The sequence below is a fragment of the Pseudomonas laurylsulfatiphila genome (assembly GCF_002934665.1).
Lineage (GTDB): Bacteria > Pseudomonadota > Gammaproteobacteria > Pseudomonadales > Pseudomonadaceae > Aquipseudomonas > Aquipseudomonas laurylsulfatiphila.
On record NZ_NIRS01000011.1, the window covers coordinates 1 to 43,362 of the forward strand.

The 43,362-nt window shown below is 59.5% G+C and carries 38 protein-coding genes and 1 pseudogene; 27 read left to right on the top strand and 12 right to left on the bottom strand.

Translation table 11 applies throughout. The annotated features are described in order from the left end of the window. On the bottom strand, window positions 1–5,532 hold a 5,532-nt coding region (locus tag CD175_RS30605; protein WP_146094617.1), incomplete at its 3' end, for a retention module-containing protein. A 357-nt stretch (window positions 5,533–5,889) separates the two neighbouring features. Here CD175_RS30605 and CD175_RS30610 point away from each other — a divergent pair. The 12 genes from CD175_RS30610 (at window position 5,890) to CD175_RS30665 (ending at window position 21,969) form a co-directional block, all read left to right on the top strand. Beyond that, window positions 5,890–7,242, top strand: a complete 1,353-nt coding sequence (locus CD175_RS30610) for a TolC family outer membrane protein (RefSeq protein ID WP_104451588.1) — start codon at window positions 5,890–5,892, stop codon at window positions 7,240–7,242. Window positions 7,243–7,284: 42 nt separating this feature from the next. Next, a complete protein-coding gene (locus CD175_RS30615; RefSeq protein ID WP_104451589.1) occupies window positions 7,285–9,441 on the top strand; it encodes a type I secretion system permease/ATPase in 2,157 nt (718 codons plus the stop codon). Next, on the top strand, window positions 9,431–10,795 hold the full coding sequence (locus tag CD175_RS30620) for an HlyD family type I secretion periplasmic adaptor subunit (RefSeq protein ID WP_104451590.1): 1,365 nt from the start codon (window positions 9,431–9,433) through the stop codon (window positions 10,793–10,795). The genes CD175_RS30615 and CD175_RS30620 overlap by 11 nt, the downstream gene beginning before the upstream one ends. A gap of 370 nt (window positions 10,796–11,165) precedes the next feature. After that, window positions 11,166–12,053 (top strand): TauD/TfdA dioxygenase family protein, encoded by an 888-nt coding sequence (locus CD175_RS30625; protein ID WP_104451591.1) that lies wholly within the window; start codon window positions 11,166–11,168, stop codon window positions 12,051–12,053. Between the two features lie 18 nt (window positions 12,054–12,071). Continuing rightward, entirely contained in the window at window positions 12,072–13,097 is a 1,026-nt protein-coding gene (locus CD175_RS30630; protein WP_104451592.1) for an ABC transporter substrate-binding protein, read from the top strand. A gap of 5 nt (window positions 13,098–13,102) precedes the next feature. Beyond that, the gene (locus CD175_RS30635; protein ID WP_104451593.1) at window positions 13,103–13,963 is read left to right on the top strand and encodes an ABC transporter ATP-binding protein; all 861 of its coding nucleotides are present in this window, start codon (window positions 13,103–13,105) and stop codon (window positions 13,961–13,963) included. A 21-nt stretch (window positions 13,964–13,984) separates the two neighbouring features. Then, complete coding sequence (locus tag CD175_RS30640; RefSeq protein ID WP_007977620.1) at window positions 13,985–14,851, top strand: ABC transporter permease; 867 nt, start codon at window positions 13,985–13,987, stop codon at window positions 14,849–14,851. Window positions 14,852–14,959: 108 nt separating this feature from the next. Then, window positions 14,960–15,880, top strand: a complete 921-nt coding sequence (locus CD175_RS30645) for a LysR family transcriptional regulator (protein ID WP_104451594.1) — start codon at window positions 14,960–14,962, stop codon at window positions 15,878–15,880. A gap of 220 nt (window positions 15,881–16,100) precedes the next feature. Continuing rightward, entirely contained in the window at window positions 16,101–17,633 is a 1,533-nt protein-coding gene (locus tag CD175_RS30650) for an MFS transporter (protein WP_104451595.1), read from the top strand. A 26-nt stretch (window positions 17,634–17,659) separates the two neighbouring features. Next, window positions 17,660–18,724 (top strand): HlyD family secretion protein, encoded by a 1,065-nt coding sequence (locus tag CD175_RS30655; protein WP_104451596.1) that lies wholly within the window; start codon window positions 17,660–17,662, stop codon window positions 18,722–18,724. Further along, a complete protein-coding gene (locus CD175_RS30660) occupies window positions 18,721–20,268 on the top strand; it encodes an efflux transporter outer membrane subunit (RefSeq protein ID WP_104451597.1) in 1,548 nt (515 codons plus the stop codon). Before CD175_RS30655 ends, CD175_RS30660 begins: the two co-directional genes overlap by 4 nt. A gap of 117 nt (window positions 20,269–20,385) precedes the next feature. Beyond that, the gene (locus CD175_RS30665; protein ID WP_104451598.1) at window positions 20,386–21,969 is read left to right on the top strand and encodes a glycosyltransferase family 39 protein; all 1,584 of its coding nucleotides are present in this window, start codon (window positions 20,386–20,388) and stop codon (window positions 21,967–21,969) included. Between the two features lie 18 nt (window positions 21,970–21,987). Here the strand turns inward: CD175_RS30665 and CD175_RS30670 are convergent, their stop codons facing one another. Together CD175_RS30670 and CD175_RS30675 are read right to left on the bottom strand one after the other, a co-directional pair. Beyond that, window positions 21,988–22,746 carry a slipin family protein gene (locus CD175_RS30670; RefSeq protein ID WP_103396787.1) on the bottom strand — a complete coding sequence of 253 codons (759 nt, stop codon included), beginning with the start codon at window positions 22,744–22,746 and terminating at the stop codon, window positions 21,988–21,990. Window positions 22,747–22,748: 2 nt separating this feature from the next. Then, entirely contained in the window at window positions 22,749–23,282 is a 534-nt protein-coding gene (locus CD175_RS30675; RefSeq protein WP_104451599.1) for an NfeD family protein, read from the bottom strand. Window positions 23,283–23,481: 199 nt separating this feature from the next. Between CD175_RS30675 and CD175_RS30680 the strand changes: the two genes are divergently transcribed. The 11 genes and pseudogenes from CD175_RS30680 (at window position 23,482) to CD175_RS30730 (ending at window position 32,542) form a co-directional block, all read left to right on the top strand. Further along, complete coding sequence (locus CD175_RS30680; protein WP_104451600.1) at window positions 23,482–23,943, top strand: aminoacyl-tRNA deacylase; 462 nt, start codon at window positions 23,482–23,484, stop codon at window positions 23,941–23,943. 141 nt (window positions 23,944–24,084) lie between these two features. Beyond that, window positions 24,085–24,330, top strand: coding sequence for a DUF2789 domain-containing protein (locus tag CD175_RS30685; protein ID WP_015092958.1), 246 nt, complete (start codon window positions 24,085–24,087; stop codon window positions 24,328–24,330). Between the two features lie 82 nt (window positions 24,331–24,412). Further along, window positions 24,413–24,658: a type II toxin-antitoxin system prevent-host-death family antitoxin gene (locus CD175_RS30690; RefSeq protein ID WP_007975643.1), complete on the top strand. Its 246-nt coding sequence runs from the start codon at window positions 24,413–24,415 to the stop codon at window positions 24,656–24,658. Further along, window positions 24,648–24,928: pseudogene (locus CD175_RS30695) on the top strand (type II toxin-antitoxin system RelE family toxin). Before CD175_RS30690 ends, CD175_RS30695 begins: the two are co-directional and overlap by 11 nt. Window positions 24,929–25,060: 132 nt before the next feature. Further along, a complete protein-coding gene (locus CD175_RS30700) occupies window positions 25,061–25,489 on the top strand; it encodes a MarR family winged helix-turn-helix transcriptional regulator (protein WP_205886365.1) in 429 nt (142 codons plus the stop codon). Then, a complete protein-coding gene (locus CD175_RS30705; protein ID WP_104451601.1) occupies window positions 25,486–27,558 on the top strand; it encodes an FUSC family protein in 2,073 nt (690 codons plus the stop codon). Before CD175_RS30700 ends, CD175_RS30705 begins: the two co-directional genes overlap by 4 nt. Next, on the top strand, window positions 27,555–27,764 hold the full coding sequence (locus CD175_RS30710) for a DUF1656 domain-containing protein (RefSeq protein WP_007975639.1): 210 nt from the start codon (window positions 27,555–27,557) through the stop codon (window positions 27,762–27,764). The genes CD175_RS30705 and CD175_RS30710 overlap by 4 nt, the downstream gene beginning before the upstream one ends. Next, a complete protein-coding gene (locus CD175_RS30715) occupies window positions 27,761–28,648 on the top strand; it encodes an efflux RND transporter periplasmic adaptor subunit (RefSeq protein WP_104451602.1) in 888 nt (295 codons plus the stop codon). Before CD175_RS30710 ends, CD175_RS30715 begins: the two co-directional genes overlap by 4 nt. Continuing rightward, window positions 28,645–30,093, top strand: coding sequence for an efflux transporter outer membrane subunit (locus tag CD175_RS30720; protein WP_104451603.1), 1,449 nt, complete (start codon window positions 28,645–28,647; stop codon window positions 30,091–30,093). Before CD175_RS30715 ends, CD175_RS30720 begins: the two co-directional genes overlap by 4 nt. Window positions 30,094–30,186: 93 nt before the next feature. Beyond that, on the top strand, window positions 30,187–30,822 hold the full coding sequence (locus tag CD175_RS30725) for an NADH:ubiquinone oxidoreductase subunit N (RefSeq protein WP_104451604.1): 636 nt from the start codon (window positions 30,187–30,189) through the stop codon (window positions 30,820–30,822). Window positions 30,823–31,036: 214 nt separating this feature from the next. Then, window positions 31,037–32,542 carry a YdgA family protein gene (locus CD175_RS30730; protein WP_104451605.1) on the top strand — a complete coding sequence of 502 codons (1,506 nt, stop codon included), beginning with the start codon at window positions 31,037–31,039 and terminating at the stop codon, window positions 32,540–32,542. 72 nt (window positions 32,543–32,614) lie between these two features. Here the strand turns inward: CD175_RS30730 and CD175_RS30735 are convergent, their stop codons facing one another. Beyond that, window positions 32,615–34,144, bottom strand: a complete 1,530-nt coding sequence (locus CD175_RS30735) for an FAD-dependent oxidoreductase (protein WP_104451606.1) — start codon at window positions 34,142–34,144, stop codon at window positions 32,615–32,617. A gap of 139 nt (window positions 34,145–34,283) precedes the next feature. Here CD175_RS30735 and CD175_RS30740 point away from each other — a divergent pair, with 139 nt between their 5' ends. Both CD175_RS30740 and CD175_RS30745 read left to right on the top strand, forming a co-directional pair. Beyond that, window positions 34,284–34,844 (top strand): YbhB/YbcL family Raf kinase inhibitor-like protein, encoded by a 561-nt coding sequence (locus CD175_RS30740; protein ID WP_104451607.1) that lies wholly within the window; start codon window positions 34,284–34,286, stop codon window positions 34,842–34,844. Between the two features lie 43 nt (window positions 34,845–34,887). After that, window positions 34,888–35,157, top strand: coding sequence for a hypothetical protein (locus tag CD175_RS30745; protein WP_240629038.1), 270 nt, complete (start codon window positions 34,888–34,890; stop codon window positions 35,155–35,157). 76 nt (window positions 35,158–35,233) lie between these two features. Here CD175_RS30745 and CD175_RS30750 read toward each other — a convergent pair whose 3' ends face one another. The 3 genes from CD175_RS30750 to CD175_RS30760 form a co-directional block, all read right to left on the bottom strand. After that, window positions 35,234–35,563, bottom strand: coding sequence for a hypothetical protein (locus CD175_RS30750; RefSeq protein WP_104451608.1), 330 nt, complete (start codon window positions 35,561–35,563; stop codon window positions 35,234–35,236). 61 nt (window positions 35,564–35,624) lie between these two features. Next, on the bottom strand, window positions 35,625–36,155 hold the full coding sequence (locus CD175_RS30755; RefSeq protein ID WP_104451609.1) for a DUF5384 family protein: 531 nt from the start codon (window positions 36,153–36,155) through the stop codon (window positions 35,625–35,627). A gap of 10 nt (window positions 36,156–36,165) precedes the next feature. Further along, the gene (locus CD175_RS30760) at window positions 36,166–36,675 is read right to left on the bottom strand and encodes a hypothetical protein (protein ID WP_102700142.1); all 510 of its coding nucleotides are present in this window, start codon (window positions 36,673–36,675) and stop codon (window positions 36,166–36,168) included. Between the two features lie 512 nt (window positions 36,676–37,187). On the opposite strand from CD175_RS30760, the gene CD175_RS30765 reads away from it, so the two are divergent. Continuing rightward, on the top strand, window positions 37,188–38,219 hold the full coding sequence (locus CD175_RS30765) for a hypothetical protein (RefSeq protein ID WP_104451610.1): 1,032 nt from the start codon (window positions 37,188–37,190) through the stop codon (window positions 38,217–38,219). A 104-nt stretch (window positions 38,220–38,323) separates the two neighbouring features. Here the strand turns inward: CD175_RS30765 and CD175_RS31490 are convergent, their stop codons facing one another. The 4 genes from CD175_RS31490 to CD175_RS30790 all read right to left on the bottom strand — a co-directional run bounded on the left by CD175_RS31490 (window position 38,324) and on the right by CD175_RS30790 (window position 41,724). Next, complete coding sequence (locus CD175_RS31490; protein WP_205886366.1) at window positions 38,324–39,172, bottom strand: hypothetical protein; 849 nt, start codon at window positions 39,170–39,172, stop codon at window positions 38,324–38,326. After that, complete coding sequence (locus CD175_RS30775; protein WP_104451611.1) at window positions 39,165–39,863, bottom strand: transcriptional regulator; 699 nt, start codon at window positions 39,861–39,863, stop codon at window positions 39,165–39,167. Before CD175_RS30775 ends, CD175_RS31490 begins: the two co-directional genes overlap by 8 nt. Next, complete coding sequence (locus CD175_RS30780; RefSeq protein ID WP_104451612.1) at window positions 39,860–40,708, bottom strand: TIGR04255 family protein; 849 nt, start codon at window positions 40,706–40,708, stop codon at window positions 39,860–39,862. Before CD175_RS30780 ends, CD175_RS30775 begins: the two co-directional genes overlap by 4 nt. Window positions 40,709–41,451: 743 nt before the next feature. Continuing rightward, complete coding sequence (locus CD175_RS30790) at window positions 41,452–41,724, bottom strand: helix-turn-helix domain-containing protein (protein WP_420849165.1); 273 nt, start codon at window positions 41,722–41,724, stop codon at window positions 41,452–41,454. 249 nt (window positions 41,725–41,973) lie between these two features. Here CD175_RS30790 and CD175_RS30795 point away from each other — a divergent pair, with 249 nt between their 5' ends. Next, window positions 41,974–42,453, top strand: coding sequence for a hypothetical protein (locus CD175_RS30795; RefSeq protein ID WP_104451613.1), 480 nt, complete (start codon window positions 41,974–41,976; stop codon window positions 42,451–42,453). 269 nt (window positions 42,454–42,722) lie between these two features. On the opposite strand, the gene CD175_RS30800 is transcribed toward CD175_RS30795, so the two are convergent. Next, the gene (locus CD175_RS30800) at window positions 42,723–43,199 is read right to left on the bottom strand and encodes a hypothetical protein (protein ID WP_104451614.1); all 477 of its coding nucleotides are present in this window, start codon (window positions 43,197–43,199) and stop codon (window positions 42,723–42,725) included. Window positions 43,200–43,362: the final 163 nt, after the last annotated feature.

The following is a 43,362-nucleotide window of genomic DNA, read 5'->3' on the forward strand; positions in this document are numbered from 1 at the left end:
GCCGTTGTAGTTGGCGTCCGGGGTGAAGGTGTAAGCGCCGTTGGCTGCGATCACCAAGGTGCCGATGTTGGCGATGGTCGCGGTTTGGCCGGCGGTGAAGGTGCCAGGAACGCCATCGATAGTGAAATTCACCACGCTGACTTGGCCGTCGACGCTCGAAGTACCCGTCAACACACTGCCGCTGACGACGGTGTCTTCAGCGGTGGTCACGCTTTCGCTGAGGTCGGTGAAGCTGTCATCGACCGGGGTGACGTCGATGTTCAGGGTCGAGGAGACGTCGGTGCCGGAACCGTCGGTGACGGTGTAGCTCACGGTCGGCACCGTGCCGTTGTAGTTCTCAGCTGGGGTAAAGGTGTAAGCGCCGTTGGCCCCGATGACCAGGGTGCCGACGTTGGTGATGGTCGCCGTCTGGCCGGCGTTGAAAGTCCCAGGAACGCCGTCGATGGTGAAATTGACCACGCTGACTTGGCCATCGACGCTGCTCGTACCAGTGAGCACACTGCCGGTCACGGCGGTGTCTTCAGCGGTGGTCACGCTTTCACTGAGGTCAGTGAAGCTGTCATCGACCGGGGTGACGTTGATGGTCAGGGTCGAGGTGACGTCGGTGCCGGAACCGTCGGTGACGGTGTAACTCACGGTCGGCACGCTGCCGTTGTAATTCTCGGCCGGGGTGAAGGTGTAGGCGCCGTTGGCGCCGATGACCAGGGTGCCGACGTTGGCGATGGTCGCGGTGCTGCCAGCAGCGTAGGTGGTATCACCGATGGTGAAATTAACCACGCTGACTTGGCCGTCGACGCTGCTCGTACCAGTGAGCACGCTGCCGCTGACGGCCGTGTCTTCAGCGGTACTCACGCTTTCGCTGAGGTCGGTGAAGTTGTCGTCGACCGGGGTGACGTTGATGGTCAGGGTCGAGGTGACATTGCTGCCTGAACCGTCGGTGACGGTGTAGCTCACGGTCGGCACCGTGCCGTTGTAGTTGGCGTCCGGGTTGAAGGTGTAAGCGCCGTTGGCCCCGATGACCAAGGTGCCGACGTTGGCGATGGTCGCCGTCTGTCCGGCGGCGTAGGTGGTATCACCGATATTGAAATTAACCACGCTGACTTGGCCGTCGACGCTCGAGGTACCCGTCAACACGCTGCCGCTGATGGCGGTGTCTTCAGCGGTGGTCACACTTTCGCTGAGGTCAGTGAAGCTGTCGTCGACTGGGGTGACGTCGATGTTCAGGGTCGAGGTGACGTCGGTGCCCGAGCCGTCGGTCACGGTGTAGCTGACGGTTGGCACCGTGCCGTTGTAGTTCTCGGCCGGGGTGAAGGTGTAGGCGCCGTCGGCGCCGATCACCAAGGTGCCGACGTTGGCGATGGTCGCGGTCTGGCCGGCAGTGAAGGTGCCAGGAACGCCATCGATGGTGAAATTCACCACGCTGACTTGGCCGTCGACGCTGCTCGTGCCAGTGAGGACGCTGCCAGTTACGGCGGTGTCTTCAGCGGTGGTCACGCTTTCACTGAGGTCAGTGAAGCTGTCGTCGACCGGGGTGACGTCGATGTTCAGGGTCGAGCTGACGTCGGTGCCGGAACCGTCGGTCACGGTGTAGCTCACGGTCGGCACTGTGCCGTTGTAGTTCTCGGCGGGGGTAAAGGTATAGGCGCCGTTGGCGCCAATGACCAGGGTACCCACATTGGCGATGGTCGCCGTTTGACCGGCCTGGTACTGGGTGCCGCCAACCGTGAAGTTGAGCACGCTGACCTGACTGTCGACGCTGCTCGTACCGGTGAGGACGCTGCCGCTGAGGGCGGAGTCTTCAGCGGTGGTCACGCTTTCACTGAGGTCAGTGAAGCTGTCGTCGACCGGGGTGACGTTGATGGTCAGGGTCGAGGTGACGTCGGTGCTCGAACCGTCGGTGACGGTGTAGCTCACGGTCGGCACTGTGCCGTTGTAATTCTCGGCAGGCGTGAAGGTGTAAGCGCCATTGGCCCCGATCACCAGGGTGCCGACATTGGCGATGGTCGCGGTGCTGCCGGCAGCGTAGGTGGTATCACCGATGGTGAAGTTGACCACGCTGACCGAACCGTCGACGCTCGAGGTGCCCGTCAACACACTGCCGCTGATGGCGGTGTCTTCCTGGGTGGAGACCTTTTCGCTGAGGTCGGTGAAGCTGTCATCGACCGGAGTGACGTTGATGGTCAGGGTCGAGGTGACGTCGGTGCCCGAACCGTCGGTCACGGTGTAGCTGACGGTCGGCACGCTGCCGTTGTAATTGGCGTCCGGGGTGAAGGTGTAGGCGCCATTGGTCCCGATCACCAGGGTGCCCACATTGGCGATCGTCGCGGTCTGGCCGGCGACGTAGGTGGTCTCGCCGATGGTGAAATTGACCACGCTGACCTGACCGTCGACGCTCGAGGTACCCGTCAACACGCTGCCGCTGACGGCGGTGTCTTCCTGGGTGGAGACCGTTTCGCTGAGGTCAGTGAAGCTGTCGTCGACCGGCGTCACGCTGAGGTTCAAGGTCGAAGTGACGTTGCTGCCGGAGCCGTCGGTGACGGTGTAGTTCACCGTTGGCACTGCGCCGTTGTAGTTGGCGTCCGGGGTGAAGGTGTAAGCGCCGTTGGCGCCAATGACCAGAGTGCCGACGTTGGCGATGGTCGCGGTCTGGCCGGCGTTGAAAGTGCCAGTGACACCGTCGATAGTGAAGCTGAGCACGCTGACCGGACCGTCGACGCTCGAGGTACCCGTCAACACACTGCCGCTGACGGCCGTGTCTTCAGCGGTGGTCACGCGCTCGCTCGCGTCGGTGAAGCTGTCGTCGATCGGCGTCACGTTGATGGTCAGGGTCGAGGGGACATTGCTGCCGGAGCCGTCGGTGACGGTGTAGTTCACCGTTGGCACTGCGCCGTTGTAGTTCGCGTCCGGGGTGAAGGTGTAGGCGCCGTTGGCCCCGATGACCAGGGTGCCGACATTGGCGATGGTCGCGGTCTGACCGGCGGTGAAAGTGCCAGGAACGCCATCGATGGTGAAATTAACCACGCTGACTTGGCCGTCGACGCTGCTCGTGCCAGTGAGGACGCTGCCGCTGATGGCGGTGTCTTCAGCGGTGATCACGTTTTCACTGAGGTCAGTGAAGCTGTCGTCGACCGGGGTGACGTTGATGGTCAGGGTCGAAGTGACATTGCTGCCGGAGCCGTCGGTGACGGTGTAGCTGACCGTCGGCACCGCGCCGTTGTAGTTCGCGTCCGGGGTGAAGGTGTAAGCGCCGTTGGCCCCGATGACCAGGGTGCCGACATTCGCGATGGTCGCGGTCTGGCCGGCGACGTAGGTGGTCTCGCCGATGGTGAAGTTCACCACGCTGACAGGACCGTCGACACTCGAGGTACCGGTGAGGACGCTGCCGGTCACCGGGGCATCTTCAGTGGTGGTCACGTTTTCACTGAGGTCGGTGAAGCTGTCGTCGACCGGGGTGACGTTGATGGTCAGGGTCGAGGTGACATTGCTGCCGGAACCGTCGGTGACGGTGTAGCTCACCGTTGGCACCGCGCCGTTGTAGTTGGCATCCGGGGTAAAGGTGTAGGCGCCGTTGGCCCCGATCACCAGGGTGCCGACGTTGGCGATGGTCGCCGTCTGGCCGGCGGTGAACGTGCCAGGAACACCGTCGATGGTGAAATTAACCACGCTGACTGGACCGTCAACGCTCGCAGTGCCGGTGAGGACGCTGCCGGTCACGGCGGTGTCTTCGGCGGTGGCCACGCTTTCGCTGAGGTCGGTGAAGCTGTCGTCGACCGGGGTGACGTCGATGTTCAGGGTCGAGGTGACATTGCTGCCAGAGCCGTCGGTGACGGTATAGCTCACGGTCGGCACTGTGCCGTTGTAATTCTCGGCAGGCGTGAAGGTGTAAGTGCCATTGGCCCCGATCACCAGGGTGCCGACATTGGCAATGGTCGCCGTCTGACCGGCGGTGAAAGTCCCAGGAACGCCGTCGATGGTGAAGTTCACCACGCTGACCGGGCCGTCGACGCTTGAGGTACCCGTTAACACACTGCCGCTGACGGCGGAGTCTTCGCTGGTGGTCACGCTTTCGCTGAGGTCAGTGAAGCTGTCGTCGACCGGGGTGACGTGGATGGTCAGGGTCGAGGTGACGTCCGTGCCGGAACCGTCAGTCACGGTGTAGCTGACCGTCGGTACGCTGCCGTTGTAGTTCTCGGCCGGGGTGAAGGTGTAGGTCCCGTTGGCCCCGATCACGAGGGTGCCGACATTGGCGATGGTCGCGGTGCTGCCAGCGGTGTAGGTGGTCTCACCGATGGTGAAGTTCACCACGCTGACCGGACCGTCGACGCTCGAGGTGCCCGTCAACACACTGCCAGTCACCGGGGCATCTTCAGCGGTGGTCACGCTTTCGCTGGCATCGATAAAGCTGTCATCAACCGGCGTAACACCGATGTTCAGCGTCGAGTTGGAACCGTCGGTGACGGTGTAGCTCACGGTCGGCACCGTACCGTTGTAGTTGGCGTCCGGGGTGAAGGTGTAGGCGCCGTCGGCCCCGATCACCAGGGTGCCCACATTGGCGATGGTCGCCGTCTGGCCGGCTGTGAAGGTACCAGGAACACCGTCGATGGTGAAGGTGACCACGCTCAGGGCGTTATCGATGTCGCTGTCGTTGCTCAGCACATTGCCGATCGCAGCGGTGTCTTCAGCAATGATTTGGGTGTCGGCAGTCAAAACGCTCGGATCATCGACCGCTGTCACGGTGAGGTCCAGAGTGCTGCTCGAGCCGGTGTTGGTGGTGTACGTGACTTGCGGTACGGCACCGTTGTAGTTGGCGTCCGGAGTAAAGGTGTAGTTGCCGTTGGTGCCGATGGTCAACGTACCGACGCCGACGATGGTCGCTGTCTGGCCTGCGGTGAAACTGCCGGTGACACCGGCGATGGTGAAACTGGTGACGCTGAGCGGCGTCTCAGCATCGCTATCGTTGTTCAGCACGTTGCCCGTCGCGACGCTGTCTTCGGCCAGAGTGCCCGTATCCGCGGTCAGTACACTCGGAGCGTTGATGGTCGTGATGTTCTGGTTGCCAGTATCGAGCGTAGTGGGAGTAGCCGTGGACTCAGGACCGGTGGTTGGGAAGCCGATGGTCGGGTCGACGCGGCCAGCCGTGGCGTCGAGCATGACGAAGCTGTGACCGCCCCCGGCGGCACCACCCGAACCTGCGGCAGTCGGGCCGGCGGCGGTGGCTTCAAGGTCTTTGGTCGGGTCGGCACCGGCGGCAATGGCCTGTTGCAGCTCTTCAACGGACGGCGCGGCTTGTGCGGTGGCGGCTGCCAGGTCAGCGCTGGAGTCCGGCGCGTCAGCGCTCCACTGGGTATCGCGGCCCAGGTCGAGGGTGCGGCCATCGGCCAGTTCCAGAGACACGGCACCGGAAAGGCCAGTGTCGATCTGGTCCCCGGCGAACAGTTTGTCGCCTTCAACGAGAACGCGGCGGATGCCCTCTGGGGACACCACGAAAACTTGACCGACAATGCTTTTGACGATGGCAACAACACTGCTCATTGAAGACTCTCCGGGGTGTCACGTTCAGTTGACTTCCATAGACCTGATGGCGTCTGCGCCGACCAGTCTGGACGTTACATTGCAAAATAGATGCACAAGTTTGACGGCCTAATTCGTCAATATTTTGGCTATATTTTTTCGCTATTAACTTTATGCCAAACTATTGACCTTCTTGAAGCCATCCTAAACAATCGTCCCAGTAATGTCACATTGATATTTAAGTTGTGACCCTGTCTTCGGTATGTGATCCAGTTCCGCTTTTGAGCTTTCCGACATACGGTCATTCCGCTGCCATCTTCCGACACCGCACGCCTTTCAGTCGTGATTCAAGACAAGAAGTCCTGGGAAATTCCTACAATGCGTTCGCCTTTGTTCATGGCTCTACCTTTCGCCCTCGCCGCGTCTTTCGTCCAGGCGCAATCCTTACCAGAAGCCATGCAACAAGCGCTGTATGTCCATCCAGAGGTCCAGGCAGGCGTCAACAGCCGGTTGGCGGCTGATTATCAGTTGAAGGCTGCCAAAGGTGGGTACTTGCCACGGGTCGACCTGCTGGGCGGTTATGGCCGTGAAGGCACCGACAGCGTCACGACGCGCGGGGATGGCAGCAACAATCACTGGGAAACCCTGAACCGCACTGAGTCGAGCTTGCGACTGACTCAGATGGTTTTTGACGGTTTTGCGACGACCAGCGAAGTAGGGCGTCAACAAGCCGCCGTCAACTCCCGTGCCTATTCGCTGCTGAGTACTTCCGAGCGTACCGGGCTGACCGTGGCCCAGGTCTATCTCGACGTGTTGACCCGTCGCGAATTCGTGCGCCTGGCCGAGGATAATCTCAAGAGCCATCAACGTATTTACGACCAGATCCAGCTGCGCACCCAGCGTGGTGTCGGCAGCGGCGCCGATCTTGATCAGGCGGAGGCGCGGATGGCCCAGGCGCGCAACAACCTGATCACCGAGCAGACCAACCTGGCTGATGCCGAGACCAACTACCTGTCCGCTGTCGGCCAGATGCCCGATCAACTGGAGCGCCCGGCGAGTTTCCTGGCGCTGATGCCGGCCAATCTGAATGAAGCCCGCGCGCAGATGCTGGAAAACAGCCCGATCCTGCGCTCGGCCGAATCCGACATCGCCGCCGCCGAAAAGCAGTACGACACGGCCAAGTCGACCTTCTACCCACGCTTCGATGCTGAGCTGGGTCGCACCGCAGACAACGATATCGATGGTCAGAATGGCCACAACAACGAATGGCAGGCCATGCTGCGCATGCGCTTCAACCTGTATGCCGGCGGCAGCAACAAGGCCGACCTGGAATCCAAGGCCTACCTGTCGAACCAGGCGCTGGACATCCGCAACAACGCCCTGCGCCAGTTGAATGAAGAACTTGGCCTGGCCTGGAACGCCCTGAACAACGCCAATGCCCAGGTGCCGATCGCCCAGCAGTACGTTGATCACAGCACCGCCGTGCGCACCGCTTACCAGCGTCAGTTCAGCCTTGGCGAGCGCACGCTGCTCGATTTGCTCGACAGCGAGAACGAGTTGTTCTCCTCTTCTCGCCGTCTGGCGGAGATCAAGAATATTCAGTTATTTACTCAGTACCGAATCAAGGCGACCATGGGCGAGTTGCTCAAGAGCCAGGGAGTGGTCGCACCGTTGGCATCCGTTGTGCAGAACGACGTGAAGCCGACGGTCCAATTGCCCGGTATGAATTGAGCAGGACCTTCTTTGTTCAATTGTCAGCCAAGAGTGCCGAGCGTGGAATCAGAAGTCAGTCGGGTTCAACTCATTCATGATCCGCGCGCGTTGCATGACGATCCGTTGCTGGATGGCCTGCTTGCTCTTTGCATGCTGCACCAGAAACCGGCCAGCGCGGCCATGCTCACCACCGGCCTGCCACTGCCCGAGCAGCGTTTGAGTGTCGAGCTGCTGCCACGTGCGGCGGCTCGCGCGGGGCTGCAAGGTCGGGTGCTGCAGCGCAAGCTGGGGGACATTCCGGCGATTGCCATGCCGGCATTGTTGCTGCTCAAGGACGGTCGCAGCGCCGTCCTGCTTGGCTGGCAAGGCGAAGATCAGGTGCGGGTGCTGCTCAGCGAAAGCGATGGTGGCGAGTCCCTGGTCAGCCGCGAGCTGCTGGCTGACGATTACACCGGCAAAGTCTTTTTTGCCCAGCCGCAGCACAAATTCGACGTCAATCACGGCACGCTGATTCCGCGTGCGCGCTCGTGGTTTCGCGACACTCTCAAGCGTTCGCGCTGGCTGTACGCCGACGCCATTGCCGCCAGTTTTCTCATCAACATCATTGCCATGGCCGCGCCGTTGTTCGTGATGAACGTCTACGACCGTGTCGTGCCGAACCAGGCCGAAGCGACGCTATGGGTGCTGGCAGTCGGCATTTCTGGTGCCTACCTCTTCGACCTGATCCTGAAAAGCCTGCGCAGCCTGTGCCTGGATCTGGCCGGCAAGAAAACCGACCTGATTATCTCGGCCACGCTGTTCGAGCGTATCGTCGGTATGACCATGAAGTACCGGCCGGCACGGGTCGGCAGTTTTGCCCAGAACATCCATGAATTTCAGAGCCTGCGCGATTTCCTCGCCTCGCTGACCCTCACCAGCCTGATCGACCTGCCGTTCACCTTGCTGATATTCATGGTTATCGCGATCCTCGGCGGCCATCTGGTGTGGATACCGGTGCTGGCATTCCCGATCGCCCTGGCCATCGGCTATGCGTTGCAGAAACCTTTGGTAGCGACCATGGAGCGGACCATGGCGCTGGGGGCCGAGCGTCAGTCGAGCCTGATCGAAACCCTGGCCGGGCTGGATGCGGTAAAGGTCAACAACGCCGAAAGCGAGCGCCAGTATCAGTGGGAACAGACCATCGGCACCCTCAGTCGCCTTGAATTGCGGGTGAAGATGCTGTCCGGCCTGGCGATGAACATCACCTTGCTGATCCAGCAACTGGCCGGGGTGATCATGATCGTCTTCGGTGTGTACCAGATCATCGACGGTCACCTGAGCATGGGCGGCCTGATTGCCTGCTACATGCTCAGTGGTCGTGCGCTCAGCCCGCTGGCGTCGCTCTCCGGGTTACTGACCCGCTATCAGCAGGCACGGGTGACCATGACGTCCGTCGACCAAATGATGGAACTGCCCCAGGAGCGCAATTTCGAAGAGCGCCCGCTCAGCCGCAAGGTGTTGCAAGGCGGCATTGAATGCCGCCAGCTCAATTTCACGTACCCCCAACAGCAGAACCTGGCGCTGAAGAACATCAATCTGTCGATTAATCCCGGCGAGAAGATCGGCATCATTGGCCGAAGTGGCTCGGGCAAGAGCTCGCTGGCCAAACTGCTGGTAGGGCTCTATCAGCCGGATGATGGCTCGTTGTTGGTCGATGGCGTGGATATCCGCCAGATCGACGTCAGCGAGCTGCGCTACAACATCGGCTACGTGCCCCAGGACATTCAACTGCTCGCCGGCACCTTGCGCGACAACCTGGTTTCCGGTGCGCGGTATGTCGAGGATGAACTGGTGCTGCAAGCGGCAGAGCTGGCCGGAGTCCACGAGTATGCGCGCCTGCATCCGCAGGGTTATGAGCTGCAAGTGGGCGAGCGCGGGCAGAACCTCTCCGGTGGCCAACGGCAAAACGTGGCCCTGGCCCGTGCGTTACTGCTCAATCCGCCAATCCTGCTGCTCGACGAACCGACCAGTGCCATGGATAACACCGGTGAAGAGCGCCTCAAGCAGCGCCTGGCAGCCGTGATCGAAAACAAGACCGTGGTGCTGGTGACGCACCGGGCATCGCTGTTGTCGCTGGTGGATCGGCTGATCGTGATCGACCGCGGGCAGATACTCGCCGACGGTCCGAAAGCCGCGGTGATGGAAGCGTTGAAGAAGGGGCAGATCAGTGTTGCTTAAGTCGGGTAAGGGTTCGATCCTTCGCTACTTCAAGGGTTCTGCTTCGCTTGAGGGCCAGCCGCTGCCGGAGGTCAACAAGGCGTTGATCGAAGATGCGCCGCGTGTGGTGCGGCTGACGATCTGGGCGATCATCGCGTTCTTCGTCTTCCTGATGCTCTGGGCCAACTTCGCGGTCATCGACGAAGTGACCAAGGGCGATGGCAAGGCGATTCCGTCGTCGAAGATCCAGAAAATCCAGAACCTTGAGGGTGGTATCGTTTCCGAGCTGTTCGTCAAGGAAGGCCAGATCGTCGAAGCCGGTGCACCGCTGCTTCGCCTGGACGACACGCGATTTGCGTCGAACGTCGGTGAAACCGAGGCCGATCGCTTGTCGATGGTGCTGCGGGTCGAGCGCCTGAACGCCGAGCTGGAAGATCGTCCACTGAACTTCCCCGAGGATGTACTCAAGGCCGTGCCGGGTCAGGCCAAGAACGAAGAGTCGCTCTATATCAGCCGCCGCCAGCAGTTGCTCGACGAGATTGGCGGCTTGCAGGAGCAGTTGATCCAGCGCCAGCAGGAACTGCGCGAATTCACGTCCAAGCAGGCGCAGTACCGTCAGCAATTGGGCTTCCAGCGTCAGGAAATCAGCATGTCCGAGCCATTGGTGGCCCAGGGCGCGGTATCGCCGGTGGAGGTTCTGCGCCTCAGGCGTGCCGAAGCGGAGACCCGTGGTCAGCTCGACGCCACCACCCTGGCTATTCCGCGAGCCGAGTCGGCGATCAAGGAAGTACAGCGCAAAATTGACGAAACCCGCGGCAAGTTCCGTAGCGAAGCCCTGACCCAACTCAATGAAGCACGGACCGATCTGAACAAGGCCCAGGCCACCGGCAAGGCCCTGGAAGACCGGGTCAGCCGAACGCTGGTCACTTCGCCGGTGCGGGGTATCGTCAACAAGCTGCTGGTCAATACCATCGGCGGGGTTATCCAGCCAGGCAGCGACCTGGTGGAAATCGTACCGCTGGACGACACCTTGCTGGTCGAGGCGAAGATTCGCCCGCAGGACATCGCGTTCCTGCATCCGGGGCAGGAAGCGACGGTGAAATTCACCGCCTATGACTACACCATCTACGGTGGGATGAAGGCCAAGCTGGAACAGATCGGTGCCGACACCATTACCGACGATGACAAGAAAACCACCTATTACATCATCAAGCTGCGCACCGACCGCAGCCACTTGGGCACCGACGAAAAACCCTTGTTGATCATTCCGGGGATGGTGGCTTCCGTGGACATCATCACCGGCAAGAAGACTATCCTCAGCTACCTGCTCAAGCCGATCATCCGCGCGCGGGCCGAGGCGCTGCACGAGCGGTAATTCGTCATTGAGGCTGATGGCCCCATCGCGAGCAGGCTCGCTCCTACACCGTTTTTTGCTGGATCACAATTTTGTGCCCAACGAAGATCCCCTGTGGGAGCGAGCCTGCTCGCGATGGCGTCAGTGGAAACACCACAATCCCGTCAGTAAGTGACAAATAACGTCACTCCTCAATCCATACAGTCCCTTTTCAATCGCCATATCGTTATTCATTAATGGTATTTAAATTTCGATTCTTATACCTATAAAGTCAATCTCCTGCGTACCTGCCGACCAATCGGCGCGCCGCACGACACGAACCAACACGGGACATCCGTGAGTTTCTGATCGACGCGCGCGCCCTTGAGCGTGCCGTGCGTGGGAGTGATTTATGTCTGCAGCTTCAGCTTCGCCAAGCATCGCGCCACAATTCTTTGAAATCCGCCCGTTCAGCGGAGCGGTGGGCGCCGAAATCCTCGGCCTCGATTTGTCCCGCCCGATCAATGATCAGGACTTTGCCCGCATTCACCGCGCGCACCTGGACCATCATGTGGTGGTGTTCCGCGACCAGCGCATCACCCCGCAACAGCACATCGATTTCAGCCGTCGTTTTGGCGTATTGCAGATTCACGTGCTCAAGCAGTTCCTGCTGGCAGGGCATCCGGAAATCCTCATCGTTTCCAACATCGTCGAAAACGGCCAGAACATCGGCCTGGGCGACGCCGGCAAGTTCTGGCATTCCGATCTCTCCTACAAACAACTGCCGAGCCTGGGCTCGATGCTGCATGCCCAGGAGCTGCCAGCGGAGGGTGGCGACACCTTGTTCGCCGACATGCACAAGGCCTGGGACAACCTGCCCGAGGCGCTGCGCAAAGCGGTGGAAGGCCGCTCGGCCGCGCACTCCTACACGGCGCGATACAGCGAAACCAAATTCGAAGGCAACTGGCGCCCGACCCTGACCCCGGAGCAACTGGCCCAGGTCGCCGAAGTCGTCCACCCGGTCGTGCGTACCCACCCGGAAAACGGCCGCAAGGCCTTGTTCGTCAGCGAGGGGTTCACCACCCGCATCGTTGGCCTGCCGGAGGACGAGAGCCAGCAACTGCTGGCCGAGCTCTACGCCCACAGCGTGTTGCCGCAAAACATCTACCGCCATCAATGGCAGCCCCATGACCTGGTGTTCTGGGACAACCGTTCGCTGATCCACCTCGCCGCCGGCTGCCCCAGCCATCTGCGCCGCAAGCTGTATCGCACCACCATCCAGGGCGACGCGCCTTTCTGAATTGCCGGAGATTTGATCATGTCCAAACGTCTGCCCTTTGCCCCCCTGGCCGCCGCCATCGGCCTGGGTTTCAGCCTGATCGCCGGCAGCCTGGTGGCGCCGACCGTGGCCCACGCCGAAGGTGAAATCCGCATCGCTGAGCAGTTCGGTATCGTCTACCTGCTGCTCAACGTGGTGCGCGATCAGAACCTGATCGAGAAGTACGGCAAGCAGGAAGGTATCGACATCAAGGTCGACTGGACCCAGCTCTCGGGCGGCGCGGCGGTCAACGATGCGCTGCTGTCCGGCTCGATCGATATTGCCGGTGCCGGTGTCGGCCCGCTGCTGACCATCTGGGATCGCACCCATGGCAAGCAGAACGTCAAGGCCGTGGCTTCCCTCGGTAACTTCCCGTACTACCTGGTGAGCAACAACCCCAAGGTCAAGACCATCGCCGACTTCACCGAGAAGGACCGCATCGCGGTGCCCGCAGTGGGCGTGTCGGTACAGTCGCGCTTCCTGCAGTACGCGGCCGCCAGGCAGTGGGGCGACAAGGAATTCAATCGCCTCGACAAGTACACCATCGCTGTTCCGCATCCTGATGCCACGGCTGCGCTGATTGCTGGCGGAACCGAGTTGACCGGGCACTTTTCCAACCCGCCATTCCAGGATCAAGCGCTGGAAAATCCCAATGTACACGTGGTGCTGAACACCTATGACCTGCTCGGTCCGAACTCGCCGACTGTTCTGTTCGCCACCGAGAAATTCCGCAACGAGAACCCGAAAACCTACAAAGCCTTCGTCGAAGCGCTGACCGAGGCCGCACAGTTTGCGCAGAACGATAAAGGCGCAGCGGCGGACACTTACATCCGCGTGACCAAGGCCAAAATCGACCGCGCCGCGTTGCTGAAAATCATCGACAACCCGCAGTTCGAGTTCAGCGTCACGCCGAAAAACACTTACCCGTTGGCCGAGTTCCTTTACCGCGTCGGCGCGATCAAAAACAAACCGGATTCGTGGAAGGATTACTTCTTCCAGGACGCCAAGCCGCTGCAAGGGAGCTGACCGAAATGAACGCCCCTTTGCAAGGCCACACGGTCAGCAATCCGATCGCGGCAGCCCAGGCGCTGCTGTCGGTCGACAACGTCAGCCTCGAGTACCGCACGCCGCAGCGGGTGGTGCGGGCGACCCATCAAGTCAGTTTCGAGATCGACCCGGCGGACCGTTTTGTCCTGCTCGGGCCGTCCGGTTGCGGCAAGTCGACATTGCTCAAGGCCGCTGCCGGCTTCATCCAGCCCGTGGAAGGTGAGATCCGTCTGCAAGGCCAGCGCGTCGATGCGCCGGGGCCGGACCGGATCGTGGTGTTCCAGGAGTTCGATCAACTGCCACCGTGGAAAACCGTCAAACAGAACGTGATGTTTCCGCTGCTCGCCTCGAAAACCCTCAAGCGCAAAGAGGCTGAAGCGCGGGCGTTGCACTACCTGGAGAAGGTCGGTCTGGCGGCGTTTGCCGATGCCTATCCGCACACCTTGTCCGGTGGCATGAAGGCTCGGGTTGCCATCGCCCGGGCGCTGGCGATGCAGCCGAAAATCCTCTTGATGGACGAACCCTTCGCCGCCCTCGACGCGCTGACCCGACGCAAGATGCAGGAAGAACTGCTGCTGCTCTGGGAAGAGGTGCGCTTCACGCTGCTGTTCGTCACGCACTCCATCGAAGAGGCGCTGGTGGTGGGTAACCGCATTCTGTTGCTGTCTCCGCATCCGGGGCGAGTGCGGGCGGAAGTGCACAGCCACCAATACGATTTGCACAGCCTCGGCGGTGTGGCGTTTCAGGAATCGGCGCGCCGCATTCACCGGCTGTTGTTCGACGAAGGTCAATCACTGCAAGCCGAGCATGAGCTGGATTTCGCTGACATCCGCATCGCTTATTGAGCCAGTTGAGAGGAGGGCCCGATGAGCCATTTATCATCCCCGCGTGAAGCGTTCGAAACGGTTTTGCAGCCACTGACCAGCGTGCCGCTGGAGCGTGAACTGCCTCTTGGCCAACGCCTGTGGCAACAGGGCTGGTTGCGTAAAAGCCTGATCCTGGTGTTGCTCGCCGTGCTCTGGGAAGCCGTTGCGCGCTATCAGAACAACGATCTGCTGCTGCCGAGCTTCTTGCAGACCGCTCACGCGTTGTACGACGGCCTGCTCAGTGGCGAGCTGCTGGGCAAGGTGTGGATCTCCTTGGTGGTGTTGCTCAAGGGTTACCTGATCGGCATCGTCCTGGCGTTTGGCCTGACGACGCTGGCGGTGTCGACGCAATTCGGTCGCGACTTGCTCAGTACCCTGACTTCGATGTTCAACCCGTTGCCCGCTATCGCGCTATTGCCGCTGGCGCTGTTGTGGTTCGGCCTGGGGCAGAACAGCCTGATTTTCGTGCTGGTGCATTCGGTGCTTTGGGCCTTGGCGCTCAACACCTACGCCGGGTTTCTCGGCGTCTCGGAAACACTGCGCATGGCCGGGCGCAACTATGGCCTCAAGGGCATGCGTTTTGTGCTGTTCATCCTGATCCCGGCGGCGCTGCCGTCGATCCTCGCCGGGTTGAAAATCGGCTGGGCTTTTGCCTGGCGGACGTTGATTGCTGCCGAGTTAGTGTTTGGCGCGACCAGCGGTAAGGGTGGGTTGGGGTGGTACATCTTTCAGAATCGCAATGAGCTGTACACCGACAAGGTGTTTGCCGGCTTGGCGGTGGTGATTCTGATTGGGTTGCTGGTGGAGAATCTGGTGTTTGATTCGTTGGAGCGGGTGACGGTGAAGCGCTGGGGGATGCAGCGCTGATCGGAAATCAAAAGATCGCATTCCTCTGTAGGCGCTGCCGAAGGCTGCGATCTTTTGATCTGCTAGCATTGCATCTGGATCAATCCTGATCGGCCATGAGTGCCCTGCATGCAACTCCCGGACATGAACCTGTTGGTCGCCCTCGACGCCTTGCTCGACGAGGGTAGTGTGGTGGGGGCGGCGCGGCGGATGAACCTGAGCCCGGCGGCCATGAGCCGGACGTTGACGCGCATCCGCGAAGCCATTGGCGATCCGATCCTGGTGCGCGCCGGCCGTGGTCTGGTGCCGACACCCAAGGCGCTGGAATTGCGCGAGCAAGTGCGCAGCGTTGTCGAGCAGGCCGGGTTGTTGTTTCGGTCGGCCGATGTGGTGGAGCTGAGTTCGCTGCGGCGGCGGTTCAGTATTCGGGCCAACGACTTCTTTGTCGGTGTTTACGGCGGCAGGTTGTTCGACACCCTCGACCGGCAGGCGCCGCACTGTGAATTGCGTTTCGTCCCGGAAGGCGATGGCGATGATGAGGCCTTGCGCGAAGGTCGCATCGATCTGAGTGTCAGCAACACACGGCCGTTGACCCCGGAAGTGAAGGTTCAGAACCTGTTTTCCACCCACTTCGTCGGCCTGGTGCGCGAGGATCATCCGCTGCTGGACGAAGAGATCACGGCAGAGCGCTATGCCGGTTATTCCCATATCAGCATGTCCCGGCGTGGCATTGCCCGGGGGCCGATCGATACCGCGCTCAATGCCCTGGGCCTGGAGCGGCGGGTGGCGGTGATCGCGCCGAGCTTTCATGCGGCGATGTTTGCCTTGCCCGATTCCGACCTGATCCTGCCGGTGCCCAAGGAAGCCTTGCTGAGCGTGCGGCGGCTGGGGTTGAAACTGCGCTCGTTCAACCTGCCGATTCCGTTGCCGACCCTGATGCTGACCCAGGCCTGGCACCCGCGCTTCGACAAGGACCCGGCGCACCGCTGGCTGCGTGAAACCCTGAAAACCTGCTGCGATGAAACGTGGCTGGCTGCGCAGCCGGACTGAGTTCCTGCGCATAACCCTGTGGGAGCGAGCCTGCTCGCGAAGGCGTTGGGTCAGTCAGTATCAATATTGAATGATAAACCGCATTCGCGAGCAGGCTCGCTCCCACAGAGGTCTTTCATCATTGCGTCTGACGCACTTATAACCTGCCAATAAGTTGATTTTCGTCAGGCATCACGCTTTTTAGAATGCTTCGGTCTTTCCACGCCGGAGCTCGCAGTACATGACTTCCCTTACGGTCACGGCACCTGTCGCGGCGGCCAGCACGGCAGCCGCACCGCCGGTTTTCGGACCGCGGATCATCATCGGCCTGGTGGGCGTGCTACTGGCGGTGCTGGTGTCGGGCCTGAACGAGATGGTGACCAAGGTCGCGCTCGCCGACATCCGCGGTGCGTTGGCCATCGGCTACGACGAAGGCACCTGGCTGGTCGCCTGTTATACCGCGACGTCGGTGGCGGCCATGGCGTTTGCGCCGTGGTGTGCGGTGACGTTCTCGTTGCGGCGCTTCACCCTGTGCGCCATCAGCCTGTTCACCCTGTTGGGTGTGTTGTGCCCCTTCGCCCCGAATTACGAAAGCCTGCTGTTGCTGCGCACCTTGCAAGGCCTGGCGGGCGGCGCACTGCCCCCCATGTTGATGACCGTGGCCCTGCGGTTTCTGCCCGCCAACGTGAAGTTGTATGGCCTGGCCGGCTATGCCCTGACGGCGACGTTCGGTCCGGGCCTGGGCACGCCATTGGCCGGGCTGTGGACCGAATACGTCGGCTGGCAATGGACCTTCTGGCAAATCATCGCGCCGTGCCTGATTGCCATGGCCGCGGTAGCGTACGGCTTGCCCCAGGACCCGCTGCGCCTGGAGCGCTTCAAATCCTTCAACTGGCGCGGATTGCTGCTGGGCTTTCCCGCCATCTGCATGCTGGTGATCGGCATCCTGCAGGGCAACCGCCTGGACTGGTTCGAGTCGAACCTGATCTGCGGATTGCTCGGTGGCGGGCTGTTGCTGCTGGTGCTGTTTTTGACCGGCGAGTGGTCGCAGCCGATACCGTTTTTCAAGATGCAGATGCTCGGCATCCGTAACTTGTCTTTTGCCCTGTTGACCCTGGCGGGCGTGCTGGTGGTGTTGCAGGCGGTGATCATTATCCCGTCCAGCTACCTGGCGCAGGTCCAGGGTTATCGCCCGGTACAGACCGCTCCGATCATGCTGCTGGCGGCGCTGCCGCAATTGATTGCGCTGCCGTTGGTGGCGACGCTGTGCAACTTTCGCTGGGTTGATTGCCGCTGGGTATTGGGCATCGGCCTGAGCATGCTGGCGTTGTCGTGCGTCGGCGGCTCGCAACTGACGTCCGCGTGGATTCGCGACGATTTCTATGTGCTGCAATGGCTGCAGATTTTCGGTCAGCCCATGGCGGTACTGCCGCTGTTGATGCTGTCCACCGGCAGCATCAACCCGATGCAAGGGCCGTTCGCATCGGCCTGGTTCAACACCGTCAAAGGCCTGTCGGCGGTCATCGCCACCGGGGTGATCGAAGCGCTGACCACGGCCCGTCTGCATTTTCACTCGACCATGCTGGTCGATCGTCTCGGCAACTCGCCGCTGGCCGAGCGCGACAGCGCAAGTCTCGCTCACCGTTTGCATGAGCAAGCGCTGGTGCTCACGTCCTCTGATCTTTACCTGTGCATGGCCGGTATCGCCGTGACCTTGATCCTGCTGATTTTCTGGCTGCCGACGCGGATCTATCCGCCGCGCACACCGATCTGAATGCTCCACTGAAACAGAAGGTTTTTATGAACACCCAAGCAAAGCAGAAAGTCGCGGTGGCCGTGGCCGTCGCATTGGCCGTCGGTGGGGCGTTGTACCTGGCAATGCCCGGCCTGTTCGGCCAGCGTACCCAGCAAAACACCAACGATGCTTACGTCTCGGCGGATTTCACCCTGGTCGTGCCGCGGGTCGCCGGGTTTATCAAGCAGGTGCTGGTGGAGGACAACCAGCAGGTCAAGGCGGGGCAATTGCTGGCGCTGATCGATGACCGGGATTTGCGCGCCGCCGCCCAGGCCGCCGACGCCGAAACGCTGGTGGCCAGGGCGCAACTGCAAAACGCCCGGGCGACCCTGGAGCGCCAGGCCTCGGTGATTGCCCAGGCGCAATCTTCGGTGGTTTCGGCCAAGGCGGAAATGGCCTTTGCCGAGCATGAATTGAACCGCTACAAGCACCTCGCCGGGGTGGGCGCCGGCACGGTGCAAAATGCGCAACAGGCGCAAACACGCATCGACCAGGCTGGCGCACGTCTGGCTAACGCCACGGCAGTGCTGGCGGCGGAGCGCAAGCAGGTGGAGATCCTGACGGCCCAGCGCGATGCGGCAGAAGGCGGTCTGAAGCGGACGCAAGCGAAGCTGGAAATGGCCAGCTACGAGTTGTCCTATACGCGGATCGTGGCGCCACAGGACGGCATGGTCGGAGAACGCGCGGTGCGGGTCGGCGCCTACGTGACGCCGGGCAGCAAGATCCTCGCCGTGGTACCGCTGGCGCAGGCTTATGTGATGGCCAATTTCCAGGAAACGCAACTGACGGATGTGCAGCCGGGGCAGGCGGTGCAGGTGCGCGTCGACAGCCTGGGCGGTGCGGCACTCAACGGTCGTGTCGACAGCATCGCACCGGCCACCGGGGTGACGTTCGCTGCGATCAAGCCGGACAATGCCACTGGCAACTTCACCAAGGTGGTGCAGCGGATACCGGTGAAGATCGTGCTGGAGCCGGGACAACCGCTGGCCGAGCGTTTGCGGGTGGGGATGTCGGTGGAGGCTAGTATTGATACGGCCACCGCCAAGGCGAAAGAGGTTGTTCAGCGATGAGGATTTCCGTTGATCGCGCTGGCGCCTTCGCGAGCAGGCTCGCTCCCACATTCAAACGCATTCCCCTGTGGGAGCGAGCCTGCTCGCGAAGAGGCCTGTGGCAGCCACTCACCTTCAGTGCCTTGCTCGTCATGAGTCTCAGCGCCTGCACCGTCGGCCCGGACTTCCAGAAGCCTGATGCACAGCAAATCACCGAATGGGCAAAACCATCAAAGGCAGCCACCAGCCAGGCCATCGCCGAAACAATGGCCGAGCGCTGGTGGGAAGTGTTCCACGACCCGAAACTCTCGGCCTTGAGCCAGCGCGCCCTGACCGACAACCTCGACCTGAAGCTGGCCGGCAGCCGCTTGCAGCAAAGTCGTGCGGTGCGCCAGGTCATCACTGCCAACCGCTACCCCAACACGGCCGCCAGTGGCAGTTATGGGCGCAATCGCAACAGTGGTGAAGGTCTGAGCGATCCGTCGGGTCACAACGGCCAATCGGCTTTCAACCTGTGGAATGCCGGCTTTTCCGCTTCCTGGGAGCTGGACTTCTGGGGTCGCGTGCGTCGGGAAACCGAAGCGGCCGACGCCACTTTGGAGGTCGCCGAGAACGACCGGCGTGGTGTGCTGCTGTCGGTGCTGGCCGAAACCGCCCAGGACTACATTCAACTGCGCGGTGTGCAGAACACCCGGCTCGTCACCGAACAGAACCTCGACGTCGCCCGCCATAGCCTGAAGCTCTCGCAACTGCGCCTGGCCGACGGCGTCGCGACGGATCTGGATGTCGCCGAAGCCGCCGCGCAGGTGGCGGCCATCGAATCGCGTCTGCCCGCGCTGGAGCAGCGTCAGTGGCAACTGATCAATGCCTTGAGCCTGTTGATGGGCGAAGCGCCCCAGGCATTGGCGGCGGAGTTATCCACAGACGCCCCGGTGCCACAAACGCCGCGCCAGGTCGCCATTGGCTTGCCCTCGCAACTGGCTGAGCGTCGGCCGGACATTCGCCAGGCCGAAGCGCGACTGCATGCCGCCACGGCCAGCATTGGCGTGGCCAAGGGGGATTTCTATCCGCGCATCACCCTGTCGGGGAACATCGGCTCCCAGGCCCTGCAATTGAGCGATTTTGGCTCCTGGGGTTCGCGTTCGTTCGGGATCGGCCCGCAGTTCAGCTTGCCGCTGTTCGACGGTGGCCGTTTGCGTGGCGTGCTCCAACTGCGTGAAGCACAACAACAGGAAGCCGCTATCGCTTATCAGCAAACCGTGCTGCGCGCCTGGCATGAAATCGATGACCAACTGACCGCCTACAACGCCAGCCAGTTGCGCCGCGACAGCCTGGCCGAAGCCGTGCGTCAGAACCGCATTGCGCTGGACACCGCGCAACAGCAGTACGTTGAGGGCGTGGTGGATTTCGTCACCGTACTCACCGTGCAAGGGGCGTTGCTGGCCACGCAGGAGCAGTGGGTCGAGAGTTCGACCGGCGTGTCGCTGGCGGCCGTCGGGTTGTATAAGGCGTTGGGTGGGGGGTGGGAGTCGGTGTATCCGTTGGCCGAGACGGCGCAGCGCTGACGGTGCAGCCGCCGGCTATCGCTCCATCAGCGGGTCGGCATCGACGTTGCTCGGCTTGAAGGTCTAAAGTGATGCGCAAACAATCGGGCTCTTCACTCAACTTTACAAGGGGAGGCAATGGAGGCGCGCAGAGAAACGCCGATGGGCGACACTCAGGGACCGCACGCCAATCCTGGTTTCGCCAGGGGCGCGCAACCGCTGATCCGCTGGGCGCGGGAGCATTGGCTGGTGCCGATTCTGGTATTGGCCGCGCTGGTGCGATTCTACGATCTGACCGCTGCCGCGATTTGGGGCGACGAGGGCTCCAGCCTGCTGCTGGCCCGTTATTCATTACCTGACATCTGGGTGCACGCCGCCTACGACGTGCACCCGCCGCTGTACTTCATACTGCTGCACGGCTGGATCGCGATGTTTGGCGACGGCATATTGTCGATCCGCTGCCTCAGTGCTCTGCCTGGGATTGCCTCGGTCGGGCTCGGCGTGTGGCTGGTCGATCGGCTCGCCACCCGCCGAGCCGCAATATTGGCCGGCTTCCTGTTGGCCCTGCTGCCCACGGCGGTGCGCTACAGCCAGGAAGTGCGAATGTATTCGCTGTTGGGACTGTGGTTGCTGGGGGCAACCATTGCGCTGGTGTACTGGATCCGCAAGCCGCAGCGCCGGCGCTATTTGGTGATCTATGTCGTGCTGATGAGCGCGGCGTTTTACACCCATTACTTCACGGCCCTGTGCGTGCTCTGCCATTGGTTGTATCTGGGAATCATCCGCGTGCAGCCGGGGCATCGTCTGCGGCACATCCAGCGGGGTGACTGGTGGCTGGCCAATGTGGCTATCGTGGCATTGTATCTGCCTTGGCTGCCGGGGTTTGTCGACCTGCTTCGGCACCTGGATCAGCTCAGGGCCAATGGCGATGTTGGCTGGGAGTTGCCCGTCAGCCTGGACTCCTTACCGTCGATGGTCTGGTCGTTGCTGACTCAGGACGACGGCGAAAGCCTGCCAGTACTGCTTTTCATTGCCTTGCCTTTGGCCTTGCCGTTGCTGGCATGGGTGGCGCTGGCGCGTGACCGAAGCGTGTCCCGCGGCAGTGCGTTGCTCGCGGTCTACACCTTTGTCCCGATGCTGCTGGTGTTCGCGGTGTCGTTTTTTTCGCCGATATTCATCGAGCGATACCTCACCGCCTATGCGCTTGGCCTGCCGTTGTTGGCGGCATTGGCGATCGATCGCCTGTACAGCGGCTCCCGGGTACTGGCCCTGACGGTGCTGGTGCTGTTCGTCGGTGTGGAACTGGTGGGCCTGAAAAACAATGCGACGGTAGACGTCCATGATCAGGTCAATGTCCTGGTGGAAGACGTCAATCTGCATTTTCAGCCGGGCGACCGGATCGTCACCAGTGACATGCTCTGGTACTTGAGTTACGTCTACTACAACCGCACCAATACCCAGCCCCTGCTGTACACCCCGCCGCGGGCCGATGGCACTTCGAGCCAGCCGAACGACTATGGTTTCGGTACCTTGACGACGTCAGACGTATATTTGGACCACTTGAGCGATCTGCCCAAGGGCACGGGAAGAATCTGGCTGATCGGTACCGCCGACGTACCGGACGAGTTTGCACCGTTGCCGGCGCAATGGCATATCGCTCGTCAGATGAAAGCCGGTGGTGTTGCCGCGAGGTTGTACCTGTCCGGCAATGCCGGGCAATGAGTGACGACATCGCAACCTTCAGGGTTTCGACGACAAGTCAGCCATGCCCTTGAGCAACTCGATCGGCAACGGAAAGACGATGGTCGAGCTCTTGTCGCCGGCAATCGAACTCAGGGTCTGCATGTAGCGCAGTTGCATGGCCCCCGGTTGGCGGCCAAGCATTTCGGCGGCCTGCATGAGTTTTTCCGAGGCCTGCAACTCGCCTTCGGCGTGGATCACCTTGGCGCGCCGTTCCCGTTCGGCTTCGGCCTGCTTGGCGATGGCACGGATCATCGATTCGTTGAGATCCACGTGCTTGATCTCGACGTTGGCGACCTTGATGCCCCAGGCGTCGGTCTGGGCATCGAGCACTTGCTGGATGTCCAGGTTCAACCGTTCGCGTTCGGCCAGCAGCTCGTCCAGTTCGTGTTTACCCAGCACCGCCCGCAACGTGGTTTGCGCCAATTGGCTGGTGGCGGCCAGGAAATCTTCGACCTGGATGATGGCCTTCTGCGGATCGAGCACGCGGAAATACAGCACCGCGTTGACCTTGACCGACACGTTGTCGCGGGTGATCACGTCTTGCGGCGGCACGTCCAGCACCACGGTCCGCAAGTCGACCCTGACCATTTGCTGGACCACCGGAATCAGCAGGATCAAACCGGGGCCCTTGACCTGCCAGAAGCGTCCGAGCTGGAACACCACCCCGCGCTCGTACTCGCGCAGGATGCGGAACGTCGATCCCGCCAGTGCGATGAGCAACAGTAGCAGCGCGACAAGACCCAATTGCAAACCCATGACTATTCTCCGCCCGGCGCCGCGTCAGCCGCGGCCACTTGCAGCAGCAAGCCCTTGCGCCCCACCACCCGCACCCGTTGCCCGGGTTGCAGCGGCGTTGCGCTGAGTACCTGCCATTGTTCTCCTTGCAGATGAATCCAGCCGCCATAGGCGTTGCCGGCCTGCAATGACGTCACTGCCGTCACGCTGCCGAGCAACCCGGCATCACCGCTGACGGTGTGGCGCGGTCGGGTCTTCAGGGCGTGAATCACCAGGTAGATCAGTAGCAACGCGCTGACCACTGCCAGTCCGATCATCAACGGCACGGGCACTTCGGTGTTGGACAGGATCACCGCGCCGATCACGAACATCACGATGCCGCCCAGGCCGATCACGCCGTAATTGGGCAGGGCCGCCTCGGCAATCAGGAACGCGATGCCGAAGGTGATCAGCCAGATCCCCACGGGATTGGGCAGCAGCAATACAACCGTGTCGGCAGCGCAGGCCGATCCGCTCAACGCCAACAGCAACGCAACTGCACAGCAACGCGTGTTCACTTGACCCTCCGGGAGAGTCGTGGAGTGGCTCTGAGTACAGTTTAGTTGAGCCTCGGCCTGTATGAATTTTGCTCAATTGTCGTCGTCGGCCGATGGGCGGATTTCCCGCCGGATCACGCCGGCGGGCCTAGACTTTTACTACGCAAGCAACGCTTTAACCATCGTCTGCCAGCGATTACGGCGGACACCGAGGTGCATCATGCGTATGGCAAGAACCGTGCAGCGAAGCCTGGAAAAGGCTCAATGCGAATATGACATCGTCAGCCACCCCCACTCGGCCAGCAGCCTCGAAACGGCGCGGGTCGCCGGTATTCCTGCCGAACGGGTGGCCAAATCGGTGATTCTCGACGATCACCATGGGCACTACCTGATGGCCGTGCTGCCCGCCAGCCGTCACCTTGACCTGAGCAAGGTCCGCAGCAGCGGTGAGTGGCAGGTTTCCCGCGAAAGCAACCTGGCGCACCTGTTCGACGATTGCGAACGCGGTGCCGTACCGGCGCTGGGTGAGTCCTATGGATTGGAGGTGATCATCGACCCGTTGCTGACCCGGCAGAAAGATATCTATCTGGAGGCCGGCAACCACGTCAACCTGGTGCGCATGGACATGCCCGAGTTCCTGAAAATGGTGCCGCATGCGGAGGTGCGGGAGTTGAGTCATTGAGTTTTGTATCGTCAATGCTGACGTCTTCGCGGGCAAGCCCGCTCCCACAGGGTTTGGTGTCAATCACAAAACCTGTGGGAGCGGGCTTGCCCGCGATTGACCGCGCAGCGGTCCCCCTAAATTGGTCCCCAGGAGTTCAACATGGAAAGCCCGACCCACAACCTGCCATCCCTGTTCAAACAACTCGGCCTGCCGGACGACGCCGAAAGCATCGATAAATTCATCGCCACCCATTCACCGCTCAAACCGGAACTGCACCTTGCGGATGCATTTTTCTGGAGCCCGAGCCAGGCGGAGCTTCTGCGTGAGGAGATTCTCGATGACGCGGATTGGGCGGAGGTGGTGGATCAACTGGATGTGATGTTGAGGAAGGGGCGGGGGGTATAAATAACGGATAGGCGGCGGTTCACAGAGGTTGCTCTGATCATACTAATTGACCAAAATTAAGACCTTATTTGAGGTCTTAATTATGCAAAATGTTTTGGCCGATATGGCTGTCAGCGTGTCTGAACTAAAGAAAAACCCCTCTGCCGTTTTGAATGGTGCCCATGGAGGGCCTGTCGCGGTGCTCAATCACAATCGCGTCATGGGCTACATGGTTCCTGCCGATGTGTTCGAAGCCATGATGGAGCGCCTTGATGATTTGGAGTTGGCGGAACTCGTGCGTTCTCGTCGTCATGAAACGCCGATCCCGGTAACGCTGGATGACTTATAAGCTCGAATTTCTCCCGTCTGCACGCAAAGAATGGGACAAGCTGGGCACACCGTGCGTGAGTAATTCAAAAAGAAGCTGTCAGAGCGGCTTGAGGCGCCTCGAATCCAGTCTGATGCGCTGCATGGCATGCCTGACTGCTACAAGATCAAGCTGAGGTCATCGGGGTATCGACTCGTCTACGAGGTGATAGATGAGCGCATTGTTGTTTCTGTCGTTGCAGTAGGAAAGCGTGAACGCAGTGAGGTGTATGAGCGCGCCAGGAAACGTTGAGGGCTCTCGGCAGGTCGCTGTTACGTATTTGTTTCAAAACTTGACGGAAAATCCTCTCCAATGCAATATTGATAGTTAGCAAACTAACAGTGTGTGTTTTCCCTCGTGCCGAACAACCTCGACGTTCTCCAGATGAACATCAGCAGCGCCATGGTGGTGGCCGCCAGGCATTGGCGCAAAATCTGCCAGACCACGCTGGTCAACTATGGAATCTCCGAAGCCTGCGCCGTTCCGCTGTTGATGATCGGGCGCCTGGGTGAGGGCGTGCGCCAGGTGACGGTGGCGCAAGCCGCTGGGATGGAGAGTCCATCGCTGGTGCGCCTGCTGGATCAACTGTGCCATTCCGGATACGTCTGCCGGACCGAAGATACCCAGGATCGCCGCGCCAAATGCCTGAGCCTGACCGAAACCGGCCGGGAGCTGGTGCAGGCGGTCGAAGTGGAGTTGGTGCGCTTGCGCCAGGAAGTCCTTGAAGGCATTGACCAGGGTGATCTGGAAGCTACGCTGCGGGTACTGAGAGCTTTTGAAGCGGCCACGCCGCCATCGGTGGCCAACTCTTGAACGGATTTTTCGCAGGCATGCCCCCGGCGCGAGACTGGTTCTACGGGGTCCGCACCTTCGCCGCATCGATGATCGCGCTGTACATCGCCCTGCTCATGCAAATGCCGCGTCCGTACTGGGCGATGGCCACGGTGTACATCGTTTCCAGCCCGTTTCTCGGCCCTACCAGTTCCAAGGCGTTGTACCGGGCAGTCGGCACCTTTATCGGCGCTGCGGCGGCGGTTCTGTTCGTGCCGATGTTCGTGCAGAGTCCCTACGTGCTGGTGGTGGTGATTGCGCTGTGGACCGGCACGCTGCTGTTTCTGTCCCTGCATTTGCGCACCGCGAACAACTACGCCTTGATGCTCGCCGGTTACACCTTGCCGTTGATCGCCCTGCCGGTGGTGAACAACCCGCTAGGGGTGTGGGACGTGGCCGAGGCGCGGACCGAAGAAATCTTTCTGGGCATCGCGGTGGCCGCGGTGGTCGGTGCCATGTTCTGGCCGCGGCGCCTGGCACCGGTGTTCAATGATTCGGTGAGCAAATGGTTTACCGATGCGTCGACCTACAGCCTGCGTTTCCTCAGTCGCAACGTGCAGCCTGAAGAAGTCAGTGCGTTGCGCGCATCGATGGTCGCCACCTTCAACTCCCTGGAGTTGATGATCGGTCAGTTGCCCCACGAAGGTTCGCGTCCGCAGACGGTGCGCAACACCAAGGAGTTGCGTGGGCGGATGATTCACCTGCTGCCGGTAGTCGATGCCCTCGACGACGCGCTTTATGCCCTGGAACGACGTACGCCCGAGCTTGTGGACAAGTTCGCGCCGTTGCTGACGGCCACCACCGAATGGCTCGGGCACAAGGATGCCGACCTTGACCGCTGGCAAGTACTGAAGGATCAACTGGAAGCCCTGCAACCCGCCCCCGAAGCGCTGGATGACCGCAAGCAACTGCTGTTCTCCAATGCGATTTATCGTCTCGGCGAGTGGATCGATTTGTGGCAGGACTGCCGCAGTCTGCAATACGCCATCCAGTGCGAAAGCCAGGACAGCTGGCGCGCGGTGTATCGGCACTGGCGGCTGGGGCGGCTCTCCCCGTTTCTGGATCGCGGCCTGATGTTGTACTCCGCGGCGTCCACCGTCACCGCGATTATCGTGGCCTCGGTGTTGTGGATTCTGCTCGGCTGGACCGATGGCGGCAGCGCCGTGATCCTGGCGGCGGTGGCGTGTAGCTTCTTCGCCTCGATGGACGACCCGGCGCCGCAGATTTACCGGTTCTTTTTCTGGACGGCGATGTCGGTGGTGTTCGCCAGCCTTTATCTGTTTTTGGTGCTGCCCAACCTGCATGACTTTCCGATTCTGGTGCTGGCGTTTGCCGTGCCGTTCATTTGCGTCGGCACCCTGACGGTCAAGCCGCAGTTTTACCTGGGCATGCTGCTGACGCTGGTCAACACCTCGTCCTTCATCAGCATTCAGGGTGCCTACGACGCCGACTTCCTCAGTTTCGCCAACTCCAACCTGGCCGGTCCCATGGGGCTGCTGTTCGCGTTCATCTGGACCCTGATCGCCCGGCCGTTCGGGGCCGAGCTGGCAGCCAAGCGCCTGACCCGTTTCAGCTGGCGTGACATTGTTGGTCTCTCCGAGCCGGCCACGTTGTCCGAACATCGGCTGTTGGGCATAAAGATGCTCGATCGGCTGATGCAGCACCTGCCGCGCCTGGCCATGACCGGCCAGGACTCCGGCGTGGCACTGCGGGAAGTGCGGGTGGCGCTGAATCTGCTGGACCTGCTCGCTTATACGCCGCGTGTCATCGGTGTGCCGCAGGTGCTGCTGCGCCAGGTGGTGGCCGAGGTTGGCGAGTACTTCAAGGCCTGTCTCAAGGCCGGTGAGCGCTTGCAGGCACCAAGCCCGCTGCTGATGACCCTCGACCGCACGCGTCGCGCCCTCAGCGGTGCCGGCGATGACGAAACCCGTCGGCATCTGCTGCACGCCCTGAGCGGCCTGCGCCTGGCATTGTTGCCCGGCGTCGAATTCGTCGGCGCCGCCGAGCCCGAAGAACCGCTTCCCCATGGCATTGATGGAGCGCCTTTATGATCGGTGACCTGGATGTCAGCGGGGTGTTTCTGCCCACGCTGCTGGTGCTGATGGGCATTACGTATGTGTTGTACCTGTTGGTGCACGGGGTGCTGACGCGCCTGCACTTTTACCGTCTGGTCTGGCACCGGGCATTGTTCAACGTGGCCCTCTACGCCCTGCTGCTTGGCGCCGTGGACTCACTCAGTCGATACCTGATGACATGAAAAAACCCTTTCTAACCCTTGGTCGCGTGGTGTTGACCCTGCTGATCGTGAGCTTCGCCGTGGTCGTGGTCTGGCGCATGGTGATGTATTACATGTTCGCGCCCTGGACCCGCGATGGGCACATCCGTGCCGACATCGTGCAAATCGCGCCGGATGTCTCCGGACTGATCCAGCAAGTGGAGGTGCGCGACAACCAGTTGGTCAAGCGCGGCCAGGTGCTGTTCAGCATCGATCCGGACCGCTTCAAGCTGGCCCTGCGTCAAGCGAAAGCGGCTGTCGCCGACCGCGAAGAAACCCTGGCCCAGGCCCAGCGTGAGGCCAAGCGAAACAAAGGCCTCGGTAACCTGGTGCCGGGTGAGCAACTGGAAGAAAGCCAGTCGAAAGTGGCCCGCGCCCAGGTGGCCCTGATGGAGGCCCAGGTGGCGGTGGACAGCGCGCAGCTCAACCTCGACCGCTCGGTGATCCGCAGCCCGGTGGACGGCTACGTCAACGACCGTGCGCCACGGGCCCAGGAGTTCGTGAGCGCCGGGCGTCCGGTGTTGTCGGTGGTCGACAGCAACTCGTTCCACATCGACGGCTATTTCGAAGAAACCAAACTGAACGGCATCCATATCGGCCAGAGCGTCGACATCCGGGTGATCGGCGACAATGCGCGCTTGCGCGGGCACGTAGAAAGCATCGTTGCCGGCATCGAAGACCGTGACCGCACCAGCGGCAACAACCTGCTGCCCAACGTCAACCCGGCCTTCAGTTGGGTGCGCCTGGCCCAACGGATTCCGGTGCGCATCGCCTTCGATGACGTGCCGGAAGATTTCCGCATGATCGCCGGGCGCACCGCCACTGTATCGATCATCGACGATCAGCAACGGGAGCCGACGCAATGAGCAAGGCCTCGGGTTTGGCGGTCGCCGGTTTAGGTTTGCTGCTGTCGGCGTGCCAGATGGTCGGGCCGGATTATCATTTGCCCGAAGAGGCGGCTGTCCATCGTCCAGACTTCCAGGGCGATCTGGCGGTCGACGGCAAAACGGTGGTGTCCGCACCGGTGCCGGCCGATTGGTGGCGCCTGTACAAGGACCCGCGACTCGACCAGCTGGTACAGCAGGCCATGGCCTCCAACACCGATTTGCGCGTGGCGGCAGCCAGTCTGTTGCGGTCTCGCGCTCAGGTGGATGAGGCCGAAGCGGCAGGCGGCTGGAGCGGCGGCGTGCAGATGGGGGCCCAGCGCTTGCAGGAGTCCGGCCAGGCGTTCCTGATACCGGAAAAAGTGCCGGTGGCCAACATTGGCGACATCGGCATCAGCGCGTCCTACCAGTTCGACCTGTTCGGTACCTTGCAACGCGGTATCGAAGCGGCCAAGGCCAATGCCGATGCGACGCAGGCCGCCGCCGATACGGCACGCATCACCGTGGTGGCCGACGTGGTACGGGCCTACACCCAGGTGTGCGCGGCCAATGAAGAGCGGGAAATCGCCCAGCACTCCCTCGACCTGCAAGCGCAAAGCACCACACTGATCCAGCGCCTGCGCGATGCCGGGCGTGGCGATGAAACCCAGGTCACCCGCTCGCAAACCCAATTCAAATCCCTGCGCGCCGACATGCCGCGTTATGAGGCCTCACGTCAGGCCGGGCTGTATCGCCTGTCGATGTTGCTGGCCAAGCCGGTGGACCAACTGCCGGCCGGCACCGCCACCTGCGACGAGCTGCCGAAAATCGCGCAATTGGTCCCGGTGGGCGATGGCGCCGCGTTGCTCAAGCGTCGCCCCGATGTGCGGCAGGCCGAGCGGCGGCTGGCGGCCGCGACGGCCGGTATTGGTGTCGCCACGGGTGAGCTGTACCCGAACATCAGCATCGGCGCGACCATCGGTACCGTCGGCATCCTCGACGATCTCGGCGACCCGTCGACCAACCGCTGGGGCTTCGGCCCGTCGCTGACCTGGAAGGTGCCGACCAACGGCGCCCGGGCGCGCATCCGCGAAGCCGAAGCGGTGACCCAGGCGACGCTGGCGCATTTCGATGGGGTGGTGCTCAACGCGATTCGTGAAACCCAGACCAGCCTTGCCCAATACACGGCCTTGCTGCAACGCCGTGACGCCCTGGCCGATGCCGAGCAATCGGCCAAACTGGCGGCAGAACAGACCCATCGCTTCTTCCAGGCCGGCCGCGAATCGTTTCTGGCGGACCTGCAAGCGACCCGCACCTACACGGATGTCACGGCGCAATTGGCCGCTGCCAACACCCAGGTGGCCGCCAGCCAGATCGATTTGTTCCTGGCGTTGGGCGGCGGCTGGGAAAGCGGACGAACGCAAGCGTCGAACTCCGGCAAACCCTGAGGCCGTTGCTATGCTTTGAAGTGTTGGAAGGGCGCCTCGTGCAAAGCGCCCTTTCTTCGCACAAGGCTCGCGCAGGTCAGGGGGAAACCAACAATGAAAAACCCTTATGCTCTCGGCTTCTGGTGCGCCGTCGTGGCGTTGGTGCTGCTGTCGGCCACCTATTTCTACGGCGTCATGCTGGCCCACCAGATCGACAAGGCTCTGGCGTTCCTCGACAGTGCCGTCGCGCTGATAGCCGTGATGTCCGTTGCGGTGGTGGCCTGGGCGTCGGTCCAGAATCAGCGCATCAAAAAAAGACAACTCGAACAAGGCAAGACCCTGGTCCTGATCTGGGATACCAAGGTGGCGTTGCGTCGTGTCGAAACGGTGTTCGACCGTTATTTCTGGGGCAGTTACTGGCAACCGGGGCGCACGTTTCAGGAAGTCATGGGCGAATTGACCGGCACGCCGCTGGAAAAAAGCCTCGATACCCTGAAAAAACAGTGCCTGGCGCTCGACCGGCAAGTGGCGGACGACGGTCGGCACTGGCTCAGCAATGCCCGGGAGCTGGCGGATGTCGCAACGGCCATGGCCCGCGAACGTTATCAACTGGATGTCTGCGACCCGCGCGCGGAAGTGACGGGCGGAGCGGTGATCAACCGCGACTTCGAAGTGCTGGTGTACACCTGGACGGCGCGGCTCAAGAGCTTTGATCATCAACTCGATGAGATCGAAGTCCAGTATTCCTGATTCTGTGTTGGCTGTTATACCGCCTTCGCGAGCAGGCTCGCGAAGGCGATCGAACAGCTGCCCCCCCACGACACTCCTTCACCTTTAATCATTGGGCCGTTCGTCGCGCCTGATGCTAATCTGCATTCCACTTTCAGCGCAGTCGAGCCGCAACCCGTCATGGGTTCAGGGAAGACGACCACACTTTCAACAACGGACATTGAACGGGTCATACATGAACAAATCAGCAGGCGTGCTACTGGGAATTGTTGTCGCAATCGGTGCCATCAGCGCAGGCGGAGCCTGGTTCACCGGCACCAAGCTTGAAGGTGTACTCAATAGCTCGATTGCCGATGCCAACAAGGAGCTGCAAGCGGCCATGGTCGGTTCCAACGGCACCGCGTCGCTGGAACTGATATCGCTGGAGCGTCATGTATTCAGCAGCACCGCGCACTATCGCCTCAAGGGCGAAGGTGAAATGTTCGGCGAAGCACCGGTCGAGCTGCTGTTTGTCGATCACATCGAACACGGCCCGTTGCCGTTCTCGCGGTTGATGTCGCTGAAGTGGCTGCCGGTCCTGGCGACCAGTCACTACGAACTGGAAAAGACCCCGCTCACCGAGAAGTGGTTTGCCGCCGCCAAGGACAAATCCCCACTGACCGGCGTGGTCAACATCGGTTATGACAACGCCACCAACGGCACCTTCGAGTTGCAGCCGCTGGAAATGGCGCTGGATGACAAGTCGAGCATGAAATTCTCCGGCCTGAGCATGGACGTCGACGCCAGCGCCAAGGCGCAGAAGGTCAAGGCCAGCGGCTACATGGACAGCCTGAAAGTGACCACCGTTTCTGAAGACCAGGCACCGGTGCAGGTTGAGTTGAACGGCCTGACCCTGGCCAGTAACCTGACCAAAAGTACCTACGGTTTCTATATCGGCGAGAACGTCCTTGAACTGGCCAGCGGCAAATCGACTTTTGGCGTCAAGCAGTCGGTGCTGGACTTCAAGAAATTCGAGATGAAGAACCTGACGGAAGAAAAGGGCAGCAACGCTTCAGGGCGTGCCGATTACAAAGTTGGCGAAGTGTCCCTGAACGGCAAGGCCATCGGTTCCGGTGCTCTGGCCATGAGCGTGAAGAACCTCGACATTCCGGCCACGATGTCGTTGATGCAGGTCTACCAGAGCAAACTGCAGCCATATGAGCGTGCGGCGGCCGAAGCGACGGCAGCGGGCCTGCCGGCACCGGAACTGAAACTGACCGAAGCCGAAGAGGCATTGCTCAAATCCAGCCTGGAAAAACTGCTGGCGGCCGGGCCGCAAGTGGCTCTGGAAAACCTGTCGTTCAACACCGCCAACGGCGAGAGCCGTGCCAACATGGTGCTCGACCTGACCAAGCCACAAGCCATCGACCTGCCGACCGATCAGTTGGTCAGGCAGCTGATCGCACTGCTGGACTTCAAACTGCAAGTGTCCAAACCCATGCTGGTCGATGTGCTCACCGTGCAGTCGCAAATCGACGGTCAGACCGACGCCAAGCTGATTGCCGATCAGGCCACCGCCACCGCAGACATGTTCAGCAGCATGGCGGTCGGCAGCCAACTGGCAAAACTGGACGGCAACAACATCGTCACCACCTTGCGTTACGCCAATAATCAGGTGGACTTCAACGGCCAGAAAATGACCGTCGAAGAGTTTGCCGGTTTTGTCATGAGCAAGTTTGCGGAAACTGGCGCCACCGAATAACGGCGGCCGTTTACCCGGAAACGCCCGGCCTATGCATTGCGCAGACGCTGGGCGTTTTGCTGTCCGGCATCGCTAGTTAACGTCACGGATCAGGCGCCATGCCTCATCCCAGGGCAACGGTTGTTTCATCCGCTCGGCAAGCATCGCCATGGCCCGGTCCATCTCGCAGGCTAGCGCCGCCGACACCACGCCATTTTTTCCGAACAGGCCTATGAAGGGCGGATCGTATGGGTCGCCCTTGAACTCGACCTCATCCCAGGCCTCGGCGTGCCCGAGGTAGTCGTAGGTCTTGCCGAAATGCCAGGTCCAGAAAAACGGCACGTCGAGGTAATGCTCGTCCCCGCCCAGCATATTGGCCGCTGCGATCCGCGCCTGTTGTTGGGCCAGTCGCCAGTGTTCGATGCGCACGTATTGGTTGTTCAGTGGGAAGGTGGCGATGTCGCCAGCCGCCCAGAGGCCGTCGGCCACGCGCATTGCGCCGTCGACACGCAGCGACTGATCCTGCTCTTTCGCCAGCCCGGTGAAGGCGGCGGTGGCCGGCGTGACGCCAATGCCGACCAGCACCAGATCGGCCGCCAGGCGTTGGCCGTTGTCCAGACGCACGGCTTCGACCTTGTCCGTTCCTTCGATCTGCGCCGCATTGCCCTGGGTATGAAACATCACGCCATGGGCTTCATGCCGCGCGCGAATGGCCTTGCCGACCGTTTCGCCGAACTGTTTGGCAAAAGGCACTACGTGGTGGGCCAGCACAGTCACGTCCAGACCAAGCTGGCGCAGGGACGAGGCGGACTCCATGGCAATGAAACTGTCGCCGATGATCACCACCCGTTGGCCGGCGCTGGCGCTGTGCAGAATCTGCTGCGCATGGGCTCTGGAACGTAAAACGAACACCTGCGGCAAGTCGGCGCCGGACAGCGTCAACAAGTTGGGTATGCCGCCGGTGGCCAGCAGCGCGGCATCGTAGGTCAGTGATTGGCCGTCAGTCAGCTGCAGTGTGCGGTTTGATGCGTCCAGGCTGGCGACTTCGCCCTGCAGGCGCTCGATCCGCTGCTCGCGGTAAAACGCCTCGTCGCGCAGCGGCGGGACCTCCTGCGGCGGCATTTCCCCGGCGATCACGTATTTGCTCAGCGCGGTGCGGTCGTATCCGGCATCGGCTTCGCGGTCGATCAACAGCACCCGGCCACCGAAACCTTTCTCGCGCAACGCCGCGGCTGCCGCCGTGCCTGCCGCGCCAGCGCCAATAATGATGAAGGTTCGTGGATCGTCGGCCGGTGGCGTGTGGGCGTCCGATAATGGCTGGTCGCCGACCCAGATGTCGCCGTCACGGACTTCGAGGGGATAGCGCTTGAGACTGTCCAGGGCCGGCGGTTCACACAGGCCGCCATCCTCGATCCGAAACTGCGCCTTGTGCCACGGACAGGTCAGGCGACCGTTGCATACCGCACCGTCAGCCAGCGGGGCGCCGGCATGCGGGCATTCGGCCTGATAAGCGCGAAGTTGCTCACCGGCCCGCAACAGGAGAATCTTGCTGCCCTGGACTTGCACTTCCAGACCCCGGTCTTCGGGCACATTGGTGACACGCGCAACGCGATGCAGAGTCATGATTGCTCTCCAGACAGACGTTTACTTATGAGTCTGGTGCTTATCGCGAGGTTCAGCCAATTCCCCCCTGCCACGGCGTGAACGGTCCGGCTATAGTTTGCACGCCGACGACGGCCCAACACGCACAAGGTGCTCCGGTATGACCCGATTGACCTCAATCAACGCTTGGCTCGCAGCCGCCGCTGTCGCCCTTTGCGTGCAGTTCCCGGCTCAGGCCCAGGAACGCTTCACCCTGAACATTCCCGGAGTTTCCGATGACCGTCTGTTCACATCGGCCGCTGCGAGCGATTCCGCAGGCTGTGGCGGACACAACATTTCCCCGGCATTGAACTGGAACACCGGCCCGGCCGCCACCCAAAGCTACGCCATCGTCATGCACGACCCGGACGGCCAGAAAGGCCAGGGCATCGATCAGTGGGTGCATTACGGCATCAAGGCCGGCACCCACCAGATCCCGGCCGGTGCCGGAAGCAAACCCGGCCTCGAGGGCGTTGGCGGTACCAACAGCAAAAACACCACCGGCTACATCGGCCCTTGCCCGCCCGTTGGCGACAGCGCGCACCACTACATCATCCAGATCTACGCCCTGGACCTGGCCCCGGACGCCTTGCCCGCCGGCCTGACCCGTGCGCAGCTGCTGGAAAAAATCAAAGGTCACGTCCTGAGAAACAGCAGCGTGGTGCGGCGCTATCACCGCTAAACGCGGATTTGCAGAAAACTGAAGTGCGCAGCATGGCGGGGATTTGGCATCCGCCCCCGAAAGCGCGCACTATCAGGCCATAGCCGATGCGTTGGAGGATGCCGTGGCAAAAAAAATCGACCGCATCGCCCAAATGCTCAACTGCCCGCAAAAGGGTGAGGAACTACGGCGAGCGATTACCGAGAGTCGCAAGGATTTTCTGCTGAACCAGCCGGAAGAAGACGTTGTTGAAGACGAAGACCTTGAAGAGGCGTTTTTCGAGGACGACGAGGATGATGATGAGTACGACGAGTTCGACTGGACCACAGAATGAAAAAAACCGCCTTTGGCGGTTTTTTTTGGGTCCAGGCAAAAGCCCTGATGTGCTGTGACTGGCGTACTTACAAGTGTCAGAGCCCGTTGGGGAGAAACTTGGTTGCGCCGCTGACATCATCGATTTTCTTGATGCGAAAGGCTTTCAGGCAAGTTTCGTCGCGGGTGTTGGGGTCGGAGCAATATTGCTTGATGAAATCGGCAAAGATCAAATCCTGGCCATTAACGGTGAGGACGCGCTTGTAATACTCACCATTGATGCCTTGGGCTTGACGACTGTCAGTCATCTCCTGATCCACCACCAAGCGTCCGTGCAGGTCGACAGCTGGAACCTGGGCTTTGGGATCTTCTTTGGAACAGGCGCTCAGGAGCAGGCCTGCGGCAATCAGCGTACATAAACGCAGCATGGGAATTCATCTCTGATAACGGATACCCCGGACCGAGGTCCGGGGCAGATCGATAGGAAGATTACTCGCCGAACAAGCGGCTGGAGCGATTGACTTCAGCCTTGCCGGAATCTTCCAGCAGAGACTTGGCACCGGAGGTCACATTGCGTGCCGAGTCGGCTTCAGACTGGATCACATCGGTGCGTGCCGCGCTGTCACGCAACTCCGCATCGATGTAGTCGTTGGCGCGTGCGGTGCGCGCGCGTTTCGCCTGTAGTGCCAGGCGGCGCTCTTCCAGCTCCAGTGCGCGTAGCTCGTCTTCGTAGCCTTCTTCACGGGTTTGAACACGCTTGTGTTCAAGTTCCTGTGACTTGCGCTGCTCAAGGGCCTTTTGCTGCGCAGCTTGCTGTGCCGCTGCCCGTTGCCGACGATCAGCAGCGATACGAGCATCCTCGCGTGCCCGTTCGGCTGCCGCCTGGCGGACGCGTTCGGCCTGAGCGGCTGCTTCAGTCTGTTTGGTCTGCTGTTCGACTTGATACAGGCTGTCGAACTGGTTTGCCAATGCCGGCAGGGTGAGCAGTGCGAGGGCGGAGCCCAGAACAATATGTTTCATGTCCGACCCCTTAGCTCTTCTTGGGTTCTGGACAGGTCGCATTCGGCTGAATGCGTGTTTCGTTGGAGACCGTCATCACCATCAGGGAGATTTCGCCAACCTTGAACTCACAAGGGCGACCCACCTGGGCAGACGTGTAGATCTTGCCGCTTTCGGAATAACCAATCAGCACGCCCGGTACCAGGGTGGTGTCATTGACCAGCGAGCCTGCCATGGCGCCTGCAGCGCCACCGGCGACACCGCCGACAATGGCCGTGTCAGTGTTTTTCGTGTTGCCCAGTGCGGCACCACCGATCAGACCCAGCACCCCGCCCGCCATCATGGCGGCTTTTTTGTTCTTTTCGTTGCTGACTTTTATCTTGCTCGGCGAAATCGTAAGGATTTTTACGGTTTTAGCTTCCTGCTGGCTGTTTACCTGACTGGCGTCGAATACATCTGCTTGATACTCCTCACCGGACGTTTGGCAGCCAGCAAGAACAGCAGCAATCGAAAGCACCAGGCAGCGTTTTAACATCATCATTTCCAATATCTCTATGAGCGTAAGAAATCCCGAGCGGGACAATCCATTGTGATTTGAGGCAATGTGCCACTATTCTAATCAAACTGAAGAAGGTAAGGCCAAGAAAAGTTTGGAGCGAGGGAGGAGCAGGTGTACCAGGCAGGAGCCGGGTAGCGCGTCGTTATGCGCAACGTTCGGGGGGGAGTTTCTCTAGAAGGGTGGCCGCATCCAGGACGGCGAACACACGCCCACAAAAAAGCCCCAGACCCATAAGGCCTGAGGCTTTCTCGTTACAACGTATGGTGCACCAGGCGGGATTCGAACCCATCAATGGTATTCACCCAGAATCTAGGGGCCCGAAGCAGGGCTGATACGGCAGTGTCACACCTTAGTGGGGCTGGTGGATGTCCCACTACGTTATCCATCGACTCGACGAGAGGCAAGCCACAAAATTTGTACCGGCAGCGTTAAAGTTTTACCTATTGGTATCCGATGTTACTCGTACACCCCGTTCATCCCATCTAGAGGCATCAATGCTGGTACTACTCATTTTTACCGCAATAGTTTTTTTGGCCGCGTGCGTTTGGGGCTTCTCTCGCTACAAGTCAGGGGTATGGGTTTGGGTGGATTGCCTGTATTACCCATTGGCCGCAATCGGGGTTATTTTGCTTTTTCACAACAATAGCGGCCAGCGGCAAGAGATCGAGGCGATACAGGACAAGCAATTACTGCAGCAGCAGTTGGTGAGGGATATCGCCAATCAACCTCGTGTCCACATCGATATCGATTCGACTCTATATTCGAGTTACATCACCTTAATAGGAACAATTCCTGGGTTGGCTGCCGTTTGCACTGAGGCGAGCTCATCAGCAGCCTGTAATGCGGCACTGAAGCTTTCTCCGATGATCAAAAAATTCCTGGATAGCGCCAATGCGGATGCTGAGCTGCCGGTAGAAAAACGCTTGCTGAATACCTGCAACGCAGCGGAGTCGATGTTGCTGGAGCTTGAAGCGTCCGGCGAGCTACTACCGTCAACTTCTCGCGAACTGATAGGCAACTACAAAGCGATAGCCCAAAAAAATATGGGTTTGGGGGCAGCGTATGAAGTCGATCGTGCCAATGAGGTAATAAAAATCGAAAGCCAGTCTGAGCTGAGAGCTCTCGATAAAGGGGGGTATCTTAATGCTGAGGCCGGCGACTTTTTTAGAGAGGTGATGAGTGTGCAGATCAATAACGCAACGATCATACTCAAGGGGCTGACACCATGTCTAGAAACACGAAACAGTGAGCTTCAGAAACTGAATGAATGGACAGATAAAAAACTCACTACAGAGCAACGTATCCAGGAGTTCAACCAAATTATAGAAAAAGCTAAGACCGTCGTTGATCTCGGGCTCTATAGTTTTCAGTTGAAATTATGGCCTTTTTTTCTAGTGCTGGCCTTGGCGTTGAAATTTGGTAAGGCGGTTTTTGGAGTTAACGAGCAATGCAAAGCCGCACTCCGGAAGCTCAGAATCCTTTGGGATAAAAGAACGCATACCAAGTCAGTTCAGAGGCAAGATTAGGCCTGAAATCTGTTTGCCTCTGCGGCGTAGGGAGGAGGGAATTGCTGAGACTTTCGGGTCGAGAGACGGTTCAGTGGCTTCTTGGCCGGGCCGAATGCTCACGATCAATCCTCCCCAGCTTCTTCACCCAGACTCAGCCAGTCGTGGACGTTGTATCGGATGTAATCCTGCGCATCGAGCATCGTGAAATCCTGCAAGGGAGTCACTTCTGCTTCTCCCAAAATCAGACCTTCATCATGATGAGGGTTCGCAGCTAGAGCGTCGGCCAGCTCAGCTTGAAGCGTGGGCAGCTGGCGAACAAACTCTCGTTTTACCAGAAAACGAAAGCCAATTTCATATGGCTCAGTAGTGGCATCGAGTTCGGTTTTTGGGAAAAACGAGACCCATGCGCTATCCAGATACTGAGCATTTTTTTCCAAAAACGCATCGACCTGAACGCCGACTCCAAAAGGGGTATTGTCGTCGTTATATTTTTTGAGTCGCTCAACGAGCTTATCCGGCATCGCGACACGCGTATAACCGTGGGCAAGCCAATAGACGAGTGTGCCGCGCTGATCCTGATCTAAGCGTACGCCGTCAGGAGACCGCTCTAGAGTAGGCAGCAATGACCTTGAAGTCCAAACCCGGCGCTGCAATTTCAAATCAAGGAAAAGTTTTTCCCCTAGCGGTATTTGAAGCTGACGAGGGTTAAGGGCGTTCAGATATTTGCCAAAAGGCTTTTTCTTGACAAGTTTACAAGCGATCCATTCGACAATTGGCGCGTCGGCGTATTTTCGTGCGTGGACCGTGCACGAATGGGAAACCAGCACCCAATGCGTAGGCAAGTTGCCGTCAAGCTGGTTCGCAATGACGGCATCAGGGATGTGCGGAGCTAAAGCGTCACTAAGGACGACATCTCCTTGTAGCCACTCTTGACGGCTAATCTCTTTGACTACGTCATCAAGATCAGGCATTTGAGCCTGCGTCTTGAGAATTAGTTTTTTCTAGCCGAGCAATAGTCTTCTCATCACGTTCACGCAGTTGCTGGGCTTTGCCTGCCAGCTCGAGAATGAGCTCACGAACAGCTTTTTCGCCTCCCGCTACCCAGCCTTCATCAGACAACACATCTTGGATCAGTCGGCCATCTGCTGTTGGGTAAAACAGCGCGCGTTGGATGTAAGAAATATCGCGTGAGCTAATCTCGCCCAGGCTTTCTGCAAGGGCTCTCACCCGGTCAGGGTTATCTGCCACAGTTTTCTTGGTTCGCCAGTTGTAAATCGTCTGACGGGATACCCCAAAAATCTCGCCAAGCGAATTATCAGAAAGGCCGAATTTCTTACGAAACTGGTCAATCAGTGTAGGCGTTACGTTTTCGTCGACGACGTCATTAGTGTGAACCTGAACCCACTGCATGCGCGGTGACACTAGCTGAGCGCTGGCGCCGGAGCTGATAGGCCTCGCCTCTACAATGCGGGCCTGCTGAACGTCATAGCCAATGTCTTGCAGCGGAACGGCTGCCATCAATGCAGCAAGCGGCATCGCCAAAAGAGGATTTGACGTGCTGGTGGCGGTTCTCGGGTTTAGCTCCGGCCGAACCCACATGCTAGGGTTTGGCAAGTTCGCCCGTTCTCTGCCTGTCCATTGACTAACAGTTTGTCCGTTCATTTTTGCTCATTCCATATTTGGAAAGCATGCTCCGTCGCTACATCCCGAAAGGCTGTATTAGCTATCGTGTGTAGGTGCTTAAGCCTAAGGCTAATTTCGTCGTGCGACAAACGCTCAGTAATAGGTAGTGGCCAGTACGCATCTGTATCAAGTAGCGCACCATTAGCACTTAGAGGCTGGACAGCTGATGGTAGAGCCTCAAACCGCTGACCAGACGCCTGTTGGCGGGTCTGCCTTGCTATCTCAAAAACGAAGGCAGGTTCATTTAAATCGTCTGGAACCCACATACCTGGCTGGCGCCAGCATCTAATATGCAAGAATTCTGGGTCAAAATGATAGGTAGTGGTGGATACGCCTAGAGGTATTTTAGGCTCCGTTCCCTTTAGCTTGGATATTGCTTCGTTTTGCAAAGGGAGTAACGCTTCTGGGAGATAGTCTCGAAGCGATTCACCTTCAAGTGGCTCGACCCGGTCAACGTAGCGCATCCCTATGCCAGCTACATCTAACCCACCCGTCTCACGCAATACGGCGTCCACGCATCTGCTAAATAGATCCGCATGGCGATCAAAATGTAGGTAATCCATGCTTTGCAAAATTAAGTAGTCTTGAGACAGCACGCACGCGTTCTGAAGCTCCTTATCAAGGAATGCCCACGAATTCGGCTCAGATGCCTGAGGCGCTCCCGGCACCCCTTTGATCATCTGAAAAAATTCTGGCAAGGAGCTCCGTATAGCATGGTGAATCGCAGGCACCAGCTTGGGCATCATCAGTACCGGAGAGAATCTCAAGACGCTCAACGCATAGATTAGTGGTGCCTTGCGCAGCACACCTTCTCGCTCAGTCATGATATCTCCTCAATAGACGCCCAATTGGGCGCGCATCCTACCCCATTTGACAAAGCATTTGACAGGTTCTGTATAGCATAAGGACTAGGGGTAGCAAATATATGTCGTGTCGATTGCGAATCCTGCGGGCTCACGACTAGGGAGGCTAAGGTCAAATTGGAGTCGGATTTACTAAGCGACGAGCCAAGCCCCTATCCCCTTGTAGAAGTTTTTTGCCTGCTGCGTGAGCTTCTGAGTGGCGTAGTCCGGGCGGCTTTTTCGTCCCCGTTGTGTTGTCAGCTTGATAGCTGTGATGGCGTATTCTTTGATGCAGTAGACAGCCCACCAGCGGGCGCTCCAAGGCTGTTCTATGTGTACCGCAAGGTTGTTGTAGCGTTGCCTGTAACCTTCAGCCAGCGCGCTTCTGAGAGCTTTCGTAACCTCATCTACCCTGTCGTCCGGGATGGTTAGCGCTCCGTGGATGTGGAGAGGATGATTTTCAGTGCTGCCGGTATGGTTGAGTTCCAGGTTAAAGGCTAGATCAGTCTCTATGCCCAGCTTCGCGAAGGTTCGCTTGATGATCTCAGCGAGATAGTTTGCAGGGCTGTGGAGGAGCGATCATCGCTCAGCCTCACTCATAGTGAGAGCGGATATGAGTATCTGTTTCTCTGTTGGCGGGTTTAGGTGCCCGCTCATCCCGGATCGACCCGCAATGACAAACCATTTTTGGCAGCATTAAACGGGCCAGGCAGATTGTTCCAGACCTACTCTAGGGGCCTGAGGAGCTCATGAGCTGCCATACCCAGAGCATTGGCGCAGCGCCAGATGTTGTAGATCGTGACGTTTTTCTCTGATCTTTCGATCATCCCGATGTAGGTTCTATGTACGCCAGCACGCTCAGCGAGCGCCTCCTGAGAGAGGCCAAGCTCTAAACGCCTACGGCGGACATTTTCGGCGAATACAGCAACGAGAGGGCAGTCATAAGGCTTGATAGTCATGCTTGCAAATTTGGCTGCCTGCATACTATCGTTCGACATACTATGATTAGCATTTCGCTAAGCAGGTCCATCTTCCCCCTGACAAGGAGCGTCTCTGATTGTCCCTTCTTGCCGCTTTATCTTTGCTGCACTTTTGGCGCTGGTGTACAGCGCCATGCAGGTCGCCTCAACTAATGATGAAAAATTATTACGAGCCATGCGGCCATGCTCAAACGGTGGCAGGATTTGAGGGGTATGCGGCTTGCTGGGCTAGGCTGGTGAAGAAATTATACTTAACTAGGAGTGCGTATGTTTTTCTTGAAGATGCTCTTGTGGGGGCTTGGGGCCGTTGGTGTTTTGTCTATCCTGATTGCATCCATTACCTCAGCAATGAAGACTAAGAGCGAGGATGGTACGTCTTCATTTTTGATGATGGTGTTTATGATAGTGGTCGTCTGTCCTCTTTATATTTATATCATGCCGGAGGATTCCGATGCTTCGAAGCCAAAGGTGTATGCTGCCGCTAAGGTCGAGGTTGATCCTCTGCTTGAGGCCCGTCGAGAAAGAGCTAGGGAAATTGATCGGGAGAACAGGCGCATGGAAGAGTATGCCGACAGCGAGCATAAGAAACTTTCAGCAAAGTCTACTAAGGTTGCAGTGAATCCTTCCTCTGTTAATGGAATGGCTGAGTACCGTTACTATCTGAAGAGCGGGAAGATTGTTTCTTGCTTGCGAGGTTTTGATGGTGAGGTTTTGGCGTTCAACTGTACTAAGTATAGCTTTGACTGATGGTGGTTTAGCTATCCTATGGCATCAGTGTGGACTTAAAGCCACCCCCGGAAAGCTAATCCCTTCAGAGCAACGGTTCAGCTTTGGTTATATCAATTGCATTCCTGCGGGCTGAGGCATATGGCACAGCCTCAAACCGCCTGTTACATGCGTAAGCGCCCCCTCTATACCCAAAGGGTCAATCGTCGTGTCAGCGGCCCTCTGAGAGCCTTCTAGAGGGTTCTGGCCTGCCCCGCTAGGGCTGCGAAAGCTGCAGCTCTATAGTCGAGCTAAGTGGCAAGCCAAGTTCTCATAGACTCATAGAGTTCTCTGCCTGCGTTGGTCGCTGATCGGCTCGCATAGTCCGGGTTGGATTGCAGGCAGTGGGCGGTAAAGTCGAACTCTTTGATGCTGTAGGTGGCCCAGGCTCCCGGAGTTTGAAGCTCACTCACTACAATGGCTTTATTGTCTCCACGCTGGCGATAGCCTTTTATCGGGCGGGCCAGTTTCAAGTTTTGTTTCGGAGCCAATAGCTCTTGGATGGTTTGAATAGAAAGGGCAACCGGGATGCGAGCGATGCCATGAATGTGGAAACCATGGTTTTCTTCGCTGACACTGCAGAGAAACTCTGTGATAAAGGCGAGGTCCCTGATCCCTAAAGTTCTGATGAGAGCTGAGAGGTAGTCTGTAGGTCCTTTTTTAGCTGACAAGGCAGCATCTGCCACTTCGTGTCCGAGCCGGAATGTAAACGCTTGTGCGTCAGGCATTAGTGCGAATCCTAGAAAGCTGAAAGCTTGCTTTGTTGTTGCCGCTGACCGAAAACTGACCCAGTAATGGCTGTTCTGCCGACTGAAAACTGACCCAGGTGTTCAACTGCTTCTGCTCACTTTTCGAGCAGGAGAACACAGGGTGATCAGCATGGAAATGTTG

Bases quoted from the DNA above. Each gene is read 5' to 3' on its own strand.
- CD175_RS30610 (WP_104451588.1), top strand. From the start codon at position 5,890: ATGCGTTCGCCTTTGTTCATGGCTCTACCTTTCGCCCTCGCCGCGTCT.
- CD175_RS30710 (WP_007975639.1), top strand. From the start codon at position 27,555: ATGATCGGTGACCTGGATGTCAGCGGGGTGTTTCTGCCCACGCTGCTG.
- CD175_RS30765 (WP_104451610.1), top strand. From the start codon at position 37,188: ATGCTGGTACTACTCATTTTTACCGCAATAGTTTTTTTGGCCGCGTGC.
- CD175_RS30755 (WP_104451609.1), bottom strand. From the start codon at position 36,155: ATGAAACATATTGTTCTGGGCTCCGCCCTCGCACTGCTCACCCTGCCG.
- CD175_RS30760 (WP_102700142.1), bottom strand. From the start codon at position 36,675: ATGATGATGTTAAAACGCTGCCTGGTGCTTTCGATTGCTGCTGTTCTT.
- CD175_RS30795 (WP_104451613.1), top strand. From the start codon at position 41,974: ATGTTTTTCTTGAAGATGCTCTTGTGGGGGCTTGGGGCCGTTGGTGTT.
- CD175_RS30625 (WP_104451591.1), top strand. From the start codon at position 11,166: ATGTCTGCAGCTTCAGCTTCGCCAAGCATCGCGCCACAATTCTTTGAA.
- CD175_RS30655 (WP_104451596.1), top strand. From the start codon at position 17,660: ATGAACACCCAAGCAAAGCAGAAAGTCGCGGTGGCCGTGGCCGTCGCA.
- CD175_RS30635 (WP_104451593.1), top strand. From the start codon at position 13,103: ATGAACGCCCCTTTGCAAGGCCACACGGTCAGCAATCCGATCGCGGCA.
- CD175_RS30665 (WP_104451598.1), top strand. From the start codon at position 20,386: ATGGAGGCGCGCAGAGAAACGCCGATGGGCGACACTCAGGGACCGCAC.
- CD175_RS30720 (WP_104451603.1), top strand. From the start codon at position 28,645: ATGAGCAAGGCCTCGGGTTTGGCGGTCGCCGGTTTAGGTTTGCTGCTG.
- CD175_RS30680 (WP_104451600.1), top strand. From the start codon at position 23,482: ATGCGTATGGCAAGAACCGTGCAGCGAAGCCTGGAAAAGGCTCAATGC.
- CD175_RS30740 (WP_104451607.1), top strand. From the start codon at position 34,284: ATGACCCGATTGACCTCAATCAACGCTTGGCTCGCAGCCGCCGCTGTC.
- CD175_RS30670 (WP_103396787.1), bottom strand. From the start codon at position 22,746: ATGGGTTTGCAATTGGGTCTTGTCGCGCTGCTACTGTTGCTCATCGCA.
- CD175_RS31490 (WP_205886366.1), bottom strand. From the start codon at position 39,172: ATGCCTGATCTTGATGACGTAGTCAAAGAGATTAGCCGTCAAGAGTGG.
- CD175_RS30685 (WP_015092958.1), top strand. From the start codon at position 24,085: ATGGAAAGCCCGACCCACAACCTGCCATCCCTGTTCAAACAACTCGGC.
- CD175_RS30645 (WP_104451594.1), top strand. From the start codon at position 14,960: ATGCAACTCCCGGACATGAACCTGTTGGTCGCCCTCGACGCCTTGCTC.
- CD175_RS30800 (WP_104451614.1), bottom strand. From the start codon at position 43,199: ATGCCTGACGCACAAGCGTTTACATTCCGGCTCGGACACGAAGTGGCA.
- CD175_RS30775 (WP_104451611.1), bottom strand. From the start codon at position 39,863: ATGAACGGACAAACTGTTAGTCAATGGACAGGCAGAGAACGGGCGAAC.
- CD175_RS30640 (WP_007977620.1), top strand. From the start codon at position 13,985: ATGAGCCATTTATCATCCCCGCGTGAAGCGTTCGAAACGGTTTTGCAG.
- CD175_RS30790 (WP_420849165.1), bottom strand. From the start codon at position 41,724: ATGTCGAACGATAGTATGCAGGCAGCCAAATTTGCAAGCATGACTATC.
- CD175_RS30650 (WP_104451595.1), top strand. From the start codon at position 16,101: ATGACTTCCCTTACGGTCACGGCACCTGTCGCGGCGGCCAGCACGGCA.
- CD175_RS30630 (WP_104451592.1), top strand. From the start codon at position 12,072: ATGTCCAAACGTCTGCCCTTTGCCCCCCTGGCCGCCGCCATCGGCCTG.
- CD175_RS30660 (WP_104451597.1), top strand. From the start codon at position 18,721: ATGAGGATTTCCGTTGATCGCGCTGGCGCCTTCGCGAGCAGGCTCGCT.
- CD175_RS30715 (WP_104451602.1), top strand. From the start codon at position 27,761: ATGAAAAAACCCTTTCTAACCCTTGGTCGCGTGGTGTTGACCCTGCTG.
- CD175_RS30730 (WP_104451605.1), top strand. From the start codon at position 31,037: ATGAACAAATCAGCAGGCGTGCTACTGGGAATTGTTGTCGCAATCGGT.
- CD175_RS30750 (WP_104451608.1), bottom strand. From the start codon at position 35,563: ATGCTGCGTTTATGTACGCTGATTGCCGCAGGCCTGCTCCTGAGCGCC.
- CD175_RS30780 (WP_104451612.1), bottom strand. From the start codon at position 40,708: ATGACTGAGCGAGAAGGTGTGCTGCGCAAGGCACCACTAATCTATGCG.
- CD175_RS30700 (WP_205886365.1), top strand. From the start codon at position 25,061: ATGAACATCAGCAGCGCCATGGTGGTGGCCGCCAGGCATTGGCGCAAA.
- CD175_RS30725 (WP_104451604.1), top strand. From the start codon at position 30,187: ATGAAAAACCCTTATGCTCTCGGCTTCTGGTGCGCCGTCGTGGCGTTG.
- CD175_RS30735 (WP_104451606.1), bottom strand. From the start codon at position 34,144: ATGACTCTGCATCGCGTTGCGCGTGTCACCAATGTGCCCGAAGACCGG.
- CD175_RS30690 (WP_007975643.1), top strand. From the start codon at position 24,413: ATGCAAAATGTTTTGGCCGATATGGCTGTCAGCGTGTCTGAACTAAAG.